45 protein-coding genes and 1 other annotated feature (1 of these 46 cut by a window edge) are annotated in these 42,309 nt (G+C 53.7%); of the genes, 22 read left to right on the forward strand and 23 right to left on the reverse strand.

Annotated elements, in window-relative coordinates; all coding sequences use genetic code 11:
* From AB1N33_RS09220 to nadK, 4 genes are all read left to right on the forward strand, one after another.
* Positions 1-1,132: the 3' portion of an E22 family MetX-like putative esterase gene (locus AB1N33_RS09220; RefSeq protein WP_411271254.1), read on the forward strand. The gene continues 50 nt to the left of window position 1, outside the view; the window shows 1,132 of its 1,182 coding nt (coding positions 51-1,182); its start codon lies beyond the left edge, outside the window; its stop codon occupies positions 1,130-1,132.
* An 18-nt stretch (positions 1,133-1,150) separates the two neighbouring features.
* Positions 1,151-2,167: an extracellular catalytic domain type 2 short-chain-length polyhydroxyalkanoate depolymerase gene (locus tag AB1N33_RS09225; RefSeq protein ID WP_411271255.1), complete on the forward strand. Its 1,017-nt coding sequence runs from the start codon at positions 1,151-1,153 to the stop codon at positions 2,165-2,167.
* Between the two features lie 4 nt (positions 2,168-2,171).
* Positions 2,172-2,936, forward strand: coding sequence for a 3-hydroxybutyrate dehydrogenase (locus tag AB1N33_RS09230; RefSeq protein WP_411271256.1), 765 nt, complete (start codon positions 2,172-2,174; stop codon positions 2,934-2,936).
* Positions 2,937-3,006: 70 nt separating this feature from the next.
* Positions 3,007-3,882 carry an NAD(+) kinase gene (gene nadK, locus AB1N33_RS09235; protein ID WP_411271257.1) on the forward strand — a complete coding sequence of 292 codons (876 nt, stop codon included), beginning with the start codon at positions 3,007-3,009 and terminating at the stop codon, positions 3,880-3,882.
* Positions 3,883-4,079: 197 nt separating this feature from the next.
* Here nadK and AB1N33_RS09240 read toward each other — a convergent pair whose 3' ends face one another.
* Both AB1N33_RS09240 and AB1N33_RS09245 read right to left on the reverse strand, forming a co-directional pair.
* On the reverse strand, positions 4,080-5,375 hold the full coding sequence (locus AB1N33_RS09240; RefSeq protein ID WP_411271258.1) for a uracil-xanthine permease family protein: 1,296 nt from the start codon (positions 5,373-5,375) through the stop codon (positions 4,080-4,082).
* A 52-nt stretch (positions 5,376-5,427) separates the two neighbouring features.
* A complete protein-coding gene (locus AB1N33_RS09245) occupies positions 5,428-7,110 on the reverse strand; it encodes a methyl-accepting chemotaxis protein (protein WP_411271259.1) in 1,683 nt (560 codons plus the stop codon).
* A gap of 278 nt (positions 7,111-7,388) precedes the next feature.
* On the opposite strand from AB1N33_RS09245, the gene AB1N33_RS09250 reads away from it, so the two are divergent.
* The 9 genes from AB1N33_RS09250 to AB1N33_RS09290 all read left to right on the forward strand — a co-directional run bounded on the left by AB1N33_RS09250 (position 7,389) and on the right by AB1N33_RS09290 (position 15,568).
* A complete protein-coding gene (locus tag AB1N33_RS09250; protein ID WP_411271260.1) occupies positions 7,389-8,051 on the forward strand; it encodes a PEP-CTERM sorting domain-containing protein in 663 nt (220 codons plus the stop codon).
* Positions 8,052-8,094: 43 nt separating this feature from the next.
* Positions 8,095-8,709 (forward strand): hypothetical protein, encoded by a 615-nt coding sequence (locus AB1N33_RS09255; protein ID WP_411271261.1) that lies wholly within the window; start codon positions 8,095-8,097, stop codon positions 8,707-8,709.
* Positions 8,710-8,830: 121 nt separating this feature from the next.
* Positions 8,831-9,703 (forward strand): phytanoyl-CoA dioxygenase family protein, encoded by an 873-nt coding sequence (locus AB1N33_RS09260; RefSeq protein WP_411271262.1) that lies wholly within the window; start codon positions 8,831-8,833, stop codon positions 9,701-9,703.
* 82 nt (positions 9,704-9,785) lie between these two features.
* Entirely contained in the window at positions 9,786-11,366 is a 1,581-nt protein-coding gene (locus AB1N33_RS09265) for a flavin monoamine oxidase family protein (RefSeq protein ID WP_411271263.1), read from the forward strand.
* Entirely contained in the window at positions 11,363-11,977 is a 615-nt protein-coding gene (locus AB1N33_RS09270) for a c-type cytochrome (RefSeq protein WP_411271264.1), read from the forward strand. Before AB1N33_RS09265 ends, AB1N33_RS09270 begins: the two co-directional genes overlap by 4 nt.
* Complete coding sequence (locus AB1N33_RS09275; RefSeq protein ID WP_411271265.1) at positions 11,974-12,462, forward strand: RidA family protein; 489 nt, start codon at positions 11,974-11,976, stop codon at positions 12,460-12,462. The genes AB1N33_RS09270 and AB1N33_RS09275 overlap by 4 nt, the downstream gene beginning before the upstream one ends.
* A 103-nt stretch (positions 12,463-12,565) precedes the next feature.
* Positions 12,566-14,248 carry a DNA repair protein RecN gene (gene recN, locus AB1N33_RS09280; RefSeq protein ID WP_411271266.1) on the forward strand — a complete coding sequence of 561 codons (1,683 nt, stop codon included), beginning with the start codon at positions 12,566-12,568 and terminating at the stop codon, positions 14,246-14,248.
* 127 nt (positions 14,249-14,375) lie between these two features.
* Entirely contained in the window at positions 14,376-14,732 is a 357-nt protein-coding gene (locus AB1N33_RS09285; protein ID WP_411271267.1) for an outer membrane protein assembly factor BamE, read from the forward strand.
* A 182-nt stretch (positions 14,733-14,914) separates the two neighbouring features.
* Positions 14,915-15,568: a DUF4097 family beta strand repeat-containing protein gene (locus AB1N33_RS09290; RefSeq protein ID WP_411271268.1), complete on the forward strand. Its 654-nt coding sequence runs from the start codon at positions 14,915-14,917 to the stop codon at positions 15,566-15,568.
* A gap of 57 nt (positions 15,569-15,625) precedes the next feature.
* On the opposite strand, the gene AB1N33_RS09295 is transcribed toward AB1N33_RS09290, so the two are convergent.
* The 14 genes from AB1N33_RS09295 to selD form a co-directional block, all read right to left on the reverse strand.
* The gene (locus AB1N33_RS09295) at positions 15,626-16,921 is read right to left on the reverse strand and encodes a Ni/Fe hydrogenase subunit alpha (protein ID WP_411271269.1); all 1,296 of its coding nucleotides are present in this window, start codon (positions 16,919-16,921) and stop codon (positions 15,626-15,628) included.
* Complete coding sequence (locus AB1N33_RS09300) at positions 16,921-17,715, reverse strand: NADH-quinone oxidoreductase subunit B family protein (protein WP_411271270.1); 795 nt, start codon at positions 17,713-17,715, stop codon at positions 16,921-16,923. Before AB1N33_RS09300 ends, AB1N33_RS09295 begins: the two co-directional genes overlap by 1 nt.
* A gap of 1 nt (position 17,716) precedes the next feature.
* Positions 17,717-18,526, reverse strand: a complete 810-nt coding sequence (locus AB1N33_RS09305; RefSeq protein WP_411271301.1) for an FAD/NAD(P)-binding protein — start codon at positions 18,524-18,526, stop codon at positions 17,717-17,719.
* A gap of 1 nt (position 18,527) precedes the next feature.
* Positions 18,528-19,628, reverse strand: coding sequence for a 4Fe-4S dicluster domain-containing protein (locus AB1N33_RS09310; protein WP_411271271.1), 1,101 nt, complete (start codon positions 19,626-19,628; stop codon positions 18,528-18,530).
* Entirely contained in the window at positions 19,621-20,370 is a 750-nt protein-coding gene (gene hypB, locus AB1N33_RS09315) for a hydrogenase nickel incorporation protein HypB (RefSeq protein WP_411271272.1), read from the reverse strand. Before hypB ends, AB1N33_RS09310 begins: the two co-directional genes overlap by 8 nt.
* A complete protein-coding gene (locus AB1N33_RS09320) occupies positions 20,370-20,708 on the reverse strand; it encodes a hydrogenase maturation nickel metallochaperone HypA/HybF (RefSeq protein WP_411271273.1) in 339 nt (112 codons plus the stop codon). Before AB1N33_RS09320 ends, hypB begins: the two co-directional genes overlap by 1 nt.
* A 21-nt stretch (positions 20,709-20,729) precedes the next feature.
* A complete protein-coding gene (hypE, locus tag AB1N33_RS09325) occupies positions 20,730-21,752 on the reverse strand; it encodes a hydrogenase expression/formation protein HypE (protein WP_411271274.1) in 1,023 nt (340 codons plus the stop codon).
* The gene (hypD, locus tag AB1N33_RS09330; protein ID WP_411271275.1) at positions 21,739-22,887 is read right to left on the reverse strand and encodes a hydrogenase formation protein HypD; all 1,149 of its coding nucleotides are present in this window, start codon (positions 22,885-22,887) and stop codon (positions 21,739-21,741) included. Before hypD ends, hypE begins: the two co-directional genes overlap by 14 nt.
* On the reverse strand, positions 22,874-23,122 hold the full coding sequence (hypC, locus tag AB1N33_RS09335; RefSeq protein ID WP_411271276.1) for a HypC/HybG/HupF family hydrogenase formation chaperone: 249 nt from the start codon (positions 23,120-23,122) through the stop codon (positions 22,874-22,876). The genes hypD and hypC overlap by 14 nt, the downstream gene beginning before the upstream one ends.
* Complete coding sequence (hypF, locus tag AB1N33_RS09340; RefSeq protein WP_411271277.1) at positions 23,122-25,461, reverse strand: carbamoyltransferase HypF; 2,340 nt, start codon at positions 25,459-25,461, stop codon at positions 23,122-23,124. The genes hypC and hypF overlap by 1 nt, the downstream gene beginning before the upstream one ends.
* Positions 25,437-25,637 (reverse strand): hypothetical protein, encoded by a 201-nt coding sequence (locus tag AB1N33_RS09345; RefSeq protein ID WP_411271278.1) that lies wholly within the window; start codon positions 25,635-25,637, stop codon positions 25,437-25,439. The genes hypF and AB1N33_RS09345 overlap by 25 nt, the downstream gene beginning before the upstream one ends.
* Positions 25,634-26,143: a hydrogenase maturation protease gene (locus AB1N33_RS09350; RefSeq protein WP_411271279.1), complete on the reverse strand. Its 510-nt coding sequence runs from the start codon at positions 26,141-26,143 to the stop codon at positions 25,634-25,636. The genes AB1N33_RS09345 and AB1N33_RS09350 overlap by 4 nt, the downstream gene beginning before the upstream one ends.
* A 157-nt stretch (positions 26,144-26,300) precedes the next feature.
* Positions 26,301-27,398: a tRNA 2-selenouridine(34) synthase MnmH gene (gene mnmH / locus AB1N33_RS09355; protein ID WP_411271280.1), complete on the reverse strand. Its 1,098-nt coding sequence runs from the start codon at positions 27,396-27,398 to the stop codon at positions 26,301-26,303.
* Positions 27,391-28,434: a selenide, water dikinase SelD gene (gene selD, locus AB1N33_RS09360; RefSeq protein ID WP_411271281.1), complete on the reverse strand. Its 1,044-nt coding sequence runs from the start codon at positions 28,432-28,434 to the stop codon at positions 27,391-27,393. Before selD ends, mnmH begins: the two co-directional genes overlap by 8 nt.
* A gap of 169 nt (positions 28,435-28,603) precedes the next feature.
* Between selD and tmpT the strand changes: the two genes are divergently transcribed.
* A complete protein-coding gene (gene tmpT / locus AB1N33_RS09365) occupies positions 28,604-29,242 on the forward strand; it encodes a thiopurine S-methyltransferase (RefSeq protein WP_411271282.1) in 639 nt (212 codons plus the stop codon).
* Here the strand turns inward: tmpT and dkgB are convergent.
* Positions 29,239-30,042, reverse strand: a complete 804-nt coding sequence (dkgB, locus tag AB1N33_RS09370) for a 2,5-didehydrogluconate reductase DkgB (RefSeq protein WP_411271283.1) — start codon at positions 30,040-30,042, stop codon at positions 29,239-29,241. The two genes, tmpT and dkgB, sit on opposite strands and share 4 nt — an antisense overlap.
* 217 nt (positions 30,043-30,259) lie before the next feature.
* Here dkgB and AB1N33_RS09375 point away from each other — a divergent pair, with 217 nt between their 5' ends.
* The gene (locus AB1N33_RS09375; protein ID WP_411271284.1) at positions 30,260-30,997 is read left to right on the forward strand and encodes a type 2 periplasmic-binding domain-containing protein; all 738 of its coding nucleotides are present in this window, start codon (positions 30,260-30,262) and stop codon (positions 30,995-30,997) included.
* On the opposite strand, the gene rluB is transcribed toward AB1N33_RS09375, so the two are convergent.
* Genes rluB through AB1N33_RS09400 form a run of 5 tightly spaced genes read right to left on the reverse strand, consistent with a single transcriptional unit; the run spans position 30,994 to position 34,839 of the window.
* On the reverse strand, positions 30,994-31,887 hold the full coding sequence (gene rluB / locus AB1N33_RS09380) for a 23S rRNA pseudouridine(2605) synthase RluB (RefSeq protein WP_411271285.1): 894 nt from the start codon (positions 31,885-31,887) through the stop codon (positions 30,994-30,996). The genes AB1N33_RS09375 and rluB overlap by 4 nt on opposite strands.
* An 11-nt stretch (positions 31,888-31,898) precedes the next feature.
* Positions 31,899-32,522: an SMC-Scp complex subunit ScpB gene (scpB, locus tag AB1N33_RS09385; RefSeq protein ID WP_411271286.1), complete on the reverse strand. Its 624-nt coding sequence runs from the start codon at positions 32,520-32,522 to the stop codon at positions 31,899-31,901.
* The gene (locus AB1N33_RS09390) at positions 32,509-33,363 is read right to left on the reverse strand and encodes a segregation and condensation protein A (protein WP_411271287.1); all 855 of its coding nucleotides are present in this window, start codon (positions 33,361-33,363) and stop codon (positions 32,509-32,511) included. The genes scpB and AB1N33_RS09390 overlap by 14 nt, the downstream gene beginning before the upstream one ends.
* Positions 33,360-33,980 carry an L-threonylcarbamoyladenylate synthase gene (locus AB1N33_RS09395; protein ID WP_411271288.1) on the reverse strand — a complete coding sequence of 207 codons (621 nt, stop codon included), beginning with the start codon at positions 33,978-33,980 and terminating at the stop codon, positions 33,360-33,362. Before AB1N33_RS09395 ends, AB1N33_RS09390 begins: the two co-directional genes overlap by 4 nt.
* Before the next feature lie 10 nt (positions 33,981-33,990).
* The gene (locus AB1N33_RS09400; RefSeq protein WP_411271289.1) at positions 33,991-34,839 is read right to left on the reverse strand and encodes a PHP domain-containing protein; all 849 of its coding nucleotides are present in this window, start codon (positions 34,837-34,839) and stop codon (positions 33,991-33,993) included.
* 148 nt (positions 34,840-34,987) lie between these two features.
* Positions 34,988-35,081: a sequence feature (Trp leader region), on the forward strand.
* A 26-nt stretch (positions 35,082-35,107) separates the two neighbouring features.
* On the opposite strand from AB1N33_RS09400, the gene AB1N33_RS09405 reads away from it, so the two are divergent.
* The 7 genes from AB1N33_RS09405 to AB1N33_RS09435 are packed head-to-tail and all read left to right on the forward strand — an operon-like array spanning position 35,108 to position 42,037.
* Positions 35,108-36,697, forward strand: a complete 1,590-nt coding sequence (locus AB1N33_RS09405; RefSeq protein ID WP_411271290.1) for an anthranilate synthase component 1 — start codon at positions 35,108-35,110, stop codon at positions 36,695-36,697.
* Positions 36,697-37,311, forward strand: a complete 615-nt coding sequence (locus AB1N33_RS09410) for an aminodeoxychorismate/anthranilate synthase component II (RefSeq protein WP_411271291.1) — start codon at positions 36,697-36,699, stop codon at positions 37,309-37,311. The genes AB1N33_RS09405 and AB1N33_RS09410 overlap by 1 nt, the downstream gene beginning before the upstream one ends.
* Entirely contained in the window at positions 37,299-38,330 is a 1,032-nt protein-coding gene (trpD, locus tag AB1N33_RS09415; protein ID WP_411271292.1) for an anthranilate phosphoribosyltransferase, read from the forward strand. Before AB1N33_RS09410 ends, trpD begins: the two co-directional genes overlap by 13 nt.
* Entirely contained in the window at positions 38,323-39,717 is a 1,395-nt protein-coding gene (gene trpCF / locus AB1N33_RS09420) for a bifunctional indole-3-glycerol-phosphate synthase TrpC/phosphoribosylanthranilate isomerase TrpF (RefSeq protein ID WP_411271293.1), read from the forward strand. The genes trpD and trpCF overlap by 8 nt, the downstream gene beginning before the upstream one ends.
* 21 nt (positions 39,718-39,738) lie before the next feature.
* Positions 39,739-40,926: a tryptophan synthase subunit beta gene (gene trpB / locus AB1N33_RS09425; protein ID WP_411271294.1), complete on the forward strand. Its 1,188-nt coding sequence runs from the start codon at positions 39,739-39,741 to the stop codon at positions 40,924-40,926.
* Positions 40,919-41,725, forward strand: a complete 807-nt coding sequence (gene trpA, locus AB1N33_RS09430; RefSeq protein WP_411271295.1) for a tryptophan synthase subunit alpha — start codon at positions 40,919-40,921, stop codon at positions 41,723-41,725. The genes trpB and trpA overlap by 8 nt, the downstream gene beginning before the upstream one ends.
* 12 nt (positions 41,726-41,737) lie before the next feature.
* Positions 41,738-42,037 carry a YciI family protein gene (locus AB1N33_RS09435; protein ID WP_411271296.1) on the forward strand — a complete coding sequence of 100 codons (300 nt, stop codon included), beginning with the start codon at positions 41,738-41,740 and terminating at the stop codon, positions 42,035-42,037.
* Between the two features lie 68 nt (positions 42,038-42,105).
* On the opposite strand, the gene AB1N33_RS09440 is transcribed toward AB1N33_RS09435, so the two are convergent.
* Positions 42,106-42,309: integrase core domain-containing protein (locus AB1N33_RS09440; protein ID WP_411271297.1), on the reverse strand; the 204-nt coding region annotated here is incomplete at its 5' end.

Consider the following 42,309-nt stretch of genomic DNA (forward strand, 5'->3'; position numbering starts at 1 on the left):
GGCAGCGGACGACGCCGTACTGCTTACGCAAAAACAGGTGTTTGAGATGGACAGCTACACCACGTTTGGCGGCAAAACCATCGCTCCTGTGCGGGTTGGCTGGGAAAGTTACGGCACACTGAATGAAAACAAAGATAACGTGATCCTGATCACGCATTACTTTTCAGGCACCTCACACGCCGCCGGCAAATACCACCCCGACGACGCGGCTGCGGGCTACTGGGATGCGATTATCGGGCCGGGCAAAGCCATCGACACCAACACGTATTTTGTGATCAGTGTGGATACCCTGGTCAATCTTAATGCCTACGATGAGCATGTTATTACCACCGGCCCCGCCAGCATTAATCCGGCAACAGGCAAGCCCTATGGCACCGATTTCCCGGTTGTCACCATTCGCGATTTTGTGAATGTGCAAAAGGCCTTACTGGAATCATTAGGTATCAGCAAACTGCATGCCGTGGTTGGCCCGTCGATGGGGTCGATGCAGGCCATTGAATGGGCCAGTGCCTACCCCGACTGGGTAGAACGCATGGTATCGGTGATCGGAACCGGCGAAAGTGATGCCTGGACCACCGCAGCGTTGTCGCAGTGGGGCGCGCCGATCCGTCTTGATCCAAACTGGAAACAGGGACACTACACCCGTGATGATGCGCCCGTTACCGGGCTGGTCAATGCGCTGATGATGATCACGCAGCATGCCCTGTATCCTGACTTTTTCAACCAGCAGGGCGAGAGCCTGAATTACCAGGCCGTGGAAGCGGCACCACTTGAGAGTATCTTCAGCCAGCACTCCATTGTGACCTGGTTACGTGACCGCGCCGAAGCACGCGCCGCCAAGATGGACGCCAACCACCTGCTCTACCTGGTCAGAGCCTGTCAGCTGTTTGTCACCGGACACGGCGGCAATCTGGAACAAGGCCTGAAGCGCATTAAAGCCCGCACTCTCTTTATGCCTGCCACCACCGACCTGCTGCTGATGCCTTATCTGTCGCGTGATGCGCACACCAGGCTGAATACGCTCGGAAATCAGAGCGACTATATCGAATTAACCGGCTCGCTGGGTCACCTTGAAGGTGTGCTCGATGTTGCCGAACAGGCAAAGCGTCTGCGGACTTTTTTAGCGAATTAATCAACAAGGACACCAACCATGGCCTTTTTAAAATCTGTTCTGGCGAGCGGCTGTCTCACACTGAGTGCGACCGCAATGGCTCAGCTACCCGACGCCCCACCGCTTAATCTGCAGCTGGATAACATCACTGTCTCCGGATTGTCCTCGGGAGGTTACATGGCCACGCAGTATCACCTGGCCAACAGTGATCGGGTGACAGGTGCGGCTATCATCTCAGCCGGCCCTTACTACTGCGGACAGAATGATATCACGACGGCCCTTAGTCAGTGTGTGAACAAGACAGACGCGCCAATCGACCTGCCAGCCCTGTCTGCCCGGGCCAGCGAGTGGGCTGCCGAGGGCAAACTGCCGTCACTGGACAATCTAAAAGGTAGTAAAGTCTGGTTACTTCACGGCACGCTGGACACCAAAATTACCCGACAGGCCGCCGACCTGCTGGCGCAGCAATACCGGGAATGGGCCGGAGAGGATGCGGTGCGCTATATCAGCGACAAGCCGTTTGCTCACCTCTTCCCGACGCAGGACAAGGGCACAGACTGCATGACGTCTGAAGCTCCGTTCATCGGTAACTGCGACTATGACGCTGCCGGCGAACTGTTAACGTTTTTGCTGGACGATCTGACGCCACCGGATGACACACAAACCGGCGCACTTATGCAATTTAATCAGACCCGGCTTGCCGGTGAGAATGGCAAAACACTGGCCGAGCTGGGCTATGTGTATGTACCCGAGAATTGTGCAGAAGGCGATGCCTGTCGTGTCCACATCAGCTTTCACGGCTGTAACCAGTACGCGGGCGCAGTCGGTACAGCCTACGCCGAGCAAACCGGCCTGAATCGCTGGGCCGATGATAACAGCCTGGTAGTGGTTTACCCGCAAACCAGAAAGTCGCTGTTTATGCCACTTAACCCGCAGGGTTGCTGGGACTGGTGGGGCTATACCGGTGACAACTACGCCACAAAGGACGGCGTCCAGATAAAAGCAATCACGGCCATTGTTAACGGCCTCAACCACGTCAATATAAAGGATAACTAACCGTATGTCGTACCATGTACTGATTACCGGGGCCGCCAGCGGCATTGGTCTTGGCATTGCAGAAAAGCTGTGTGATGTCGGACACACCATTATTGTCGCAGACATCAACCAACAGGCTGCACAGCAGGCAGCTGACAGCCTGATTGCCCGTGGCGGCAAGGCAAAAGCGGTTGCCGTGGATGTGTGTGATGCCGAAAAAATTCATGCAATGCGGGACGCACTCGGCGATACGCCCGTCGACATTCTTATCAACAATGCGGGTATTCAGCACGTCGAGAAGATTGACACGTTTCCGCCGCAAAAGTGGCAACAGCTTATCAACATCATGCTGGTAGGCCCTGCACTGCTGACCCAGGCGTTTTTACCGGGCATGCGGGCGCGTAACTTTGGCCGTATCATTAATGTCGGCTCTATTCATTCGGTGGTCGCCTCCCCTTACAAATCAGCCTATGTCGCTGCAAAACATGGCTTGTTAGGGTTTGCCAAGACCGTCGCGCTGGAAACCGGCGACTGTGATGTCACCATTAACACGCTGTGTCCGGCGTATGTAAAAACGCCGCTGGTTGAACAGCAAATTGCCGCACAGGCAAAAGAGAACAACCTCACAGAGGAAGAGGTAGTGAACAAAATTATGCTGGAGCCGATGCCGAAAAAGCAGTTTATCAGCGTGGAGGAACTGGCCGACACCGCAGCGTTTCTGATTTCACCTGCAGCCCGCAACATTACCGGTCAGACGATTATACTGGATGGCGGCTGGACAGCCCGCTAAGCCAGTGCTTTTCAAATCTGCAATACCTGTGCTAATGTCCGACACATTGTGTTTTGGACATTAGCGCGTTATGCCCTATCAAACCGTTGGCCTGATTGGTAAGCCACAGCACGCAGGCACTCACGACAGCCTGAAAATTCTGACTGAATTTCTGACTCAGCGAGGCTGTACGATTCTTGTCGAAGAGTCGCTGGGAAATGATCTTGGCGAAACCCGTTATACCCTCTGTGATTTGGTCACCATTGGCCGCGAGGCCGACCTTGCCGTGGTGATTGGGGGTGACGGCAGTATGCTGGGTGCCGCGCGGGTACTTGCTCGTTTCGACATTCACGTGGTTGGCGTAAACCGCGGAAACCTGGGTTTTCTTACCGATATTAATCCCGATGACATCTGTGAACAGATGGCGCTGATCTTTGACGGCGACTGTGTGGTTGAACAACGCTTTTTGCTGGAAGTCGGCGTGTACCGCCATGATAAGCTCAAAAGCAGCAATGCGGCAGTAAACGAAGTGGTGCTGCACCATGGCAAAGTCGCGCACATGATGGAGTTTGAGATCTACATCGACGGCCAGTTTGTGTTCAGCCAGCGCTCAGACGGACTGATTGTTGCCACGCCGACCGGTTCCACCGCGTATTCTCTGTCGGGTGGCGGCCCCATTATTATGCCGCACCTTGACGCACTGACGCTGGTTCCGATGTTTCCGCATACCCTCAGCAGCCGCCCCATAGTCGTCGATGCCAACAGCACCGTGTCGATGCGGGTATCGAAAGTCAACAGTGATTCACTGCAGGTCAGCTGTGACAGCCATATTGTGCTGCCGGTGCTGCCCGGTGACGAGATCCAGGTCAGTAAAAGCAGTGAAAAACTGTCGCTGGTGCACCCTAAGGGGTACAGCTATTTTACGGTGCTGCGGAACAAGCTCGGCTGGGGTAGTAAGTTGTATTAACGATTTTCACCGCAGTATGTTGCATCCATCGATTACGCTCACTGCGTAATATTGATACGTGCCATCGGTTAATCGCTGACTCCTTCCGTTCTGGCCTTTAAAAATGCACGTTATACCAAGTCTGGATTAACACATTGAGTAACACCGTTAACAACGTTACTCAATGTGTAAAACGTAAATGGTCGGCAGCTTACGGGTTAACGGCCATGTTCAATTATATTCTCAACTATGGTCTGCTCTTCATGGAGAACGTTGCTTTCATCCGGTTTCGGCAGCACCAGGTTCAGCATAATCGCTACCACACCACACAGACTGACGCCTTGCAAATGCCAGGATTCCGAGCCGATCGCCATACCGCCGATACCGAATACCAGTGTGGTCGCCACAATCACCAGATTACGCTGCGAGTTCAGGTCAACCTTACCCTTGATCAGAATATTCATGCCGACACCGGCGATAGAGCCGAATAAAAGAATCAGGATCCCCCCCATCACTGGGGTCGGGATGGTCTGCAGGAAAGCACCACACTTCGCCACAAATGCCAATAAAATGGCAAATATCGCCGCCCAGGTCATCACCACCGGGTTAAAAGCTCTGGTCAGCATCACCGCGCCAGTGACTTCCGAATAAGTAGTATTCGGTGGACCGCCGAACATAGAAGCGGCAGATGTCGCCAATCCATCTCCGAGCAACGTGCGGTGCAGACCCGGTTTCTGTACGTAGTTCTGGCCTGTCACGCTGCCAATCGCCAGTACATCCCCCACATGCTCAATGGCTGGCGCAATCGCTACCGGGACCATGAAAAGAATAGCCGCCAGCTCAAACTCAGGGGTAACGAAGCCCGGCAAACGTAACCACGGGCTGTTAGTTACTGCGGAGAAATCGACCATGCCCATCGACATCGCGATAGCGTAGCCCACTATGATACCTACCAAAATCGGCACCAGACGGAAGACACCCTTAGCCAACGTTGCGACCAGTAGTGTGGTGATCAATGCAGGCATGGACACAAACATCGCATCGACATACGGGAACAGTTCCGCAGAAGCATCTCCGGATTTACCCATCGCCATATTCACTGCGATTGGCGCTAACCCCAGACCTATTACCATAATTATCGGACCGGTAACCACAGGCGGCAGTAGACGGTGCAGGACGCCCGGACCACGCAGCGCCACCGTAATCGACAAGCAGATGTATACAAGACCAGCACAGAACAAAGCCCCCATAGTGGCAGCCATACCCCATGTCTGAATACTGAAAATAATGGGTGCAATAAAAGCAAAGGAAGATGCCAGGAATACAGGGATAGAACGTTTGGTTGTGAACTGAAAAATCAATGTACCGATACCGGCAGTAAACAAAGCGACACTGGGGTCAAGACCAGTGATCAAGGGCACCAGCACCAGCGAGCCAAAAGCAACGAATAGCATTTGCAGACCCGCCAGTAACATGCGCCAGCCGGAGAATAAGTTGTTAGTCGATGTATTCATTCTGAACCTTACCTTGTACCAACGATGTTATCACCGGCGCAACCAGGAATAATTATTGGTTAACTTTGAAGAATGAGACCTCTTTTTTCAGTTCATGGGCCAAATCATTTAAGCCTTTAGCCGCTTTGTCGTTGTTACTCATGGATTCCATCGTGTTTTTTGACATTGCTGCAACGGCTTCCATTGCTTTACTCAAATCGCTGACTACATCAACCTGGCCTGACGCCGCAGATGCAACTTCTTTTATTCTTAACAGAGAATCCGTTGCCTGCTGCTCTATGCTTTCAAGCAACTCCGTCGCTTTCATAATTTGCGCTTTGCCGTTTTCAACCTGAGGCTGGGTCGTTTCCATTGCCTGAACCGATGCAGTTGTCTGATTTTGTACTTCAACTATCATCGACTCAATCTGCGAAGTTGCCTCGCCCGTACGCTTTGCAAGCTGCCGTACTTCATCTGCTACCACAGCAAAGCCACGTCCTGATTCTCCTGCCCGTGCGGCTTCAATTGCGGCGTTCAACGCAAGTAAATTAGTTTGCTCGGAAATTCCGCTGATAACACTTGCGATTCCGCCAATCTGCTTGGTGTTTTCTTCGAGCAACTTAATTTCTTTGACCGTGTCATTTACCGTATTCGAAATACGTTCGATTTCTTGCGCGGCGGCATTGACGACATGCCGACCTTCTTTCGCGTAATCAACAGTCAGTCCTGAGTTTTCTTCTGTACGGATCGCCAATTCAGAAACCTGATCAATACTCGATCTCATTGAGTCAAGTTTAACTGCAGTCTCACTGGTTAGTTTGGCTTGCTTTTGAGCAGCGTCCAGTACGTAAGTCGCTCCCTCCGACACATCTTTGACTTGAGCAGTGAGTTCATTAGAGCCATTGATAATGTTTCTGACAATACTCGTTAGCTTGATGTTCATCTCTTTCAGAGAATCAAGAATGCTACCCTGATACGGAGAATTTACGTCTGTATTTAAATCGCCTTCTGATAACGCTTTTATTGCGGTTTGGGCTTCCATTGGCTCGCCACCAAGAGACACACGTAAACTTTTTTCAATTAACACGCCGATTGCAATTGAAAAGGCCGCAGCAAATGCGCTGAGAACAAGCATCAGGTTTTGGAACGATCCAGCCACGTCACGGGCCTGTGGTGTAGCAATTTGGTTTTGCTCTTCCTGATAATCAATGAACTCATTAATGGTATTAAGCCAGGAGATGAAAGCAGGACGAGCCTTTTCCAACACAATCTCATCAACTCTCTCACCACTTTTCTTCTTTACCAAGATCTCTTCGACAAGCGGTAGTGTTCGGCTCTGAATGTCTTCTATTCTTCTTAAAATGTCACGCTCAGCGGCAGTGAATGCTGTTCCGTCTCGAAGCATCTCATTCATCTTTTCCTCGGACTCGATGTAGAACGCTTCCAGTTCACGGATTTCATGCTCGAACTTGGTAACTTGACTATTATTTGATGCAATTGCTACATCTCTGATAGCAATAGCTCTGTCGTGAACGCTCCCACGAAAGTTGATTGCGTAACGCTGTTTAACTGAGTTGACGTCAGTAATTTCAGCTAGTGTTCTATCAATGAAATTTACACGCTGAATACCCTGAACGGTCAATAGAATCAGCAGAAAGAGTATAATTCCGAAGGCCAGAGCAAGTCTTGCTTTCACTGATAATGAGGAAAAAAACCGAACCACCTTATAATCTCCAGTTTTAATACGTAAACCCAACCAACACATTACGATGTAAAATGCAAATCAGATTGGCCTTATTTTAAGAAATAGTGCGGTTACAGTAAATCTGCTACGCCACACCGAGGTAAAATCCCACTCCTCGCCGACACTCATTCCTCCTGCATTTACAGATTGCTTTTAATACCCTGCTCTTGTTTTTTATATCCTTTTCGCGCTTTCGAACGATTTTTGTACGAACCGACGCTTCGATAGAAGAGTGTGTGGCGTTATCACCCTACCTATAACAACGAATTTATAGAATCGAGGAAGCCAGAATGCGTTATCCGGCCCGTATTTGTGTAATGTCTGTTTTGATGTTCGCCAGTTTTGCTGGGCACGCCAGTTTAATCATCAATGGTAGTTTTGAAGATAACGATGTCCGCAATGGTAGCTGGAAATGGTACAACGCTGCCAACGTCAATGGCTGGCACGGAAGTAATATCGAAATCTGGGACAGTTTGTATCGATTTGATTCCTTCGATGGTGAGCAACATGCGGAACTCAACGCCCACGGAGGTTCGGGCGGCATGGCGTACAGCATTTTTCAAACTTTCACGACAGAAATTTCATCCCGTTATCTGGTGAGCTTTGCATATGCCGCGCGCAGCAGCCTGGCGGAGGCGTTTCGTTTTGATATTTTAGGCTGTTCCAACGACGTTTTGTTCAGCCAGACAATAGACGATCACACGATTAAAAATTGGTCAGAGTTCAGTACTACGTTTGTGGCTGTCTCTACTGAGTCAACTATTCGATTCACGTCACTCAACGGGAACAGTACCGTGGGAAATTTTCTGGACGCGATTAACGTGGCAGAAGACCCGGGCCCGCAGACGGTAATATCCTCAACCTCTGTTCCCGAGCCGGCAACTATGTTCTTAAGTGCCATGGCACTCACAGGATTCCTGGTCAGACGCCGTTCACTGACTAAAAAAACGTAAGTTGCTTTGCTGCTAACAAAGCCAAATTACAGGTTAGAGTAAGATGCTGCCAGGTTCTTACCACGAGCAGACACGCTCGACATATAAGAAACTGACTCACCCGTCAGCAGCACTTGTTGAAAACTGGTGGGCCCATGCTCTGCTGTCTGCGTTTATTGGTGTCCTTACGCTGACCTTCTTCCCCCTTGGCATAGCAGAAATCTCCTCGTCCGGGGCGTTTGGCTGGGTTCACTACATTTTTTTGCCGTTCCACGAGGCAGGTCACGTGTTTTTCGGCTTGCTTGGACAGTTTATGGGCTCGCTGGGCGGTACACTTGGGCAACTGCTGATGCCTCTTATCTGCGTTTACGTGTTTCTCCGCCAGCGCAATGATAATTTTGGCGCAGCCGTGTGCTTCTGGTGGTTTTCTCTGAATTTCCTCGACATGGCCCCTTACATCGCTGATGCTCAGGACGGCGTGCTTCCTCTGCTTGGCGGAAACGTTGGCCATTCCTCACCGTATGGCTTCCATGACTGGGAATACCTGCTGACGGAAACAGGACTGATTGCACTCGATAACTCAATCGCCTCCGGATCACTCTGGTGCGGCAGGCTGATGATGCTGTTGGCCTGCTACTGGTTAGCAGTACTGTTAAAGCGCGCAGCCACCGCCCGGTAGTTGCCACTCCGGTAATAACGTGCGTTGACATGCAGCATCCCTGGTTAACAACGCAGGCTTGCATATTCATGGCTCAGCTTCTACGTTCGTAGTGACATCAGCAAAGGAACAATGCGTCTACATGGCAGCCCCCAAAACTGAAAATATCGACCCGAACTACGTCACCGGCGACAACGCCGGTACCTATAAACAAACCCGCAGTGAATCTGCCAGTCGCGTTCCCGGTTCCGTCACCGATGCAGACCTTAAACAGGTAGAAGCACAGGGCTACGTTATTATCGAAAACCTGCTGTCACCTGAGGACATTGCCACGATTAAGGCGGCGATTATTCCGCTGCTTGACAAAACCGGACGTAACCGTTTTGAAGGTTATAAAACCCAGCGTTTGTATGCCGTACTTAACAAAACCCGTGCGCTGGACAGGCTGGTTGATCATCCCCGCATTCTGGCCATGCTGGACCGCATTTTTATGCCCAACTATCTGCTTTCACAACTGCAGGTTATCAATCTGCTGCCGGGAGAAAAAGGTCAGCCCCTGCATCACGATGATGGTTTTTATCCTTTGCCCCGCCCGCGGCCTGCACTGGGGGCTGCTACTATCTGGGCGATCGACGACTTTACCGACACCAATGGTGCGACCATGATTGTCCCCGGCAGTCACCAATGGGGCGACGACCGTAAGCCATCCCCAGAGGAAGCGATGCCGGCGGTTATGAAGGCGGGTTCTGTGCTGTTTTATCCCGGCATATTCTGGCACGGCGGTGGCGCTAATCAGTCCGATGCCTCGCGACTGGCCGTGACCTGTCAGTACTGTGAACCGTGGCTGCGCACGCAGGAAAACTATTTTTTGGGCACGCCTAAAGACGTGGTCACTGCGGTGTCGGAAGATATTCGCAGAATGCTGGGCTACTCCATCCATCCGCCCTTTGTTGGCATGGTGAATGGTATGCACCCCAAACGCTTGCTTGAGGATAAGAACACACCCGACCATTAACCTGACGCCTTCGGTGGTTTTCTGGCTAATCAGATAAACTGCTCTATAGTTATTTTATACATTACAACCCCGGGAAACAGGCATGGGCCAGGGAATCACCCGCCGTCAATATCTGATGCTCATGGCAAAACTGGCCGGTGGCTCAGCGGCACTGTTTCAGGTTGCCCGGGCATTTGGCATCACCCCTGTATCGTCTGTATTTACGCCGTCAAAGCTCAAAGCCGTGTCAGGCAAGCCCCCCAAAGTCGTATTACTGGGGGCTGGGATCAGTGCATTGGTCTGTGCTTATGAACTCAGTCGTGCGGGCTATGACTGCCAAATTCTGGAAGCATCACACCGGATAGGCGGGCGCAATCTCACGCTCCGCCACGGCGACAAAATTGATGAACTGGGCAACCCTCAGATTTGTCAGTTTGATGATGAGCCACACCTTTATTTTAACGCAGGCCCCGCACGGCTTCCGGCTGAGCACGAAGGCATTCTGCACTACTGCCGTGAGCTGGGCGTAGAGCTCCAGTTGTTTTGTAATTACAACCGTAATTGTTACTGTCAGGACGATAAAGCCTTTGATGGGCAACCCATCCGTATTCGCGAATATGAAGCCGACGTGCGCGGCTTTATGAGTGAGCTGATGGCAAAATCGATGCAACCCGACGATTTACTCGACGCACCGTTCGACGATGTAGACTTCGACAAAATGGTCGAGTTTGTGAAGCGTTTCGGCAGCCTTGACGAGGAAGGCCGTTATAAAGGTAGTGAGAGCGCCGGGTTCGCCTCCATCGACGTGCTTTCGCCTCTCAGACTAAAAGATCCCCGACGCTTTGCCGACTTGCTCAAAAGTGACTTCTGGGCGGGCGCCATGCACTTCATTGATATTGCCGACCAAAGCCCGGCCATGATGACCCCGAAAGGCGGCATGGACAGCATTGTCCGGCACTTTCTGCCACATATTGAGCATCTGGTTACCTTGCATGCCCTGGTTCAGCGTATTGAAACCAGTGATGATCAGGTCACAGTCAGCTACCTGCATAACGGTGAACCTAAGCAGATCACTGCGGATTATTGTCTGAACTGTATTCCCATGCAGATCATGGCCGGTATAGACTCGAACCTGCCTGAAGACTACAAATCCATCATGAGGATGGTACATCGTGGCAAACTGTTCAAAGTCGGCTTACAGGCCAGGGAACGCTTCTGGGAGCAGGAGCAGATTTATGCGGGCATCAGCTGGACAAATCAGGACATCACCCAGATTTGGTATCCCGAGCACGGTACTTTTCAGAAGAAAGGCGTATTACTTGGCGGCTATTCCTGGGAAAACCCGATTGTTGAGCGTATCAGTGCAATGTCTCCCGCACAGCGCATCAACTACGCCATTACGCAGGGAGAAAAGCTGCATCCCAACTATCGCCAGTATATTGAAACCGGTGTCAGCATCTGCTGGAACCGAATGAATCACCTGATGGGTTGCGGTACCTACTGGCCACCGGAAGTCTACGAAAAACACTATGAGCGATTGCGGGCTCCGGCAGGCAGGCATTATTTGATGGGTGACCAGATGGCAACGATCCAGGGCTGGCAGGAAGGGGCTGTGCAATCGGCCTGGTATGTTTTGCGGGATATCGAAGCGCGGCAGATTGCCACCCAGGGAAGACCCGTATGAAACGCCTGTTACTACTGTGTTATGCCATCAGCAGCTATGCGCTGGGCGCTGATCAACCCATGCAGCCGCCATCCTGCCCGGTTTGCCACGGCGGTTATCTGCAGGGCAACCCGTCGCTGGAAGCCCCTAACCTCAGCGTGTTACCCGACTGGTACCTGCGCAGCCAGCTTCACAGCTTTAAGAAGAACTGGCGTAGCGTAAACAGCACCCGGTCGGCCACGCAGGATATGCACGCTGTGGCCGCAATGTTAAGCGAAGAGGACATCGACCATGCGCTCACCTTTATTGCTGCGCAGCCCAAACGTGCGTCAGCATCTTTGGTAACGGGCGATGAAAAACGCGGCGAGGCACTTTACGCCGCCTGCACTGCCTGCCATGGCCCGTCTGGCGCAGGCAATGCGGCCACGCATGCGCCGCCACTGGCGGGTCAGTCTGACTGGTATCTGCTCAGCCAGCTTACCGGCTTTACTGCCGGTCACCGGGGTACCCACAGTGATGATACTGACGGTCAGGTGATGCGCGCCGCGGTCAGCGCAATCACGTCTGAACAGGATGCGCTGGACATAGTGACTTACATTAACACCCTCAACAACGGAGACACGAACCCATGAAGTCTGTTTACTGGTTACTTTTATTAATGGTTACCCTCTGCAGTCCGGTACTTGCGAAGGAAGTAAAGCGCTACCCGCTGCCGAATAACAGCACCTTTCCCATTGCATCCGCCGTCGAGGTAAACGGGCTGGTTTTTGAAAGCGGTAATGTACCCAGTCCACAACAGCCCGATGCAGAAAAAAACTCGCGCGAGTACTGGGGCGATACCGAATACCAGGCCCGCAATGTGCTGCAAAAAATCCAGACATCATTGCAAAACAAAGGCATGGACATGGGTGATGTCATTAAAATGACCGTATTTTTGGTCGGCGATCCGGCCAACGATGGCCGCATGGACTTCAGCGGTTTTATGAAAGCCTACACCGAGTTTTTTGGTACTGACGAGCAGCCTGACCTGCCCGCCCGCTCGGCCTTTCAGATTGCCGGCCTGGTTATACCGGGTATGCTGGTCGAAATTGAAGTGATTGCAGTCAGACCGGATTAACCGCAGGCGTTCGAAAAAATGAAATGATGTGATAAAAACTTCACTTTACATACAGCAAATACTGTATATATTTACACTTACTGTATAAACATCGAGTGGTTGTATGTTATCGCATCTTTCTATCAGTAATTTTGCTGTCGTCAAACAGTTGAAGGTTAACCTCGAAAATGGGCTCACCGCAATTACCGGTGAAACCGGTGCAGGTAAATCCATTGCGATTGATGCGCTCAGCCTTTGTCTGGGTGAGCGTGCCGATGCCAGCGCAGTCAGACGAGGCGCCAGTAAGGCAGAAATCGTTGCACACTTTACCCTGGAAGGTAACCACAAAGCGGCAGCCTTTCTGGACGAACACGAGCTACATGCCGATGAAGAAGACACCTGCTTTATTCGTCGTGTCATTTCTACTGAAGGTCGCTCGAAGGCGTTTATCAATGGCTCTCCCGTGTCACTGCAGCAGCTAAAGCAGTTTGGTCAGACGCTGTTGGCAATTCATGGCCAGAACACCCACCTGCAGTTACTTAAGGAAGATTATCAGCGTGCGTTACTCGACGCGTATGCAAATAACAGTGCGGTGCGCGAAGCCGTAAGCAACGCATTTCAGTGCTGGCGGGACAAACAGCGTCAGCTGACTACGTTAAAAGACGCGGCGCAACAACGCGAGGACAGACTGCAACTGCTTACCTATCAGGTGCAGGAGCTGGATGAATTCGCGTTGGCTGAGGGCGAATTTGAAGAGCTGGAAACCGAACATAAGCGGCTGAGTAACGGACAAAGTTTGCTGGAACAGGCACAGCACAGCTTTTATCAGTTGTATGAAAGTGATGAAGGTAATGCGCTGAGTATTATTCAGAACAGCATTGAACGCCTGTCTGATCTGACTGAGCATGACGCAACCCTCTCGCCAATATTGACCATGCTGAATGATGCCTCTATTCAGGTTGAGGAAGCCGCCCACGAGTTAAGAAGCTACTGTGATGATCTTGAAATTGATCCCCTTCGTCTGCAGCAGGTCGAGGCGCGCTTCAGCAAAGCAATGGAACTGGCGCGCAAACATCAGGTTGCGCCCGAAAAGCTCACCGCGCACCACGAAGCACTGAGCGCTGAATTCAGTGCACTGGGCGATCAGGAAAGCCGTCTGAATGAACTGGAAGATGAGGTAGCCGATGCCAGGGCAGACTATCTGGCGGCAACCGTTCAGCTCTCACAAAGCCGGAAGGACGCCGCAGTGGCACTGGCTGGGGAAATTGAACAACAGATTCGCAGTATGAACATGCCACACGCTAAGCTGGCGATTAACGTGCTCTATGACGACGCGCAAAAGCCCGCTTCACATGGTTTGGATACCGTAAACATTGAGGTCTCAACCAACCCTGGTCAGCCAATGGATAAACTGGATAAAGTGGTCTCCGGCGGTGAGCTGTCACGAATTGGTCTGGCTATTCAGGTTATTGCCAGCGACCAGCACGCTACCCCAACCATGATATTTGACGAGGTCGACACAGGGATCAGCGGGCCAACCGCCTCTATTGTGGGTGGCTTGTTACGTCAGTTGGGCAAACGTGCACAGGTTATCTGTGTAACGCACCTGCCTCAGGTTGCTGCACAGGCGCATAATCAGTTGTTTGTTACCAAACTGACTGACGGCGAAAGTACAGAAACGCAAATGCTGCCGCTGACCAGCCAGGACAGAATTGACGAACTTGCCAGACTGCTCGCGGGTGACAAAGTGACAGAGTCGGCACTGGCAAATGCCAGGGAGTTACTGAAAAGCGCCGATTCGAACTAATCAGCGGTTGATTGGTCATAGTGGACAAGGTAGCATGCGAACGCGCACTCGTAATAGCGTGCGTGTTCTATCTGCTATGCAAAGAACACAACAAAAAACCAACGCATTTGACGGAATCAACTCACCAATGAAGCTGTATCGAATTCTATTTGTACTCACACTGGCTCTGGCGACAGGCGCTTGTTCCAACTGGATTTATCGCATTGACGTACCACAGGGCAACTTTCTCGACGAGCGTGATGTAGAAAAACTGCGTATTGGCATGAGCAAGGAACAGGTTATTTACGTACTGGGTCATCCGGTGGTGGAAGACTCTTTCGACAAGAGCACCTGGTATTACGTTTACGATATGAAACGCGGCATGGAAAAAAATGGCGAGGACTTCCAGAAGCGGATGATCATTAACTTTGAAAATGACAAAGTGGTCAGTGTCGACGGTGATTTTGAACTGTCTGAAGACTTCTACACGCCGCTTGACCAGTAACGCTTAACTTTTCAGCATTATTCGTCTGATCCGCAAATAAATGGCGGATCAGACAACCTCCCCACTCCTTCCAGATCACAAAAAAACTTAACTTATTGTTTTTAATTGCTTTTTATAAATGGCGCAGTGTTTGCTGAATGGTCAGGGACATTTGATTAATACGTTTTATAAGGAATAAACACATGATTTCTCGTTCACTGGCAGGTTTAGTGGTTTTAGGTTCAATGACACTGGGAGGCTGTGTCATTCACGTCGGCGGTGGCGCAGACGGCAGTGATCTCAGCAGCGTATTTGGCGGTGTTGATGTATCAGAAGGACGTCACGTTGGTGACATTGCAACGGTAAACGGCGGTGTCACGCTGGAAAAGCGCGCGCAGTCAGGTGCTATTGATACGGTAAATGGCGGTGTCGAGCTGGGGCGCTATGCAATGAGCCAGGACATCGATGTGGTTAATGGTAATGTTGACCTGGATAAACACGCCATGGTGGTGGGCGACATCGAAACCGTGAACGGGGATGTTACGCTGACCAACGATAACGATGTTGACGGAAATATTGAAACCCTGAACGGTGATATTGAGATCACCTCTGGCAAGGTGAACGGCAGTATCATTACCCATAATGGCGATATTACATTGAGCGATAACACCGTTGTCACCGGGGACATCATATTTGAAGAGCGTGATAAAGACAGCTGGGGCAACAGCTCTGCCCCTACCCTGACCATCGATGACTCGGTGACCGTCTCCGGGCGGATTATTCTGAAACGTGAAGTTCGGCTGAAAATCGACAATCCGTCACTGCAGGATAAAGTCGAAACGGATTACCGGGACTAATTTCCCTTCCTCACTTTTATTCAAAAACACAGCAGCCACCGGCTGCTGTGTGCGTTATTAGCGTCGGAGAACGGTAAGATCGAGAAAGTGCGTGGAACATGAAATGCACGGATCATAGTTTCTGATCACCTGCTCACAGAAGCGCTTAATGTCGTCATCGGCTTTGTCCATCCCGAAACGGTGCAACGCCTGTTTTAAATCCTTTTCAATCCGCGCCTGGTTCTGACTGGTGGGCGGAATAATACGACACGACACCACCTTACCGGCATCATCAATCTGATAATGATGATAAATAAGCCCTCTGGGAGCCTCTGTGCAATAGCAACATTCGCCCTCAGTAACGGTGTATGGCACGTGCGCATCCCCTACCGGACAGTCCTGCTGCAGAATTTCCTGTGCTGTTTGTAACGCCCACACGCACTCCAGCGCCCTCGCACGAACACTGTCAAACATGTTATGACTGGGAAACGTCACCCCTGCCCGGGTTGCCATTGCACGGACTTTTTCCGGCAACTGGCTAAAATTATTGTTCATGCGCGCCAGCGGTCCGACGAGGTAGTCCTGCCCATCAAAAAGGGAATACAGCGCGGTTGAATGACTGACCTGATGTTCTTTGAAATGTGACGCATAGTCCTCGTGGCGCAACAACGCTTTACCGTCAATGCTGATAGCGCCGCCATTGATAGGGTATGTTCCCTCGCCAGACAGACTGACCGACGTAAACGGATGAGCATAATCAGGTAATGTAAGCTCTGCTGCCCAGTTAAATAGCGCATTAACTGCCGTGATGGCGTCATTAACCTGCTTTCTGGCGTGTTCCCAGGCCTGCGGTGTCGGCAGCGTACTGAATCCCCCAACCTGCAGGCCAACCGGATGAACTGAGCGTCCGCCCAGTAAGCGCATTAATGCATTGCCCGCTTCTTGGATCTGCATCCCCCGTTTCAGTAAGTCGGGGTGATGCGGAGCCATTTGCAGTGCACTGTCAAAGCCGTAATAGTCAGGCATCGCCAAAAAGTGAATATGCAATGCATGGCTTTGCAGCCATTCACCAACATTCATCAATAATCTTAATTCCTGCAAACACGTGGGCAACGTCACTTCAAACAGGCTTTCCATGGCCAGAATTGAGGTGAGCTGATAGGCCATGGGGCAGATACCGCAGATCCGCGCACTCAGGTCCGGCACCTCCTGATAAGATTTGCCGACCAGAAACCGTTCGAACAAGCGCGGAGGCTCAAAAATCTGCAGATGCAGTTTCTCGATATCATTACCGGAGGCCGTCAGTGTCAGTGCACCCTCACCTTCGACGCGCGTAATAAACGGCACATTCAGGTTAATTTTACGGTTGCCCATTACTTCACCTCGGTCACGTTGATTTGCTGCCAGCGCTGTATCTGCGTCTGATTGGAGGGGGCATGGCTGTGAATGGCAGCAAACCGCTGAACGATTGCGTCAGGCTGCAAACCCAGTCCGGCAAAGCGGTTACTGAGACTGGTTGCATTGGGTTGCTCAGAGGGGCCAAAACATCCGTAACAGGCGCGACCAAACGCCGGGCAGAGCGCACCACAGCCGGTCCGGACGACCGGACCCAGGCACGGGGCCTGCCGGGTCACCATGACGCAGACGTTCTGGTCACGCTTACAGGCCATGCAGACCTTTTCTGCATCGTCTTTAGGCAGTACACCGGCGCTCAGTTGCTGAATCAGCGCAATGAGCTGTGCGGCAGTCACGGGACACCCCCACAGCTCAAAGTCCACCTTAACGTGTTCAGCCACCGGGGTAGAGTTGTCCAGCGTTTCAATAAATTCAGGATGCGCGTAGACCGTGCGTGTCCATTCATCCTTGTTGCCCATATTACGCAGTGCCTGCACACCGCCACTGGTTGCACAGGCGCCCATGGTTACCAGCCATTTGGCGTGGCTACGGGCCAGTTCCAGCCGGGCCAGATCGTCAGCGGTAGAGACGCTGCCTTCCACCAGCACCAGATCGACATCGTCATCCGGGGCATACAAGCCGGCTTCAATAAAATGTACAAACGTGACTTTCTCCAGCACTTTGAGCAAGTCAGACCCTAAGTTCAAAAACGACAACTGGCAGCCTGAACAGGATGTAAGTTTGTGGATGGCAACTGTCAGCGTATTGGCCATATCAGATCCCTGCCCGGCCAAGCCAGGGTTTTAAGTCGGGGTAGCGGAACACCGGCCCGTCATGGCAGACAAAATAAGGCCCAAGCTGACAATGACCGCAGGCACGTTGTCCGCACTGAAAATTGCGCTCCATGCTGAGATAAATATCGTCATCACTGACCTGTTTTTTCGCCAGATAGGGTAACGCAGAGAGCATCATAATTTCCGGGCCGCAGATCATCACCGCGCAGTGTCTGGGATCAAAATCAGCATACTCCAGCAGCTCGGTCACCATACCGAGCCGCCAGTGGTATTTACGTTTTTTCTCCTCACTGGCCGCCAGCAGCACCTGGCAGTTTCCAATATCGCGCCAGGCATCATATTTTGCCTGCCAAAGCAGATCATCATGGTGTTTTACACCCTGTAAAATCACAATCTTTCGGTAGCGGTTGCGGTGCGTAACAGCGTGATTGATGGCGGCGACGACCGGCGCACAGCCCAGTCCGGCCGTAATAAATATCAGGTCGCGTCCTTCAAACATTTCCAGCGGCCAGCCTTGTCCGAACGGCCCCCGAAGGCCAACAGCACTGTGTTCGGGCAGCGCCAGCAAGGCATTAGACACCCTGCCAACACCCCGAATCGTATGCATCAGCAGGCCGTCCTGCCAGCCCATGATAGAAATAGGAATTTCGCCGATACCGGGCACGGAAATCATGTTGAACTGCCCAAACCGAAAGGTAAATGGCGTGTCTGACGCCACATCCAGATGCAGGGTTTCAAGTCCGCGGCTTTCAACGGTCTTCGCCGCAATACGGGCACTGACCGGTAACATACTATCCACTGACCTGCACTCCCAGCATACGATTCACTTCATCCACCAGATCGATGGCAGCCGGACACCAGCTTACGCAACGCCCGCAGCCAACACAGCCACTGCGCTGATACTGCGACTGCCAGGTGACCAGTTTATGCAACACCCACTGGCGATAACGCTGACTGATCTCGCCGCGAATGTTTTTGCCGGCAATATGCCCATGCTTTTCACTGAAGCACGAGTCCCAGTAGCGAACCTGCGCATAGTCACCTGAGCGAATATCCTCTTCAGACTCCTGCTTAGCGCAAAAGCAGGTAGGACATACTGATGTGCAGTTTCCGCAGGCCAGACAGCGCTCGGCAATCTCAAGCCATTGCGCGTCATCAAGATGGTCGGCCAGACGCAGCAACGCCTCCGGTCCCGGCATGGTGCGCGACTGTTGCGAGGCAGCCTGCAACTGCGCGGCTGCCTGCTCTCGCTGTCGTTCTGTCGCCTTATGAAGCGGAAGCGTGGCAAGCAGCGTCGTCCCTCGCTCACTGTTGGCTTCAATCAGATAACCGTCATCGAGTTCGTCCAGAACGATGTCGTAGCCAAACAGCGCTTGCGGCCCGTCACCGGTAGACACACAGAAACAGGTGTCGTTGGCCTGTGCGCAGTTAACCGCCACAATGAATAACTGCTTGCGCTGCGCCGAATACCAGGGGTCGGCGTAGGGGCCATGCATAAAATGTTTATCCTGCAGATACAAGGCGGCAATGTCGCAACTTCTGACACCGAAAAACGCCAGCGGGGTGGCTTCCGGTTCGGTTTGAGTGAAACGAAAGCCGTCGCTTACCGGTGTTGCCTGCCACAGGGTTTGTGATGGTTTAAACAGCCAGGGCTTGAAGCTCTGCGGCGTCGAATTCCAGCGAAAGCAGCGTGACGCTTCAGCCTCCTTGAGTGTCACCTGTCCGGGAGCGGTGGCATCACGTATTCCCCATGGCAGTGCCGACACGTCGGATAATGGCTCAAAAACGATAGCGCTCTGCTTCTCCTGGGGGCCAATGACCTCATAGCCCGCTTTCACAAGCGCACTAAACAGGGCGGAGAAATCAGACCGGGATAAGAACGACTTAGCCATCAGCGAGCCTGTCGGTAAGCCAGGCAAGCACAGCATCAACGCCCTCACCGGTTTTGGCTGACAACGTCAGTACGGGACAGCCCGGATTCAGATGAGAGAGATCGTGTCTGACCTTGTCCATGTCAAAATCCACGTAAGGCAGCAGATCGACCTTGTTAACGATCACCAGTTCGCAGTGACTGAACATATGCGGGTATTTAACCGGTTTGTCGTCGCCGTCGGTGACCGCCATCATGGCAATTTTGGCTGACTCACCCAAATCAAACAGCGCCGGACAAACCAGATTCCCCACATTTTCGATAATCAGCAGGCTACCATCCGGTAAATGCAGCGACTCGGCGCCCGCCCGGATCATCTCAGCATCCAGGTGACAGCCTGTTCCTGTGTTAATTTGCAGCGCCTGACCTCCTGCGGCCTGGATCCGGCGGGCATCATTGCTGGTGTGCTGGTCACCTTCAAGCACGGCAACACCTCGTCCCTGCTGACGAAGCCGCTGGATCAGCATCTCAAGCAAGGCGGTTTTCCCTGCTCCGGGCGTGCCCATCAGATTCAGACAGGTGTGATGATGATGAGCAAAGTGATGCCGGTTCGCCTCAGCAATCGCATCGTTACCGGCCAGCAGCGCGTGGTGCAGATGCAGTGCTTTATTGTCCTGAGACAGGCTTAGTATTTTAGCCGGTGTGGTGGACGACGGGTTGATTAAGCTGGCTTTATCGCTGCCACAGCCGCAATGTGTACACATCAGACAAACTCAATTTTAGTCAGGTTCAGTTCGTTCCCGGAAAGCAATTCATACTGGTAGCTGCCGCATGGGCAAGGCTCACCGGTCCGGGACACCGTAAACTCGGAATAACAGACAAGGCATCGCGCCACCGCTGGCACGGTTTCCAGGCGAAGCGCCGCGGTAGCCAGTCCGGCGTCCTCCTTCACCATATCAAAACAAAACTGCAGACGGTCTTTATCCACACAGGTCAGCTGGCCTACCTCTACACTGATTGCACCAACATCGCTGTCATGTTCGGCGTGTTGGTAGTGTGCAACGGCATCAATCAGTGCCGTGATAACCGAGAGCTCATGCATGTGATGTCCTTGTCTGTACACTCAGCAAATTCGAGGGAGTTGCACTCCATAAGGTAGTTCAATCATGCGCTTACCGCCAAAAATGGTATTGATGTAGAGCAAAGGATCGGTTGATGACAACACCTGACCTATCTGACAGGCATGCTGTCCGTACGGGTGATCGCGCATCACAGCAAGCACCTTGTCTGCGTCACCCTGCGGCACAATGAACACCGCCAGTCCTTCATTGGCGAAAAACAGCGCTTCCATACCGAGCAGCTCACAAATTGCCCGGGTCTCTGGCCGGACAGGCAGGCTGGCTTCGTCAAGTGCGACAGTCACCCCGGCGTCGCGGACGATATCGGATAACACCGCCCCCACACCGCCCCGTGTAGCATCACGGATCACCTGAAGATGAGGACACGCCGAGAAAACCGACTCAATCAGACCATTTAACGGCGCGCAGTCACTGTGTAGTGTGGCATTGAGCCCCAGCTCGCCGCGCGCCAGCATCACCGCAGCGCCATGATCGCCAATAAAGCCGTTGACCAGCACGGCATCGCCCGGCCTCGCACCATGCGTGCTCACAGACCGGTCCGGCGGTACCACGCCGACACCAGCAGTGTTGATATACACTTTGTCCGCCTGCCCTCTGGCCACCACCTTGGTATCGCCGGTAACAATACTGACTCCGGCCTCACTCGCTGCACGTGCCATTGACCGGGCAATGTCAGTTAAGATGCTGAGCGGCAGCCCTTCCTCAATCACGAATCCAGCGCTAAGGTAGCGCGGTCTGGCGCCGCTTACCGCGAGATCATTCACCGTACCGCACACCGACAGCTTGCCAATATCACCGCCGGGAAAGGTCAGCGGAGACACCACAAAACTGTCAGTGGTCATGGCCAGCCTGCTGCCTGTGACCGCAAGTTCCGGCATTGCCATGGCCGCCGCATCAGGCTGGCTGCCGTTAAGGCCAAACGCCGGATAAAATATGTCCCGGTAAAGCGCCTCTGAGGCGCGTCCGCCTGCGCCATGGGCCAGCGTGATGACATCATCCTTTTTCATACTGCGCCTCAGTGTTGCTATCCGTCTGATGACGTCGATAGCGATAATAGGCTGCGCATGCCCCTTCCCCCGACACCATCAGGGGGCCTTTGGGCGAATGGGGGTGACAGTCTGTGTTGAAATGCGGACAGGCGGTTGGCTTGCGTTTTCCGGTAAGTACGTCGGCACAATATACCGGCTCATCATGCTCTGCCGGCGTCTGCAGGCCTGCCATCCGGCTGGCATCCAATGCTGCGTAACTGGCATTCAGTGAACGCACAGAGCCGGGAATTCGACCAACACCACGCCAGGTTACGTCGTCTGCGGCAAATACCCGTCTGATGGCATCGAGTCCACGTACATTCCCTGCGTCCGTCACTACCCGCTCATAGGCGTTTTCAACCTGACAGCGCTGTTCGTCAAGCTGAACAACCACCATCCACAATGCCCGCATCATATCGACCGGCTCGAAGCCTGCCACAACCAAAGGTGTGTGCCATGCGCGGACCAGCGGTTCGTATGCGTCTTTACCAATGATCATGCTGACATGACCCGGACCGATAAACCCGTCAATCACAACGTCTTTTCTTTCAAGCAGTGCCTGCAAAGTGGGAATAAGCCGGATGTGGTAACACAGAAACCTGAGATTATTCACCTGGTCCCGCGCTGCCTGCTCAATGGTCAGCGCCACCGCTGGCATGGTGGTATCAAAGCCAATTGCCAGAAAGATAACGTTTTTTTCCGGATGAGCCCGGGCCAGCGCAATGACATCCATTGGCGAGTAAACCACGCGAATATCTGCGCCGCGTGCCTGCAGACCGGCGAGTGTGGTGGATGAACCTGGTACCCGTAAAACATCACCGAAGGTAACCAGCATCGTATCAGGCTGACCGGCGAGACCGACGGCCTGATCGATGGCCTCGGGTGGCAACACGCAAACCGGACACCCCGGTCCGTGCACAAATTCCACATCGGCAGACAGTAACTGGTCAATCCCACTGTGAAACAACGCATGGGTATGCCCGCCGCACACTTCCATAATTTGCAGCGGGCGTCCAAGACGGTTGGCAACCCCGCTTGCCACCTGGTTAATTTTATCGGCAAGGCGCCTGACCAGGGCCGGGTCACGCTGCGCCGGCATACTAAGGTCCGTCATTTTCCATGTCCTGTAACAGTGTCAGCGTACGCGCTGCCTCATCCTCATCAATCAGCGCCATGGCAAATCCCACGTGAATGAGAACCCAGCGCCCAAGCAGTGATGTCACAGGCTGCCCCTGCAAAGCGAGCATGGCCAGACTGACTTCACGCGTCACGCCCTGGGTTTCCGCCAGCGCCAGTCCCACAGCCTCATCGGTGATCGCAATCAGTTTTGCCGGTACGCCCAGACACATCAGTTTGCCCTCCAACAATGCTGGCCAATAATACTCTGGCCCAGCGCAATACCCCCGTCACCGGCGGGTACGCGCCGGTGTCGGTAAACCGTAAAGCCTTGTGCTTCAAGCCGGGTTTGCAGGCTCATCAGCAGCCTGGCATTCTGAAAAACACCGCCGCTCAGTGCAATTTCGCGGCCGCGATAACCGCCATGCTGACAGACAGCGTCAACCAGCGCGACCCAGCTGGCCGCAAACACCTCATGAAACCAGGCGGCCAGAAGCGCTGGCGCAGCCCCGTCGGCAAAACGTGCACACAACTGTCGCATAAATCTGCGTGGGTCAAGCTGCCACTGTCCCTGCTCAAAATACAGGTCAAACGGCAACACCGGCCAGGTCGCGTCATGCGTCCCAGCCAGCGCTTCAAGACGCATCGCGGCCTGCCCTTCATAACTCAGTGTTGCCGGTGCGACACCGAGCAGCGCCGCAACCGCATCAAACAGCCGCCCGGCAGAACTGGTCATCACGCCTTGCTCTGCATGCTGAACCAGGGTGAATGCCAGCGGTGACAACGCACCGGCCAGGGTTTCATAACGCGCCCGCCAGGGTGCATTCAGGTCAATTTCTGCCTGATGAAGCAACGCGACGAGGTTGCGCCATGGCTGGCGGCTTGCTTTATCACCGCCAAGCAGGGTATAGGGTTTCAGTCCGCCTGCTTTAACTGACTGTTGATAATCGGCCAGCAGAAGCTCACCGCCCCACATTGTCCCGTCATCCCCATACCCGCTGCCATCCAGCACAATCCCAAGTACCGGCGAAGAAAGCGTCACCCCGTTCTCAGCCAGACAGGCGGCCATATGTGCATGGTGGTGCTGAACGGCAATAACAGGAAGATCATGACGTGCGGCCAGTTCCCGACCCAGCTTTGACGAAAAATAATCAGGGTGCTTATCAATCACAATGGCCTGCGGACGCGCCCCCAACAGGGCACACAACTGTCCGGCCTGGTCTTTGGCGTGCACATAACAATCTGGGTGCTGCAGGTCGCCATTGTGGCCGGATAACACCACCTTGTTATCGCGCGCAACGGCAAGCGTATTTTTGATATCCGCGCCCATGGCCAGCAAGGCACTTCCTGATACCAACGGCTGCGGCAGTTGCAGTGGCGCTGGCACGAAGCCGCGGGCGCGCCGCAGGACTTGCACCTCCTCCGACACAACCTTGACCACCGAATCATCAATACCGCGGACAATCTCGCGGTTATGCATCAGCCAGCCATCGGCAATACCGGCCAGCGCGCGCAGTGCAGTGTCATTATCTGTGCATAACGGCGCCCCATTCTGATTGCCAGACGTCATAATGACCGGCTCACCCACGGCACGAATCAGCTCAAGGTGCAGCGCGGTATAGGCCAGCATCACGCCCACGCAATCGACGTCAGGGGCAATGTTCTCAGGCAAAGGGGCTGTCTGGCGCTGTTTGGGCAACAGTACGACAGGCGCTGCCGGACTGCACAGTTGCGTCACTTCCGCAGCGGTAAGACGAAAATAGCGCTGCACCTGGGCAATATCCTGCATCATCACAGCCAGTGGTTTGGCGGGACGGTGCTTACGCTCGCGCAGTAACGCAATTGCTTCAGGAGCCTGTGCACGGACACAAAGATGAAAGCCGCCTATGCCTTTGACTGCCAGGATCCTGCCCTGCCTAAGCCACTCTGCAGCCCGTCGGATTACGTCTTGCTCTTTATCTTCAACCTGCTGGCCCTGATTATCCAGCAGCGTAACGCCGGGACCACACTGTGGGCATCCGATACCTTCGGTATGAAAGCGGCGGCTGGTCTGGCTTGCATAGTCCTGCTGGCATGCTGCGCACAGTGCGAAGGCGTCCATGGCGGTGGCATCCCGGTCATAGGGCATGTGGCGAATCATCGAAAAACGCGGCCCGCACTGCGGGCAACTGTTAAATAGGTAGCCAGATAACCGATGGGACGTACTTTGCATTTCATCACGACACGTGTCGCACATCGCCATGTCGGGCAGCACGTCGCTGATATAGCCATGCTGTTCGCTGTCTGAAATGATAAAACGCGGCGCCGACGGCGCGTGCTGGCAGGGCTGCACGTCCAGGTGATCAATCCGGCCAGGGGCTGGCACGGTGCTTTGCAGCGTCATCACGAAGCGCTCTAGCTGTTGCGGCGTACCCGTGGCCTCAATCACCACTCCACTACGGGTATTGCGTACTTTCCCGGTAATACCTTCAGAAACCGCCAGCCGGCAAACAAACGGGCGAAATCCAATGCCCTGGACACAACCGCTGACGGTTACGGTAATACCACTTACCGGTGCGGGCATGGCGAGCATGACCGTTTCACGGTGCGGATAACCAGCCAGCCCGCCAGTAACAGTAACGCGAGCCAGGGCATCAGATGAACAATAAGGTGAAGCGCAGCCGATAATGATGACAGCCCATGGTTGCCATGCGCCATCACCACAGGTGGACTAAGCAGCAGTATCAATACCGTAATCAGCCGGATCATGACGTTTTCTCCTTTTTTGTCTGTTCCGTGGTTTGTGTATTCAATGCGCTAACGTAATCGAGCACACGCGCGCACAACGCATCCACAACCTCCCCGGCGTCAAAATCTGTCCGCACGGAAAAGTGTTCAAGCGAACGGGCCGATACACAGAGCAGGTCAACACGTGGCGGCGTTTTGATATACACCGGCAGCATCGCCAGCAGGGTTGCCATACTGCCCCCATGCAGCGCATTGTCGGCATAGTCGGCGGGCCATCCACGGCCAATATCCGGGTACAGCGCTACACTGCCCTCAGGTGCCGTGCTTTTTACACAATCCACCAGCAATACCTGCGGCACGCCTTTAAACAGCGGCAGCAACGTCAGTCCGCCGGTGCCACCATCGATAAGGTCAACCGAACCGGGCAACGAGGCGCGACACAGCGCCGAATAAACCCGGTAGCCGACACTGTCATTGCCGTGCAACAGGTTGCCGATGCATAAAATACGAAGCCTGGTGTCAGCCATGGTGGTTTTTTCCTGCCAATCCGTGCAGTAAGACTAACGCGCAGACCTCCCAGACAGTTTGACCTGTATCAACCACCATCGGCATACCTGCTCATTGCTTTAACCTGAGCTAAGTCTAGATCATAAAAAGAAAAAACGGTGAATGCACAGCGTATTTTCAGGTCGACTGTAAGCGGTACGACTGCCACCAGTCGAGAATAGCCTGCCGATTGCCCTGAAACAGAACAGCTCGCTCAGACTGACCCAGCTGGTAGCGGTACATGGGGTCGTAATAGCGCTCCAGCAGAGCAGCAATCCAGGCACCATGTAACGCGGTTTCTCCGGTTAACAGCGTGTCCTTAATCGCCGCTTCCTGCATCCCTTTAATCTGACGATAGGCTTCGTTACCCAGGCGCTTTCGAATACGGTACAGCGAGCGCGTAAGCATGTGTTCAAATGCGGCAAACGGGTCGTCTGACTGGTGTTGCTGACAGCTCTGTAACAGCGCCGACACGTACGTCTGAATGAGGTTCGCTACCCTCACGTCCATCGGTTCGTCCAGGATCACACACGGCATGCTGGACAAATGGCTGTAAAAACGCAGCGGCATGTTGCAACTACCAATGAAACTGCCCTCATCCTCAACCAGTAACGGGTGCGTTGACTGGCGCTGCATCAGGGCAATCGCCAGATGGTTTTCGAAATTAATCTGAGTAGGCTGTGGTGTGATATCGGCGCCGAATGCCGAGCCTTTGTGATTAGCCAGTCCTTCCAAATCAATACTGTGTTCACTGGCCGCAATGAGCAGGGTTTTACCACTGCCGGTGTAGCCTGAAACGACCACAAAAGGCTGTTCACAGGCCTGCGAGTCAAGAAACTGCAAAATGTGCTGACGAAGCGCTTTGTAGCCGCCCGGCACCCGTTCAACCGGGGTTCCGGCCTCGCTGAGCCATTGCTGAACCAGCTGCGATCGCAGACCTCCGCGCCAACAATAAAGCCAGGCATCAGGATTGGCTTGCAGGTGTTGTTGCCAGGCAGCAACACGGGCTTCCTTCACGGCGCCGTGCACCAGGCGGTGCCCCAGCGCTATGGCTGCCTCCTGGCCCTGCTGTTTATAACAGGTCCCCACCTGAGCCCGCTCTTCATCGGTCATCAGGGGAAGACTGACGGCATTGGGGAAGGCACCTTTGGCATATTCAGCCGGTGCCCGGCTGTCGATAAATGACGTATTGGCCACCAGCAGGCGGCGATAGAGGGCATCGTTGCCGTTAGTCATTGATAACGACCCTGACATCATCCGTCTGCGCGCGCAGGTTACCGACCACATACAACGTGACGCCGTGTGCGGCCGCTACTGCCAGGGCATCATCCAGTGCAGTGGGCTCAACCGCCACCAACAGACCGCCAGAGGTTTGTGGATCGCATAACAGCGGGACATCCTGCGCGCTGAGGCCAGCCACTTTGTGGCCATAGGCGGCAAAGTTGCGCTGGGTACCGCCCGGCACACAGCCTTGTGCAATGTACTCCGATACGCCCTCGGCCACCGGCACGCCAGCCAGCGACAACCGGGCACAAAGCTGACTCCCCTCGGCCATCTCAATAAGATGCCCAAGAAGCCCGAAGCCGGTGACATCGGTCATTGCGGACACGCCGGATAACGCCGACAGTTTTTCACCAATATGATTGAGCTGGCACATCAGTGCCGGTGCAATACTGACATGCTCAGATTTCAGCTTCCCTTGTTTTTCAGCGGTGGTAAGCACGCCTACGCCGAGCGGTTTGCTCAGCAGCAGAATATCGCCTTCACGGGCTTTGTCATTCTGCTTCAGTCTGGCTTTCTCGACCTGCCCGGTCACGGCCAGACCAAAAATAGGTTCGGCGGAATCAATGCTGTGCCCCCCGGCCAGTGGGATCCCGGCCTGACGACAGGTTTCACGGGCGCCATTCAGTACCTGCGCCGCAATGTCAGCAGGCAGGGTGTTGATAGGCCAGCCCAGGATCGCAATCGCCATCAGCGGCCTCCCACCCATCGCATAAATATCACTGATCGCATTGGTTGCTGCAATTCTGCCAAAATCAAACGGATCATCCACAATAGGCATAAAAAAATCGGTGGTGCTCAGAATGACATTGCCGTCTCCCATATCATACGCGGCGGCGTCATCGCCAGACGCATTGCCCACCAGCAATTCAGGCGGAAACGGCATTTGTTCGCTGGTTTTAAGAATATCTGCCAGTACCGCCGGTGACAGCTTGCAGCCGCACCCTGCTCCATGACTGAACTGCGTCAGCCTGACCGTCGATGAACTCATAGCATTCCTTGATTAATGTCTGATTACATAGTGCTGCGTGTGATTATGCCATTCCCGTCTGAGGATGCACGCCCGTTTGTGCTGCTATCCGGGATCCGTCGAGACATTCCGGTGCGTTGTCCGTACAATATCGCCATTGCTATTCACGCTTTGCGAGGTAAGACACACCATGGAGCACGACTTTTGGCACGAACGATGGGAAAAAAATGAAATTGGTTTTCACGAGGAAAGTGGCAATCCGTTTCTGAAAAAATATTGCTCACTGGTGAAAAAAGCCGATGCACCGCGCGTGTTTGTGCCGCTCTGCGGCAAGACGAAAGACATTGGTTACCTGCTTTCCCTGCAATGTGATGTGGTCGGTGCAGAATTAAGTGAGCGTGCAGTGCAGCAACTGTTCGACGAACTGGATGTCCCCCCGCACGTTACGCAGGATGGACCATTTAAAGTTTACCGGTTTGAGAATGTGACCATCTTTGTCGGTGATGTATTTGAACTGACCGCCACCCAGCTTGGCCGGGTTACCGCTGTTTACGATCGCGCTGCACTGGTTGCCCTGCCTTTCGCCATGCGTCAGCGTTACACGGCGCACATCGCTGACATTACCGCAAAGGCCGACCAGCTGCTACTGACATTCGATTATGATCAGCAAGCAATGGATGGCCCTCCATTTGCGGTATCAGAATGTGAGGTGCGCGATCATTACGAACATCGCTACACCGTTTCCCTGCTGCAGGAGCAGCCCGTTGAGGGCGGCCTGAAAGGTCAGGTTGACGCCCGTGCACTGGTGTTTTCGCTGACCGCGCGCTAGTCCCAGTCCGGCGCAAAGTCCGGATTGACGATACGCTCGCCGTTATCCAAATCATCAATCCGGGCAATCTCATCGGCTGTCAGCGAGACGCGCTGATATGCCGCATTTTCCTGAATGTGCGCGCGGCTGGTTGACGACGGTATAGCGTGGATATTTTTGTGCTCAAGCCAGGCAAGTACGACCTGAGCAGGACTTGCATTGTGTTGCTGCGCAATAGCGTTGAGCGTGTCGTCATTCAGAATTTTACCCACCGCAAACGGCATATAGGCAGTCACGCCAATACCCAATGAACGGCATGTGTCCACCACACTGCGATTCTGCATAAATGGATGCAGCTCAATCTGGTTGGTAAAGATTTCGCCGTCTCCCAGAATCGCCTGTGCCTGCTTCATCTGATCAATGGTGAAATTCGACACGCCGATATGCCGTGTCAGTCCCAGTTGTTTCGCTTTAGCGAGCTCGCCTAAGTACGTTTCCATGGGAATGTCATCCCCCGGATACGGCCAGTGGATCAGCAGCAGGTCGACATAGTCGAGTTTCAGTTTTGACAGGCTTTCGTACACACTGGGCATGAATTTATCGGTGCCCAGATGCTCATACCAGACCTTGGTAGTAACAAATACCTCATCACGGTCAGGCTTACTGGCAATAAGCGCATCACCAACCTGTTCTTCGTTGTCGTAAAACTGGGCGGTGTCGATATGCCGAAAACCCGCAGCCAGCGCATCAGCAACCGCCTGCCGGGCCACCTCTTCTTTCAGGCGAAACGTTCCCATTCCCAGTTGCGGCATCGAATCCATACTATCCCTCCCCTGTCATTGGATTTGTATTCAATCTATTAACCTTCAGGTATGGCTACGCAATACTGCAGCGAAAGATCGTAATACGACGTGTCAGGGCGTGCACCCTGATGTTTTCCCCATCGCGGCATCATAGTATTCATCGAAATGCTTTCGCGTTTACGCGTAATTCGCGCTATGGTGAAAGCTGTATTGGTCGTTTTGCTCATCTGTTGCCATGAAGTTTTTTCTCCTGTCGCTGCTGTTTTATCTGACGCTGGTACCGACGCAGGCAGCTTCATACCGTGTTGGCGTTGAAGACATCAGTTATTACCCCATCATGGATTTCAGCCAGGCTGACGGGCGCGGTCTGATGAAAGACATTCTGCAGACATTTGCTGACAGTGAAGGCATTGCGCTGGAATTTATTCCATTGCCCATTTCCCGGTTCAGCACCTGGTTCGACGATGGCGCTATCGACTTACGCTTACCGGATAATCCACTCTGGAGCAGTGAACAGGATGACGCGCTTATTTACAGTGCACCCATCCTGTCGATTTGCCAGTCGACGGTGGTACTGGCGAAAAACCGTGACCATCAGCAGGAACAGGTAAAAACGGTTGGCACGCTTCAGGGGTTCACCCCTTCACGGCACTGGGATGCATTACTGCGTGATAACAAAGTAAAACTGGTCAGCGACCCGTCGTTAAGGGTGCTGACCCGAATGCTGTTTAATGACATGATTGACGCGCTGGATTTACACATAAGCGCTATCGAACATCAGGCATCGCTGTTGGGTTTAGCGACAGAAGAACTCGCCCAGCTCAAAAGCCTTCCGGCTTTTCCGCTGACCTATCGCCTGTCAACCAAGGCACATCCAGAGCTGATTTCCCGCTTTAATCGCTTTTTAACCAACCAACGCAAAGCCATTGATGCACTGACAGTGCATTATGCCTTCGATGAAGGCTGCCACTAGCGTCGTTTTGTGTTCAGCTTGCTGCGCGGTTCATGACCGCGTTCCTGACGCACCTTATGCTTCTTCACCGAACGGCGCATACGGCTGATACGGGCGTGATCCAGTTTATTCTGACGGGCATCAATAAGCGTCTGGGTTTCCAGCGGCAGTTGCACCAGTGATCGCAGCGCATTCACTTCTTCCAGCCCAAGCTCCACCCAGGCGCCCTGAGGCAGACGTTTTTGCAGCGAAACCGGACCATACTTGACTCTGATTAGGCGGCTTACCTGCACGTCCTGAGACTCCCAGAGACGTCGAACTTCACGGTTACGCCCTTCTGCCAGCGTAACGTTAAACCAGCGATTCATGCTCTCTTCTTCACCGCCCGACTCTTTACGCGGGCGAATTGTGGTGAATTTTGCGAGGCCATCTTCCAGTTCCACGCCACGCGTCAGCTTGGCCAGGGTCTGATTGGGCACGTCGCCGAAAACGCGCACCGCGTACTCACGGGTCACTTCGCATTTCGGGTGCATCAGCCGGTTGGCCAGCTCACCGTCATTGGTAAACAGCAGCAACCCACTGGTGTTGATATCCAGACGGCCTACCGCAATCCAGCGGCCAATGCGAATGGATGGCAGGCGATCAAACACCGTAGGACGGCCTTCCGGATCGACACGGCTGCATAGCTCGCCTTCGGGTTTGTTGTACATCAGCACGCGACACACCGGCTTCTCCGTCTGACGCGACAGCAGGTGGCCATCGACGCGGATCTGGGCGGTTTCATCAACACGGTCACCCAGTTTCGCGATGCTTCCGTTAACACTAACCCGTCCTTCGTCTATCCAGCGTTCCATTTCACGACGGGAACCAAGCCCCTGATTGGCCAGCACTTTTTGCAGTTTTTCAGTCATTTCGTCACACTCTATTCATGTTCGTTTGTTGTCGCACGGTCATTATCAGACGGTGCATCCTCCTGCATGGCAGCAGTTACTTCACGTTCAACGTCATCCATCATGCTGCTGAAAGCCTCAGCACTGGGTAACTGGTCTAACGACGACAGTGAAAAATAATCAAGAAATTCGCGGGTGGTTGCGTATAACGCCGGCCGGCCCGGTACTTCTTTGTGACCGACGGTTTTTATCCATCCCCGTTCGGACAAGGTTTTCATAATATTGCTGGACACCGCCACGCCGCGCACCTGTTCAATTTCGCCACGGGTAATGGGCTGACGATAGGCAATCAGCGCCAGCGTTTCCAGCATGGCGCGGGAGTACCGTGGCGCGGTTTCCTGCCACAATCTACTGAGCCAGGGGCTCAGGCTGTCCAGCGACTGAAACCGATAACCACTGGCCACTTCCACCAGCTGAATACCACGTGGCTGGTAATCGAGTATCAGTTCTTTGAGCACCTTGTTAAGCGCGGTGTCTGATACTGTAAACTCGGCAAGGACGGTCTCTTTCAGCTGCTGTCTGGACAGGGGCGCATCTGCAACAAACAGTGCCGCCTCAACGAGCTGCTTTAACTGGACAGGGTTAATCTTTTTCATTGGCTTTCAATTTTACATGAATTCTGGCGTAAGGTCCTGCCTGAATGCACAGGATAAGCTGCTCTTTTACCAGCTCAAGAATGGCCAGAAATGACACCACTACTCCGGCTTTGCCTTCCTCTACACTGAACAGCGCCTCCAGTGGCGTGTAGGCCGAGCTGCCAACCACAGAGAGGATGAGGGACATGCGCTCCCTGGTGCTCAGTGCTTCGCGTGAGATAGTATGATGCTCGAAGGCTTCGGCCCGCTTGAGTGCACCGGCGAATGCCAGCACCAGATCCTGCAGTGACACATCGGGCTCAATTCTCAGCGGCTCTACGCTGTCGGGTGTCGCTACATTGACGGTAAAAATATCGCGTTCCAGTCGTGGCTGGGCATCTAAGTCTTCTGCCGCCTGTTTAACAATTTCATATTCTTTCAGGCGCCGGATAAGCTCTGCGCGCGGATCCTCTTCATCATCGTCCTGATCACTGCGCCTGGGCAATAATAACCGCGACTTAATTTCTGCCAGTATGGCCGCCATGAGCAGGTATTCCGCCGCCAGTTCCAGGTTCAGCGATGTCATCACGTCAACGTACTCCATGTACTGCTCAGTGATGGTCGCCACAGGAAGCGTGGTGATATCAAATTTTTGTTTGCGGATTAGGTAAAGCAGTAAATCCAGCGGTCCTTCAAACGACTCAAGGATCACTTCCAGCGCGTCAGGCGGAATGAACAGATCCTGCGGCTTTTCTATGACCGCCTCGCCATTGATAAAAGCCAGCGGTAACGGCTGTTGTACCGGCTCCGACGCCGCTACGGGCGTCACATCTGGCTGCTGAATGTCTGCCTGCTCACTCATTCGAAGGGCGTCGTGTCACCGCTACCGGTACGCAGGATCACCGGTTCGCCTTCAGATAAGTCCACTATCGTGGTGGGATGTTCGCCCAGATAGCCACCGTGAATTATCAGTCCGACCTGTTTTTCCAGCTGGTCGCGGATCACATCAGGATCAGACTCAGCCATGGTATTTCCGGGTAAAATCAATGACGTGGACATTAACGGCTCGTCCAGGGTTTCCAGTAGTTTCAGTGCAATCTGATTATCCGGCACCCGGATCCCGATGGTTTTGCGTTTAGGGTTCTGCAACCGTCGCGGTACCTCGCGCGTGGCTTTCAGAATGAAGGTATATGGGCCGGGGGTATTGTTCTTGATCTGCCGAAACGCGACGTTGTCGACTTTCGCGTAAATGGACAGTTCGGACATATCACGACACATCAGCGTAAAATTATGGTCCTTGCCAATATCACGAATGCGACATATCTGGTCCAGGGCCTTTTTATCTTCCATCTGACAGCCTATGGCATACCCTGAGTCGGTCGGGTACACCACCACTTCACCCTGACGGATCAGCTCAGCCGCCTGCTTTAGCAGCCGGGGCTGAGGATTATCCGGATGGATGTAAAAAAACTGACTCATTGCATTATCCTTATTTGGTTGCTGTCACACAGTCCCAGTCGTGCCACACAGGGGTCAGTGCGCTGTCCAGCGTTAAACGCCTGCCCAGTTCCGTCCAGCGTGACGGAAAGTGAAAGTCTGAGCCGGCCGATGCCAACAGATCATGTTCGATCACCAGCGCATTCACAAGTTTTTGTTTTTCCGGGTTCATGCCCGGACACGCCGCTTCCATAGCATCACCGCCAACTGCCGCAAACTCTGCCACCAGCCGCCGCAGCCATTTTGTCGTCATATCGTAATGCGCTGGATGAGCAAGCACAGCCTGGCCGCCTGCCGCATGAATAGCCTCAACCGCCTCAGCAATGCTGATCCATTTGGCTTTCACTTCGGCGCGTTTGCCCTTGCCCAGGTATTGTCCGAACGCATTCGCCATGGAACCAACGCCGTAATGGTCGACCAGCGCTCGGGCATAATGGGCGCGCGTGACCTGTCCGCCTGCGGCGTAACCAAAGGCGTATTTCTCCACACCCTCAAAGCCGCACTTTGCCAGCTTTTCACCAATTTTAACCGCACGTTCATGGCGTGTTTCTGCCTGTTTACGCAACACCTCATTAAAGCCCGGACACTGCCGGTTTACGTTCAGCCCGACAATATGAATATCAAACGCATGCCAGCGTGTTGACAGTTCCACACCATCAATCAGTGTCATTGGTCGTGACTGTTCAGCCTGAGTAGTGTGCGCTTCATCCAGGCCCGCCACCGTATCATGGTCGGTGATTGCCAGGACGTCCACCTGCATGCTGTGCGCGCGCAATACCAGCTCCCTCGGAGACAGATGACCATCGGAGTAGCGGGTATGACTGTGTAAATCTATTTTCAAACTATTCTGCAATTTAGCGGTTGACACAAAGCGTGTTTTGTTTTCTTCTATAGCCACAGTATAAGGATTAATAACTTCGAAGCCTATCGAAGTTTCAAAGAATAACAGACCAATGCATCTGACACTCACAACAGCACAATCAGCAACTCAGTGGTGGTGGCACTTCCCTACATAACGGGCGGTGTGCGCATTGGTGCGTGTTTAACACAAAAAAAGGCCCGTTTTTTAACGGGCCTTTTTTTATTTTTGCAGCAGGAGAATGACAACAATGAGTCTGGCTGAACTCGGACAACATCCAGGGAATGTCGAAACCCTGTCACAGACCGGGCACTATACCGACGACCCGCTCGCCGCCTTTTATACCTTGTGCGAGGGCAAACCAAACGCCCTGCTACTGGAATCGGCCGAGATCGAGTCGAAAGACAACCTGCAGAGCCTGTTAATGGTTGATGCTGCCCTGCGTCTGGAATGCCGTGGTGATACGGTGACCATCGATGCGCTGTCAGACAACGGTAAGTCGGTGCTGCCGCTGTTTCATACTCATGCACCTGACAATGTCGCGGTGAGCGACGTCTCGCCCAGCCGGCTTATCCTTAACGTGGCGGCACCTGACCGGACACTCGATGAAGACAGCCGGTTGAAAGCGGCCAGCGTGTTTGATGCACTGCGCCTGTTAAAGGACAACCTGCAGCCAATTCGCCAGCACCCTCATGCCGTCTTTTTAGGCGGCGTATTCGCCTATGACCTGTTAGCCGGATTTGAAGGCCTGCCTGCCGTCGATGAGGGCGACAATGACTGCCCGGACTATGTTTTTTATCTGGCAGAGACGCTGCTGATGTTCGACCACCAGACCCGTGAAACCGAATTGCTCGGAAGTGTGTTCTCCGGACCGGACGTCGCGCAGCATTATTTTAGTATTTCCCAGCGTCTTGAGGCCCTGCGCGAACAACTGCATAGCGTATCTGCCTTGCCCACTGTAAAAGCGGCGCAGACGCCGTCGGTGTCTGTCAATAAAGACGATGCGGCGTTTTGTCAGGATGTCAGCTACCTGAAGTCGCATATTCTGGCGGGCGATATTTTTCAGGTTGTGCCATCACGTACGTTCTCGCTACCCTGCCCCTCGCCGGTAGCGGCCTACGCCAGTCTGAAGAAACAAAACCCCAGCCCGTATATGTTTTATATGCAGGACGAACAGTTTACGATTTTCGGCGCCTCCCCGGAATCTGCGCTGAAATACGAAAGCGAGTCCAATCAGGTGGAAATCTATCCGATTGCCGGTACGCGAAAACGCGGAAAACGCCCTGATGGCAGCATTGATCATGATCTCGACAGCCGGATAGAACTTAACCTGCGTGAAGACGAAAAAGAGAAGTCTGAGCACATTATGCTGGTTGACCTGGCGCGCAATGACGTGGCGCGGGTCAGTCGCCCGGGGTCACGCTTTGTCAAAGACCTGCTGAAAGTGGATCGTTACTCGCACGTTATGCACCTGGTGTCGCGGGTGGTTGGCCAGCTTCGTGACGATCTTGATGCGCTGCACGCGTATCAGGCCTGCATGAACATGGGCACGCTGGTCGGCGCACCGAAAGTCAGTGCCGCCACACTCATTCGTCAGGTAGAAAAGCAGCGCCGTGGCAGCTACGGCGGTGCCGTTGGCTATCTCAATGGCACGGGTGATATGGACACCTGCATCGTGATCCGCTCAGCGTTTGTCAAACACGGTATCGCCTACATTCAGGCAGGTGCGGGGGTGGTTCATGATTCCGATCCGCAGTCTGAAGCCGATGAAACCCGCAACAAGGCGCAGGCAGTCATCAACGCGGTGCTTGTCGCCAATCACGGTCAGGAGACGATGTAATGCGCACCACCACTGTATTTTTGCTGGATAACGTCGACTCATTTACCTACAACCTGGTGGACGAGTTATACACCATGGGATTGTCTATCCGGGTGTACCGCAATCACTATGACGCTGATGCCCTGTTTGCACTGATGGAGGAACAGGCCAAAACCACACCGGTTATTCTGATGCTGTCGCCCGGCCCGGGCGCGCCAGCGGATGCAGGCTGTATGCCTGCACTGTTAAACAAAGTGGCCGGCCGGTTTCCGGTTATTGGAATTTGTCTGGGCCACCAGGCGATTGTAGAGCATTACGGCGGTACCGTTGGCCGTGCTGAGACCGTGATGCACGGTAAATCCTCGGCAATTTCACACAGTGGCGAAGCCATGTTTGCCGGCCTGCCCCAGCCGCTCCATGTCGCCCGGTATCATTCTCTGGTTGCCCATCAGTTGCCCGACAGTCTGAGGGTGTGTGCACGGCACGAGGATACCGTGATGGCGGTGTATCATCCCGACGATAATATGCTCGGCTTTCAGTTCCATCCCGAGTCTATTCTGACCGCCGAAGGCAGCCTGCTGCTGAAACAAAGTATTGACTATCTCACTCAGGGAGAACCCGTATGTCCGATGTAAATGCGCTGATGTCAGCCCTGTTCGACGGTGAGGATTTGTCACAGAGTCAGGCGTTTTCACTGTTTAACAGCATCATGCACGGTGAACAAAATGAAGCCGTCATCGCCGCTGTGCTTACGGCCCTTAAAATGAAGGGCGAGTCGCCCAGCGAGATTGCCGGTGCAGCCAGTGCCATGGTCAGCAATGCGCGCCCGTTTCCGACCCCCGATTATCCGTTTGCCGATATTGTTGGCACCGGCGGCGACGGTCACAACACCATCAATATTTCCAGTGCCGCTGCTGTGGTTGCGGCCGCCTGTGGCGTACCCGTTGCCAAGCACGGCAATCGCAGTGTCTCAAGCCGGTCGGGCTCTGCCGATCTGTTTCGTGAGTTTGGGCTGAACCTTGAAATGTCACCGGAAACCGCCCGGCGCTGTCTGGATGAGGCCGGATTCTGTTTTCTCTATGCGCCGGTGTATCACGCCGGCATGCGTTTTGCCGCACCGGTTCGCGCCGCACTGAAAACCCGTACCTTATTTAATATCCTCGGCCCGCTGGCCAACCCGGCAAGTCCCACCCATGGGGTGTTTGGGGTCTACAGTCCTGCGCTGTTGGAACCCTACGCGAAAACGCTGATGTTGCTGGGACAGCACCGTGCGATGATTGTTCACGGCAGCGGCCTGGATGAACTTGCCCTGCATGGCGAGTCTGACGTGTTCGACCTTGAACATGGTGATATTCGTCATTACCGTGTCAGCCCTGCAACATTCGGATTGCCGGAATACCGGCTGGAAGATATTGCCGGCGGCGAACCGCAGGACAACCAGAAAATGGTAGAAGCGGCACTGGCCGGAGAGGGAAAAGAGGCACACCGCGCTGCCATTGCGATGAATTGCGCCGCACTGCTCAAAGTCACTGGTAAGGTAACGTCATTTGCCGAGGGCGCTGAACTTGCGCTGGAAACCATGCGTAAAGGACGTCCTCTGACCGTGATTTCGGACGCGGCAGCCATAAGCCAACAGGAGTCAATTGATGGCTGATGTACTCAAAAAAATCGTTGAAGATAAACGTGATGTGGTTGCGCAGTTAAAGCAACTGTATCCGCTGGATAGTCTTAAGCAGACCGTCACACCGTCGACCAAAAGTTTGTTTGCTGCGCTGAGTAAGCCCGATGCCGGGTTCATTTTCGAATGTAAGAAAGCGTCGCCGTCTAAGGGCCTTATCCGGTCGCCGTTCGATCTGGATGAGATCATCGCGGCTTATACCCCCTTTGCCGCTGGCATTTCGGTGCTGACCGACGAGAAGTATTTTCAGGGCAGTTACGATTATCTGGCTTATATAACAGAGCGGGTGGCGCAACCCGTGCTGAATAAAGACTTTTTCATCGATGAGCATCAGGTCTACCTGGCGCGACATTTTAATGCCGATGCGGTGTTGCTGATGTTAAGCGTGCTCAGTGATGACGAGTACCGGGCGCTTGCTGAGGTAGCCACGTCACTGAAGCTGGACATACTGACCGAGGTCAGTAATGAAGAGGAAATGCACCGCGCCATTGCCCTTGAGGCCAACATTATTGGCATCAATAACCGCAACCTGCGCGACCTGTCTACCGATTTGGCGACCACCGAAAAACTGGTTCCGCTGTTGCATGAAGCCCGTCACGACTACGTGGTGATCTCTGAATCAGGCATTTACACGCACGACGATGTGCTTCGCCTCGCGCCACACTGTCAGGGGTTTCTTGTGGGCAGTGCCCTGATGGCACAGCCGGATCTGGCGCGCGCAGTGAAATCACTGGTGTTTGGTGCGGTAAAGGTGTGTGGCATCACCTCGCCCGCTGATGCACAGAGCGCATTTGATGCCGGTGCCAGCTATGCCGGTCTGATTTTCGCGGAAAAATCGCCGCGCTATGTTACTCCCGAACAAGCCCGCGCGATTGTCAGTGCAACACCAGGCAATTACGTTGGCGTGTTTGTTAATGAAACACCGGAGAACGTCGCAGCACTGGCCTCTGCGCTTAATCTGCAGGCGGTTCAGTTGCATGGCGGTGAAGATACCGCTTACCGGCAGGCACTGTCAGCCCTGCTCCCTGCTGATTGTGAAATCTGGCAGGCCGTTGGCGTCAGTGGTGAGCTGCCCGATATCATGGCACTGACCGCCGAACCCGAGGTTAACCGGGTGTTACTGGACTGCCGCGTTGGCGATAAGTCCGGTGGCACCGGACAACAATTCGACTGGACGCTGCTCAGCCAGATTAAGGATTTGTCATGCATCGTCCTTGCCGGCGGCATCGGCGTAGACAACGTTGTGGATGCGATGAACACCGGTGCCGGCATGATTGATGTTAATTCCGGCGCTGAGTCGGCGCCCGGCAAAAAATCGAACGAAAAACTCGCACGTCTGTTCGCCAGACTACGCCAGTATTAATGAACGAAAAATAGGTATCGTATGAACCAGTTAGACACAAAATTTGGCGAATTCGGTGGGATGTATGTACCCGAGCTGCTTATTCCTGCACTGGATCAGCTTGAGGCCGCCTTCCTGGAAGCCAAAGACGACCCGGAATTCGAAAAAGAGTTTAAGGCCCTGCTGCATGATTATGCCGGGCGTCCGACGGCGATGACGCTGACCCGCAACCTGGTGAGTAATCCTAAGGTAAAACTGTACCTTAAACGTGAAGATTTATTGCACGGCGGTGCCCATAAAACCAATCAGGTACTGGGTCAGGCGCTGCTCACCAAGCGGATGGGAAAAACCGAAGTTATTGCAGAAACCGGTGCCGGCCAGCACGGCGTAGCAACCGCCCTGGCGTGTGCGCTGCTTGGACTGAAGGCGCGAATTTACATGGGCGCAAAGGACGTTGAGCGACAAGCGCCTAACGTATTCAGAATGCGTCTGATGGGCGCCGAGGTTATCCCGGTAAACAGTGGCTCAGGCACACTGAAAGACGCCGTGAATGAAGCCATGCGCGACTGGTCAGCCAACTATGACAAAGCCCACTATTTGCTGGGCACGGCTGCCGGACCACACCCGTTCCCCACCATTGTGCGTGAGTATCACCGGATGATTGGCGAGGAAACCCGCGCACAGATCATGGAAAAAGAAGGTCGCCTGCCGGATGCGGTAGTCGCCTGTGTCGGCGGCGGCTCCAATGCCATTGGCATGTTTGCAGACTTTATTGATGAGCCCTCTGTCAGGCTGGTCGGTGTGGAGCCTGCCGGTAAGGGCGTGCATACCAAAGAGCACGGCGCCACCATTGTCACGGGCACCAAGGGTATTCTGCATGGCGCATACACCTTCATCATGCAGGACAAAGAAGGCCAGATTGAAGAGAGCTATTCGGTCTCGGCCGGCCTCGACTATCCGGCCGTCGGCCCGCAGCATGCGTATCTTGCCGAGACCGGACGTGCCGAGTACGTTGCCGTTACCGACGAAGAAGCGCTGAATGCGTTTCAGTTACTGGCCCGAAAAGAAGGCATTATACCGGCGCTTGAGTCGTCGCATGCCCTTGCACATGCACTGAATATGGCAGATGAGGCCGAGGAAGACATGATTATTGTGGTGAACCTGTCAGGCCGTGGCGACAAAGACCTGGCCCACGTGACGAAAATTCTGGGAGAACAGCTCAATGGGTAGATATGACACCATGTTCGCGCGCCTGAATGAAAAAAATGAAGGCGCGTTTGTGCCTTTCGTCATGATTGGCGATCCGGATCTGGCGCTAAGCGAAAAGATCATCATTCAGCTAATCGAAAGCGGCGCAGATGCCCTGGAACTGGGCATTCCCTATTCGGATCCCATCGCTGATGGCCCGACAATTCAGCAGGCCACCATTCGTGCCCGTCAGAACAATGTTACGCCGGGCGACTGCCTGGAACTGCTTGCGCGCGTGCGTAAGCAATACCCGGACATTCCTATCGGGCTGTTACTGTACAGCAACCTGGTGCACGCCCGGGGCATCGACACCTTTTATCAGCAGGCCGCCGACACCGGTATTGATTCGATTCTGGTGGCGGATGTCCCCATCCGGGAAGTGGCGCCCTATTATCAGGCAGCAAAAAACAGTGGCGTTGCGCAAATTCTGATTGCCCCGCCTAACGCTTCAGACGAGACCCTGTCTGCCATTGGCGAGTACTCCAGCGGCTATACCTACCTGCTTGGCCGGGCGGGCGTAACCGGCGCCGAAACCGCGGCATCCATTCCGGCCAGCGAACTGATTGAGCGTCTCAGTAAGTACCGCTGTGCGCCGCCATTACTGGGCTTTGGCATTTCCCAACCGGAACAGGTGCGCGATGCTATCGCAGCCGGTGCTGCGGGCGCGATTTCAGGCTCGGCAACGGTGAATATTATTGCCGAGCACCTGAGCGACCCCGAGGCCATGCTTAAGGCACTGGATAGCTTTGTGCGTAAGATGAAAGCGGCCACGGTGAAATAAGGAATTGCCATTATGTATTACATGATTTGTGCCACCGATACGCCCGACAGCCTGGAAAAACGTCTGGCGGCCCGCCCTGCACACCTTGAACGGCTACAGGCACTGAAAGCCGAAGGGCGTTTGTTTGCCGCGGGCCCCTTCCCCGCCATTGATGCCGACGATCCGGGTCCAGCCGGTTTCACCGGGTCACTGGTGATTGCCGAATTTACCTCGCTGGATGAGGCGCGCAACTGGGCCAGTGACGACCCTTACGTTGCCGCTGGCGTGTATGACGACGTGGTGGTAAAACCATACAAACTGGTATTGCCGTAACACGACCTGCAAAACAGTCCGGCGTTAGTGGACCTGGTGCGAGTGAGTGACTTGTAAACCTCCCCTAATTAGTTACACCCATAATTAGAGGTTTCGGCCAGTTCATGCTTGGTTAAATATTCCCATGGTGTCAGATCATTCAGCGCATCATGTGGGCGCTCTTCGTTGTATTCAGTCATCCAGCTATCCGTCAGTTCACGCACTTCATTGAGTGTTTTGAAGACATACATATTGAGTATTTCGTCGCGGTAAGTCCGGTTAAAACGCTCGAT

Source organism: Alteromonas nitratireducens (assembly GCF_040812025.1).
In the GTDB taxonomy this organism is placed as follows: Bacteria; Pseudomonadota; Gammaproteobacteria; order Enterobacterales; family Alteromonadaceae; genus Alteromonas; species Alteromonas nitratireducens.

Excerpts from the sequence above, each read along its gene's own strand:
- AB1N33_RS09225 (WP_411271255.1), top strand. The coding sequence starts at position 1,151 with ATGGCCTTTTTAAAATCTGTTCTGGCGAGCGGCTGTCTCACACTGAGT.
- AB1N33_RS09230 (WP_411271256.1), top strand. The coding sequence starts at position 2,172 with ATGTCGTACCATGTACTGATTACCGGGGCCGCCAGCGGCATTGGTCTT.
- nadK (WP_411271257.1), top strand. The coding sequence starts at position 3,007 with ATGCCCTATCAAACCGTTGGCCTGATTGGTAAGCCACAGCACGCAGGC.
- AB1N33_RS09240 (WP_411271258.1), bottom strand. The coding sequence starts at position 5,375 with ATGAATACATCGACTAACAACTTATTCTCCGGCTGGCGCATGTTACTG.
- AB1N33_RS09250 (WP_411271260.1), top strand. The coding sequence starts at position 7,389 with ATGCGTTATCCGGCCCGTATTTGTGTAATGTCTGTTTTGATGTTCGCC.
- AB1N33_RS09255 (WP_411271261.1), top strand. The coding sequence starts at position 8,095 with ATGCTGCCAGGTTCTTACCACGAGCAGACACGCTCGACATATAAGAAA.
- AB1N33_RS09260 (WP_411271262.1), top strand. The coding sequence starts at position 8,831 with ATGGCAGCCCCCAAAACTGAAAATATCGACCCGAACTACGTCACCGGC.
- AB1N33_RS09265 (WP_411271263.1), top strand. The coding sequence starts at position 9,786 with ATGGGCCAGGGAATCACCCGCCGTCAATATCTGATGCTCATGGCAAAA.
- AB1N33_RS09270 (WP_411271264.1), top strand. The coding sequence starts at position 11,363 with ATGAAACGCCTGTTACTACTGTGTTATGCCATCAGCAGCTATGCGCTG.
- AB1N33_RS09275 (WP_411271265.1), top strand. The coding sequence starts at position 11,974 with ATGAAGTCTGTTTACTGGTTACTTTTATTAATGGTTACCCTCTGCAGT.
- recN (WP_411271266.1), top strand. The coding sequence starts at position 12,566 with ATGTTATCGCATCTTTCTATCAGTAATTTTGCTGTCGTCAAACAGTTG.
- AB1N33_RS09285 (WP_411271267.1), top strand. The coding sequence starts at position 14,376 with ATGAAGCTGTATCGAATTCTATTTGTACTCACACTGGCTCTGGCGACA.
- AB1N33_RS09290 (WP_411271268.1), top strand. The coding sequence starts at position 14,915 with ATGATTTCTCGTTCACTGGCAGGTTTAGTGGTTTTAGGTTCAATGACA.
- AB1N33_RS09295 (WP_411271269.1), bottom strand. The coding sequence starts at position 16,921 with ATGGGCAACCGTAAAATTAACCTGAATGTGCCGTTTATTACGCGCGTC.
- AB1N33_RS09300 (WP_411271270.1), bottom strand. The coding sequence starts at position 17,715 with ATGGCCAATACGCTGACAGTTGCCATCCACAAACTTACATCCTGTTCA.
- AB1N33_RS09305 (WP_411271301.1), bottom strand. The coding sequence starts at position 18,526 with ATGTTACCGGTCAGTGCCCGTATTGCGGCGAAGACCGTTGAAAGCCGC.
- AB1N33_RS09310 (WP_411271271.1), bottom strand. The coding sequence starts at position 19,628 with ATGGCTAAGTCGTTCTTATCCCGGTCTGATTTCTCCGCCCTGTTTAGT.
- hypB (WP_411271272.1), bottom strand. The coding sequence starts at position 20,370 with ATGTGTACACATTGCGGCTGTGGCAGCGATAAAGCCAGCTTAATCAAC.
- AB1N33_RS09320 (WP_411271273.1), bottom strand. The coding sequence starts at position 20,708 with ATGCATGAGCTCTCGGTTATCACGGCACTGATTGATGCCGTTGCACAC.
- hypE (WP_411271274.1), bottom strand. The coding sequence starts at position 21,752 with ATGAAAAAGGATGATGTCATCACGCTGGCCCATGGCGCAGGCGGACGC.
- hypD (WP_411271275.1), bottom strand. The coding sequence starts at position 22,887 with ATGACGGACCTTAGTATGCCGGCGCAGCGTGACCCGGCCCTGGTCAGG.
- hypC (WP_411271276.1), bottom strand. The coding sequence starts at position 23,122 with ATGTGTCTGGGCGTACCGGCAAAACTGATTGCGATCACCGATGAGGCT.
- hypF (WP_411271277.1), bottom strand. The coding sequence starts at position 25,461 with ATGCTCGCCATGCCCGCACCGGTAAGTGGTATTACCGTAACCGTCAGC.
- AB1N33_RS09345 (WP_411271278.1), bottom strand. The coding sequence starts at position 25,637 with ATGATCCGGCTGATTACGGTATTGATACTGCTGCTTAGTCCACCTGTG.
- AB1N33_RS09350 (WP_411271279.1), bottom strand. The coding sequence starts at position 26,143 with ATGGCTGACACCAGGCTTCGTATTTTATGCATCGGCAACCTGTTGCAC.
- mnmH (WP_411271280.1), bottom strand. The coding sequence starts at position 27,398 with ATGACTAACGGCAACGATGCCCTCTATCGCCGCCTGCTGGTGGCCAAT.
- selD (WP_411271281.1), bottom strand. The coding sequence starts at position 28,434 with ATGAGTTCATCGACGGTCAGGCTGACGCAGTTCAGTCATGGAGCAGGG.
- tmpT (WP_411271282.1), top strand. The coding sequence starts at position 28,604 with ATGGAGCACGACTTTTGGCACGAACGATGGGAAAAAAATGAAATTGGT.
- dkgB (WP_411271283.1), bottom strand. The coding sequence starts at position 30,042 with ATGGATTCGATGCCGCAACTGGGAATGGGAACGTTTCGCCTGAAAGAA.
- AB1N33_RS09375 (WP_411271284.1), top strand. The coding sequence starts at position 30,260 with ATGAAGTTTTTTCTCCTGTCGCTGCTGTTTTATCTGACGCTGGTACCG.
- rluB (WP_411271285.1), bottom strand. The coding sequence starts at position 31,887 with ATGACTGAAAAACTGCAAAAAGTGCTGGCCAATCAGGGGCTTGGTTCC.
- scpB (WP_411271286.1), bottom strand. The coding sequence starts at position 32,522 with ATGAAAAAGATTAACCCTGTCCAGTTAAAGCAGCTCGTTGAGGCGGCA.
- AB1N33_RS09390 (WP_411271287.1), bottom strand. The coding sequence starts at position 33,363 with ATGAGTGAGCAGGCAGACATTCAGCAGCCAGATGTGACGCCCGTAGCG.
- AB1N33_RS09395 (WP_411271288.1), bottom strand. The coding sequence starts at position 33,980 with ATGAGTCAGTTTTTTTACATCCATCCGGATAATCCTCAGCCCCGGCTG.
- AB1N33_RS09405 (WP_411271290.1), top strand. The coding sequence starts at position 35,108 with ATGAGTCTGGCTGAACTCGGACAACATCCAGGGAATGTCGAAACCCTG.
- AB1N33_RS09410 (WP_411271291.1), top strand. The coding sequence starts at position 36,697 with ATGCGCACCACCACTGTATTTTTGCTGGATAACGTCGACTCATTTACC.
- trpD (WP_411271292.1), top strand. The coding sequence starts at position 37,299 with ATGTCCGATGTAAATGCGCTGATGTCAGCCCTGTTCGACGGTGAGGAT.
- trpCF (WP_411271293.1), top strand. The coding sequence starts at position 38,323 with ATGGCTGATGTACTCAAAAAAATCGTTGAAGATAAACGTGATGTGGTT.
- trpB (WP_411271294.1), top strand. The coding sequence starts at position 39,739 with ATGAACCAGTTAGACACAAAATTTGGCGAATTCGGTGGGATGTATGTA.
- trpA (WP_411271295.1), top strand. The coding sequence starts at position 40,919 with ATGGGTAGATATGACACCATGTTCGCGCGCCTGAATGAAAAAAATGAA.
- AB1N33_RS09435 (WP_411271296.1), top strand. The coding sequence starts at position 41,738 with ATGTATTACATGATTTGTGCCACCGATACGCCCGACAGCCTGGAAAAA.